This window comes from Nocardia fusca NBRC 14340, from assembly GCF_001618425.1.
In the GTDB taxonomy this organism is placed as follows: domain Bacteria; phylum Actinomycetota; class Actinomycetes; order Mycobacteriales; family Mycobacteriaceae; genus Nocardia; species Nocardia fusca.
The window spans coordinates 1-56,849 of sequence record NZ_BDCU01000029.1; the positions used below are offsets into that span (position 1 = coordinate 1).

Consider the following 56,849-nt stretch of genomic DNA (forward strand, 5'->3'; position numbering starts at 1 on the left):
CTAGCGCCTTCGACTATCAGGGGCGGGACGCCGGGCACCGCGGATCACCCGGGTGCCCGGCGTAGGTGCCCGATTCGCCCGCGTCGGCCGGCGAACCGGGCACCAGATACTTCTCGAACGGATGCAGCCGGCCGATCCCGAGCTCGATATCGCGTGCGAGCGCGGTTGCGGTCTCGTCGACGGCGTCGGCTCGCGCCCCGGCGGGGCCGGCCGCGCCGACCGCTGCGACTGTGTTCATGAACGATCGATCCTCCATCGGTCCCGGTCGCGGCGCCGACCCGGTGGTGCGGAGTCGACGCCGGCTGATATGACCTGCCCCCTGGTCGCTATGGATGGTGGGGCCAAATGTAGGGATTCCGAAGAGGGTTGTCGCCGTTCATGTTCAGCGTGAGTGCAACCGGTGCGGGCGCGCGGGCCGCGGCGCAGGGCAGCAGACCCCGCGCCGGGCGAGGCCCCCGCGCCGCCGTCGGTGGTCCGGTTCCGACGGCGACGAGGCGGGGACCAGCGTCCGGGCTCAGGGGGCCGGCGCGACGAACTCCGGCTGGTCGAGTACGCGCAGCCAGCTACCGTCGGGCTGGCGCCGGACGACCTGCGCACGCGCACCGGTGCCGTCCTTCGGCGGCGTCGAGGTGAGGGCGAGGTCGCCGCTGATCAGCGTCGGCAGCGGTTCTTCCGGTTCGAAGCGGGGTCCGGCGGCCAGCACCTTCTCCCACAGCGCGCGGATCGCCGCCCGCCCGACGGTGCGGCTACCGGGCGGGTAGGCCACGACGGCGTCCTCTTCGTAGAGTGCGGCGACTCCCGCCGCGTCACCGGCATTGGAGCGTTCGACGAACAGGCGCGTGATGTCTTCGGGCCGCAGCGCCTTCTCGTACTCGGGCATCGATGTCCTCCTGTGGTTTTCGAATCCGACGCGTTCCAGCCTGGCCGGACGAACATCAGAAGTCCAACAGATGGTTCTTATGAAAGCTAGAATTACCAGTTATGGAACTGAGGCAGCTGGAATACTTCGTCGCGGTCGCGGAGGAGCAGAACTTCACCCGGGCGGCGCAACGGGTGCACATCAGCCAGTCCGGGGTCAGCGCCCAGATCCGCGCCCTGGAGAAAGAACTCGGCGCCGAACTGTTCGACCGCTCGGCACGCACCGCCACCCTGACCGTCGCGGGAAAGGCCGCCCTCGAACACGCCCGCACCGCCCTCGATGCCGCCGAAGCCGTCACCCAGGCGGTCGGTGAGGTCACCGACCTGATCCGGGGCACACTCACCGTGGGTATGGTCGTCGGCTGCACCGTCACACCGCTGTTCGACGCACTCGCCGATTTCCACCGCGCACATCCCGGTGTGGAGATCTCCCTGCTCGAGGACAACTCCGACCGGCTCGCCGAGGCCGTGCGGGCCGGGGTGCTGGACGTGGCTCTCGTCGGTACGGCGACCGCCGAACCCGACGGGCTGCAAGCGTTCACCATCATCCGGGAACAGCTCGTCGCAGCGGTTCCCGCCGGACATCCACTGGCGGCGCGACGGCGCGTCACCCTCGCCGAGCTGTGCACCCACCCTCTGGTGTGCATGCCTCCGGGTACCGGTGTACGCACCGTGTTCGACCGCGCGTGCGCGACCCAGAACCTCCGCCCGGTGGTCGCGCTCCAGGCCGGAGCCGCCGATGCCATCGCCGATCTCGCCGCGCGCGGACTCGCGGTCGCCGTCCTCAGCGATTCCCTGGCCGCGGCCCACCGCGACCGGCTCGTCACCCTCACCCTCGAGGGCGCCGAAACACCCGCGTTCCTCGCCTTGATCTGGAAGGACACCGGCCGCCCCGCGGTACGTGAACTGCTCGTCCACAGCCGGCGAGCGTTCCAGCGGGCCGGGCTCGGCGAGGGCCACGACGGCTTTCGGTAATGGCTTGCGCCGGAAGACGGTTCGCCGATTTCCGTAGCTGGACCGAGGGCCGCGGCCCGGCAACGCATCGGTTACGCTCGAGGCGGTTCTGCCGCCGGTGATATGGGGTGTGCCGGATGGACTCGTCTGCGGTCGCGGCGGCGGCCGGCGTAGCGACAGCGCTGATCGCTCTGGTCGCCACGGTACTGGTCGTATGGCAGGTGGTCGAGATGCGGAAAACCACCTATGCCAGTGCGTTCAAAGCCGTCTACGACATGCTCCAGGACGAATCGCTGTGCCAGGACTGTCGTTTCGTCATGCGTCACCTGCGGATCCGGGAGTTCGCGTCGTGGTCGGACGAGGACATCCAGCGCGCCGAAAGAGTGTGTCACAGCTACGACTGCGTGGGCATCATGTGCCGGCGTGGGTTCATACCAACCGATGTCGTGGCCGACTCCTGGGGGCGATTCGCTGCGCACGTGCTGGAATGTCGTGCAGCCCCTCGTGGAGAAGTACCGTGCGGATCGCAACGCACCGGAGCTGTGGGACGACTTCCAGTGGCTCGCCCGGCGCGCCGTGGAGATCAGGCGCCCGGTATCCGCCGGCCGCTGACGAGGCGGCGGCCGGCGGATCCACGCTCCGGGCTCAGGGGATGACGACCGGTTCGGTGAGCGGCGGCGGGTCGTCGGCCCAGCGGTGACCGGTCTCGCGCGGGGTCACGCCCTGCTCCGCCCATGCCGCCAGCAGCAAGGCGACCTTGTTGTGCATGATGGTGCGGAGCCGGTCGAACGAGTTCTCCGGCGTATCGTCGACCTGACCGAGCAGCAACCACCACGCCCAGGCCACCGCCCCGGCGTTCGCGACGAAGTCCGGCAGCACCGGGACACCGCGGGCAGCGAGCATCGCCTCCGCTTCCGGGGTGGTGGCCGCGTTCGCGGCCTCGACGACGATCCGGGCCCGGACATCGAAAGAGTTGTCCGGCGTGATCGCATAGGAGATCGCCGCCGGGACCAGGATGTCGACATCGGCGGCCAGGATCGTGGCCCGCGGCAGCTGCTCGACCCCCTCCGGCAACCGGGAACGGTCGATCTCGCCGTACCCGTTGCGCAGGGCGAGCAGCGCCGGGATATCCAGCCCGTCCGCGCAGTGCAGGGTTCCGGCGGCATCGGCCACGGTGGTGACCTTCATACCGGCCTCGTACAGGTAGTAGGCCGCCGCCCCGCCCATGGTGCCCACACCCTGGATCGCGACCGTGGTCTCGGCGGGTGGCCGACCCCACCACACCGCGGCGGCGAGGCAGGCGTGCGCGACACCATAACCACCGATCACATCGCCCAGCATGAACCCGCCCTCGACCGCCGCGTTCAGGCCGCGGCGGACCCGTTCCAGGGTCGCGGCGGGATCGGCGGCCCGGCGGATCGCGGCGTGGTAGCTCTGGCCCAGGCCGAGCCTTTCGAAGACCTCGTCGATCAGATGCTGCGGAACCCCCAGATCCTCGGCGGTCACCCAATGCGAATCGATCCACGGACGCATGGCCTCGCAGAACCGTTCCAGTACTTCGACGGCGCGCGGATCCTTGGGATCGAAATCGATTCCGCCCTTGGCCCCGCCGATGGGCAGATCGAACGTCGCGGTCTTGTTGGCCATACCCCGGGCCAGATCCTCGACTTCGCTCACCGTACAACCGGCCCGCATCCGGGTGCCGCCGGTGGCCAGGCCACCGCGCAGGGTGTGCACCACAAGGTAACCGACCGCGCCCGTCTGCGAATCCGTCCACTGCAGGCGCATATACGGCTCGGAACGACGGACCGCGGGGGTGAGGGCCACTGCCGCCGGGACGGCCGGAACTGTCTGCGCGGTAATCTGCGCGGCGCCCCCCGCCGGGTCCTGCATCGTCGTCACGACGAACCACCTCCTCTTCGTGTTCGTGCCGGATACACCATCACCCACGGAGAAGCGCCGGGTGCGTAATCCCCTGTCCGGACCACGTCGTCCCCGGCCGATGGCTCGATTCCGGTGTCACCAGCCTGCATTCGCACCTGCGCGTTCGTCTATTTACGGTTCGTTCACGGCGGTGTTCAGCGTTGCTGCACAACGCCTAGGCTCGAAACCATGGACCTGTCGCTGGCCCGTCTGCGAATGTTGCGCGAATTGCATCGCCGCGGCACGGTGACGGCGGCCGCGACCGCACTGCACTACACCGCATCGGCGGTGTCCCAGCAACTCGCCCAGCTGGAACGCGATGTCGGCACCCGGCTGTTCGAGCGGCGGGGACGCCGGCTGCAACTCACCGATCTCGGGGTGCTGCTGGCCGAACACGCCGAGGAGATCCTCGCCTCTGTCGAGCGGGCGACCCAGGCGCTCGAGGACGCGGGCGAGACCATGACGGCGAAACTCACCGCCGGTGTGTGGGCGTCGGTCGCCTCCGGCCTGCTGCCCGATGCGCTCACCGCCCTCGCACGCACCCACCCGGGTATCTCGGTGCGCACGCGGGAACTCGTTCCGGAGGCCACCGCCGCCGCGGTACGCGACGGGGCATTGGATCTGTCGTTCGTACTCGAATACTCCAACTACCCGATGACCTGGGACAGCGGCCTGGAACGCACCGTCATCGCGGTCGAGCGGATCTACGCCGCGGTCCCGTCCGGAGCCGTGCCGTCGGCCAGTGTGACCCTGGCCGAACTCGCCGACCATCCGTGGATCCTCGCTCCCGCCCGGTCGCATTTCGGGCATGCGGCCCGGCTGGCGTTCCAATCCGTCGGCCTCGAGCCACGGATCGATCATGAGGTCGAAGAGCAGGCGACGGCCATGGCGATGGTGGCGGCCGGGCTGGGCGTGACGCTGGTATCGGATCTGGGCCTGGCGTTGCGACCGCCGGGGGTGGACATCCTCGCCCTGGGCGACGTGCTCACCCGGACCGTATCGCTGGCCTATCGCACCAATACCGCCCGGCGTGCCGCACTACTGATCGTCGTCGACGCGGTCCGCACGACCGCCGCGGAGAAGGGCCTGGCCGGCGATTCCGCACTGCCGACCTCGGCGACTGCGGAACCCTTCCCGTCCCCGGCGGCTACGGTGCGAACGGCCGACCGGCGCCCGGAACAGAACTGATCGGCGCGGACCCACGACTCGCCTGCCCCGATCCGGTGAATCCGGTCACAGCCGCGGGGTACGCTCGCACGCGTCGGCGTGGCGGTGACACCTGGAGGTCGGCAATGGATGTTCTGCTCGGAATCGGGACGCGCAAGGGGTTGTTCCTGGCGCGCAGTACCGACGGTCGGTCGAGCTGGGAGGTGAGCCCGCCCCGGTTCGCCGTGGCGGATGTGAAAGCACTGGCGATCGATACGCGGCGGACGACGCCGCGCGTGCTCGCCGGAGTACTGGACAGCCATTTCGGCCCGACCATGGTGACCAGCGATGATCTCGGCCGGACGTGGAGCGAATCGGACGATGCGCCGCTGGCGTTCCCGTCGGATACCGGGGCGGCATTGCAGGGCGTATGGCAGATCGCACCCGCGACCGCGGCCGAGCCGGAGGTGGTGTACGCGGGCGCCGAACCGTCGGCGTTGTTCCGCTCGTCCGACGCGGGGCGAACGTTCGAACTGATCCGCGGCCTGTGGGACCACCCGCACCGCTCCGAGTGGATGCCGGGTGGCGGCGGGCTGGCGTTGCACACGATCATCCCGCATCCGGCGGACGCGCAGCGTATCACGGTCGCCATATCGACGGGCGGCGTCTATCAGACCGCCGACGGCGGTAGGTCCTGGAGACCCACCAACAAAGGGGTCACGGCCGATTTCATGCCCGGTGAGCTGCCGGAGTGGGGGCAGTGCGTGCACAAGGTCGCCATGGACGCCGGCACACCGAGCACCATGTATCTGCAGAACCACGGCGGAGTCTTCCGCACCACCGACGACGGCATGAGCTGGCAGTCGATCGACGGCGGCCTACCGGCCTCGAACTTCGGCTTCCCGATCGTCGCGCACCCGCGGCGCCCCGGGGTGATCTACACCTTCCCGCTGGTCGCCGATATGGAGCGGTTCCGCTTCCCCCCGAACGCCGAATGCGCCGTCTACCGCAGCACCGACGGTGGCGAGACCTGGTCGGCGCAGACCAGCGGGCTCCCGCGGGAACCGTTCTGGGCCGCGGTCATGCGCGATGCCATGTGCGCCGACGACGCCGATCCGGCCGGGATCTATTTCGGCACCCGCAACGGCGAGGTCTACTGCAGTCCCGACGAGGGTGAGCACTGGCGGCTGGTAGCCGACAAATTGCCCGACGTCCTGTGTGTACGCGCCCGAGTGGTCGGATAGCGCCGTGGCACAGGTGCGCCTGCCGTCCGCGCTGCGGCCCTATGTCGGCGGCGACCGGGAACTCGCGGTCGACGGTGCGACGCTGCGCACTGTGCTGGACGTGCTGCGCGAGCGGTCGCCCGCGCTGGAGCGCCGCCTCCGCGACGAGAGCGGCGAACTACGCCGCTACGTGAACTTCTACGTCGACGGCGACGAATGCCGGACACTGCGGGGCCTGGACACACCGCTCGACGCCGGCACCGAGGTCATGATCATTCCGTCGGTCGCCGGTGGGTGATCGCCGCGGGCGGGACGCTACCCGGCAGCGACCGCGCGCTCCGATTCCTCCCGCAGCGTGCGGAATTCGGCGGCCAGCGCGTCCAGGGTGTAGTGGGCGTTGAGACCGCTCGGATTGGGCAGCACCCAGACCTCGGTGGCGCCGATCGTGTCGTCCTGGCGCCCGACGGTGGTCCGCGGCCGGCCGAACGCGGTGCGGTAGGCACCCAGGCCCAGCACCGCGAGGATCCGCGGCCGGTTCCGCCGCACCCGCTCGACGAGCGCGGCGCCGCCGGCGCGCAATTCTTCCTTCGTCAGTTCGTCGGCCTTCGCGCTCGTCCGGGAGACGACATTGGTGATGCCCAGCCCCAGCGCCGGCAGTTCGTCCTGTTCGTCGGGTCGGAACAGGCGCGGCGTGAAACCCGATCGGAACAGCGCGGGCCAGAAGCGGTTTCCCGGCCGAGCGAAATGGTGGCCGGTCGCACCGGACCACAGGCCGGGATTGATCCCGCAGAACAGCACGCGTAGATCCGGTGCCAGTACATCGGGAATCGTCTTCCCGGCCGCGGCCGCCAGATCGGCCGGTGTCGGACGGTTTACCGCGGAATGGGCCATTCGCCCAGTCTGCCAGCGGGAGCGATCCCGCCGAGCCGGACGGCCACGTCCGAGGGTTCGCCACCGGACGCGAACGCCGCCGACCGCGGCGAAGCAGACGCTATCGGTAGCCACGTTTCAGCAGATACGCCGCTCCTGCCTCGAAACCCGCGGGGTCGAGGACCTCGAATCCGAAGGCGTCGGCGAGCCGGTCGGTGGTATCGAAGGCGGCACATACGGCCAGCGCGTCGGCGACCTGGTCGCGCGAGACACCCGCGGACAGCACCGCACGCATATCCTCGGCGCTGATCGACCCCTCCCTGGTCAGCGTGCCGAGCATGCGCAGCGTCGCCCGGAGCCCGTCTTCGATCGGAGCCGTGTCGAGGTCGGTGAGCACCGCGCGCACCTTCGCCGGGTCGCGGTACGCCCGCCCGGCCGTCGCGGTATGCGCGCCGAGGCAGAACGCCGACCCGTTCACCTGCGAGACGAAGGCCGCCATCAGTTCCCGGTCGGCGACCGACCACGCCGCGGGCCCGCGCATCGCCGCCTGGGTGAACTTCTTCGCCGCGGCACCGTAGAAAGCGGGCCGGTAGAAGGTCAGTTTGGCGGCGTCGGGCGGTGGATGCCCGGAGAACACCCGGATGAGCGCGAACAGCAGCTTGATCCTCGGACGGTACCCGTTGTCGAGGATATCGAGACGCATTACTCGGCCGCACCGGCGTCGGCGGCGGCCAGGGCGGCCAGCCCGGCCTCGTAGAGCCGGGCCGACCGGCCGACCGCGGCGCATACCACCAGTTCGAAGAGTTCGTCCTCGCTGAAACCCGCCGCCTTCGCCGCGTCGAAGTCCGCATCGGTGACCTGGTCGGCCCGGGTGCGGACCTTGCCGATCAGGGCGTCCAGCGGCGGTGCGAGCCCGGCGCCGGCGAAGGCGCGCGCCCGCTGCTCGAGGGAGGTGCTCCCCGCGCTGTTCCGGACGCTGTCCACCAGCGCGCGATGCGCTACCCGCTTCTCGTCCTCGTCGGTCACGGCGTGCTCGGGCTCCTTCCGGTTGGACTCGCCCTCATACAACCACGCCGGGATACCGTCCGGCAGCGATCCACGCCGGGAGAAAGCGCCGGGACCGCCGTGGTCCGGCGGTATCACGCACGGGCCACGCTTCCCTCCGCCGGAGCCTGCACACCTCACATGACGAGCCGGTAGAACGCCGAGAGCGCGCCGTCGATGGGATGCGGCTGCGGCCTGCCCCGCTCGTCGAGCCGGTTCCAGCGCTGCATATTGATCGCGGCCGAGAACTGCCGGGCACCGTCGGCGCGGGTCATCGAGATCGCTCCGGCGCCCCAGACCGAACCGTCGTGACCCCAGAACGTCGCGTGCCCGGGGACCTCTATCCGGTGCAAACCCAGCCCGTACTCGATCGTCTTGCCCTCGAAGGAGATGACCGGGACGGTGTGCTGCATCTGCGCCAGCGACGAGCGGTCCACGATCTCACCGGCGAGCAGCAGGGCGAAGAACCGGTTCAGGTCGGCCACGGTCGAGATCAGCGAGGCCGCCGGCCCCACCCACGACATATCGAAATCGCTGTAATCGCGCGGGGGTTCGAGCATCCCGAACCACGCCTCGTAGATCCGCGAATGCGGCCCGTCGACGCGGGTGCCCTCCGGGAGTTCGGTGTCTCGCAGTCCGGCCCTTTCGATGACGTTGCGGGTGATGCACTTCTCCGCGGTCGTGCCGGTCACCAGTTCCAGGAGCCGGCACAGGAGCAGATAGTTGGTGTTGGAGTAGATACCGGGGGTGCCGCCGGGCGTCCCGACCGCGGGAGCGGAGACCCCCAGCTCGATCAGTTCGAGGGGGTCGAAACGCGTGTGCCGGTTCTCGTCCAGACTGTCCGGCCGTGTCTCGGCCACTGCGGGGAAGGCGGCGAGGGACGGATAGGCGTATGGGAGATATTCGGCCAGACCGCTGGTGTGGTTGATCAACATGCGGACCGTCACGGCCTCACCGCGGGCACCGGGGACCAGCTTCGGCAGATAATGGCCGATCGATGTGTCCAGGTCGAGCTGTCCGCTCTCCACCTGCTGCAGTACCGCCGCGGCGGTGAAGGTTTTGGTGATACTGCCGACCCGGTGCCGCATATCCGCCGTGACCGGACGGCCGGTCTCGATATCGGCGACCCCGGCCGCACCGCGCCACAGCCGATCACCGTCACGCACCTCGGCGAACACGCCGGGAATCCCCGCGCGGTGGATATCGTCCAGGGCGGCCTGCAAGCGGGCGGGCTCGAGTGGGTTCGTCACGACGGGTGTCCTCTCCAAGAAATCCTGTGCGGGTCGATCCGGGATGCCCGTAGCGGGCGGTACCGGTCGGCCCTCACTATCCGCCGAGCGGCCCCATCAAGTATCGGAAAAATGTTCCGCGGGACGGACGAACCGAGCGGTTGCCTTCGACCTGGTCATGGCGCGATCATCGATGAGGAGCGACCCGGCGGTGCCGGTCCGGTCGACCGTCGGCGAATCGACAGTTATCGACCACGAGAGGACCGTGCCCCATGCCTTCCCCCAGTAGTGCGAACAGTACCGTTCGACCGTCCTCCGCCGCCCCGGCGAAAACAGCCGATCGTCCCTCGGCACGTGCCGCACCCGCGGCCAGTCTCACCCTGCCCCACCTCAGCGCCGAGGTCGCGATCCCCGGCCGAGGCATCGATGTGAAGGCCGGGCCGGTCGAGTTGTCCCTGCCCACCCGCTATATCTACTACGGCGGGCTGGGCGCCCTCGCCGTCGCCGGTGCGGTCGAATTGCCTCTCGCCGGTGCACTGGCGGCGGCGGGCCTGATCGTCGACCGGATGCGCCGGCCCCACGCCGCCGGGCCCGAGCCCGCGCGCGGCGGCGCGGCGGCGTAGTCCGGCCGGCGCGGATTCACAGCAGTCCGAGCAGCTCGAGATCGGTCGTGTACTTGACGATCATCTCCGGTGTCACATGCGGAATGTCCTTGTCGGCACCGATTCCCGCGTGCCGGACCGCGGCCCGGAACCGTTCGGTCGGCGCGATGGACCCGCGTATCGCCTGCTGCGGTTTGCGGTAGTTGTCCAGCAGCGGCAGTAGTGAGTACCGCCGCTGCCGGTCCGGTAGCGCCCGGACCGCGGTCTCCATGCGCTGCAACCAGGTGTCGTAGCCGGAGATCCGCTCGATGGGATGGCCGGCGTCGATCAGCCAGTCGATATAGGTGTCCAGCGAGATCCCGTCGTCGTACGGATTCATCACGTGGTAGGTCCGGAAGCCGGACCCCGCCCGGGCCCCGAGCGTGGCGACCGCCTCGGCGATGAAACCGACCGGGAGCCCGTCGTAGTGGGCGCGCGGCCGCCGGCCCTCGGCATCGAGTTCGTAGAAGGAGCCCGGCGCCGTCCCGGTGGCCTCCACACTCAGGACCAGGCGGGTGAACATATCGGGCAGATTGAGCTGACCGGAGTATCCGGTATCGGCCAGGATCATATCGCAGCGGAACACCGTGACCGGTAGGCCGCACAGGTCGGCGGCCTCCCGCAGCAGCACCTCACCCGCCCATTTGCTGTTCGAATACCCATTGGCGTAGCCGCCGTCGATCGCCCGGTCCGGGCTGATGTCCCGGATATCGGCGTCCTCGGTGAACGCGGCCCGATCGATCTGGTCGCCGACGCCGATGGTCGAGATGTAGGTGTAGGGCTTCTGTCTGGTGGTCAGTGCGAGGCGGAGCAGCTCGGCGGTACCCACGACATTGGGACCGAACAGCTCGCGGTAGGGCAGCACGTGATTGACCAGCGCGGCCGGGTCCACGATCACGTCGACCGTTTCCGCCAACCACTCCCACGTGGCTCGACTCGTGCCGAGACGAGGCGCGCTCTTGTCGCCGGCGATCACCTCGAGATGACCGGTGGCCAACTCCCGGTAACGGGCGGACAGCGCCGGATCACCGGTCTCGAATACCTCGTCCAGGCGCGCCCGGGCGGCCGCGTCGTCCTGAGCCCGCACCGGGCAGATCAGCGTCCCGCCGGAGCGGTTCAGCCGGCGCAGCCATTCGAGCACCAGATATCGGCCCAGGAACCCGGTGGCACCGGTCAGCAGCACGGTCCGCGCCGGCGCGTTCGGCGCCGGGGGCTCGGGTGCGTCCGCGAGCGTCCCGGTGTCGAGGAACTTGTCCAGGGTGAGATCGCGAGCATGTATCTCGGTGGCACCCGCGCCGTGTACCGAGGCGAAAGTCGGGCGGTGACCGCCGCGGCGCCGGTCGTCGATGTAATCGGCGAGTGCGCGCAGATCCGTGGCCGGGCCGATGATCGTCCCCACCGGCACCTCGACATCGAAGATCTCCCGCAGTAGTTGTGCGAAGGTCAGGGCCGACAACGAATCGCCGCCGAGATCGGTGAAATGCGCGTCCGGGCGCAGATCACCCGTGGCCGAACCCAGGAGCGCACCGGCGGCGCGGACCACCGTCTCCACCGTCGGCCGGTCACCGCTGCGGTGCAGGGCGCGCAGCTCGTCGGCCTCGGCCGCGGCCAGTTCGGTGTAGAGCTGCTCCAGCCGGGGCCCGTAGTGCTGTTTCAGGGCCGGGCGGGCGAGTTTGCGGATCCCGGTGAGCAAACCGTTCTCCGGGGTGAACGGCCGGGTCTCGACGATCAGGTCACGCGGGATCTCATAGGACTGCAGACCGGCCGTTTTCGCGACCTGCCGCACCGATTCGGCGAGCAGCGGCCGCAATGCCTCGAGATCGCCGCTGGTCTGTGCGATGGCGTCTTCCGTCGGCACCACCACCGCCAGCGGGTAGGAGCGGGTGCTGTTGCCGTAGACGTAGACCTGCCGGACGAGCGGACTCTCGGCCAGCGCCGCCTCCACCGTGGACACGGGCACGAACTCGCCCTGGGAGAGCTTCAGCACGAAACTGCGCCGCTCGAGGTACACGAGTTCGTCGGCGCCGACCTCGGCGAAGATATCGCCGGTGTGGTACCGGCCGTCGGCGTCGAACACCTCGGCGGTGGCGTCCGGGCGCTTGTAGTAACCGGGGATCAGTGCCTCCGAGCGGATCACCAGCTCCCCGCGCGGGTACGGCCGGTCGGTGTGGAAGTAACCCAGCTCCGGGACGTCGACGAGTTCGTAATCGAGCACCGGCGGCCGGCGCACCCGGCCGTCGACGGCGATACTTCCGGCCTCGGTGGAGCCGTAACCGTCGACGAGATGGAAGTCGAGCAGGGTCTCGACCCACGTTTTCAGCTCCCCGGAGATAGGCGCCGAACCCGTCGTCGCCGAGAGGAAGCGGCCGCCGAGCAGATTCTGCCGGAGATCGGTGAGCACTTGCTGCTCCAGTGTTGCCGGATCGGCGCCGGCGGCGGCCCGACGCTGCATTTCACCGCGGAACCGCTGGAAGAGCATCTCCCAGATCCGGGGCACGAAGGCGAGCTGGGTGGGCCGGGCCAGTGCGAGATCGTCCAGCAGCGTCGAGAGATCACTCGTGGCGGCGAAGTAGACGGTGCCGCCGCGGGCCAGGGTCATGTACAGGATCGCCCGCCCCATGATGTGGCTCATGGGCATGAACCCGAGGGCGATGGCCGGTTCGGTGGCGCGCTGGCCCCACCGTTCACTGGTCGCGGCACGCCAATGGTCGGCCACCAGGCGCTCGGTGATCACGGCGCCCTTCGGCTCGCCGGTGCTTCCGGAGGTGTAGATCAGCAGTGCCGGCGGGTCCGGTTCGGTGGGGGGCGGCACCCACGGTGGCGGCAGTGCGGCACCGCGGGCCATGAGCTCGGCGAGGTGGTCGATACGTACCGGGCTGCCCGCGGCGGACAGCCGTGCCGCCGCGGCGTCGAAGGTTGCCCGCTGGTCGTCGGCCTGCGGGTGATAATCGAACACGATCAGGCGAGCCGGGCTGTGGCCGGTGCGCACCAGGTCGACGGCGTCGTCCAGGTGATCGATACTCGTGGCGAGCACGGTGGGCTCGGTTTCGGCGACGACGGACCGCAGCCGGTCGACCGGCGCGCTGGTCTGTAGCGGCACCGCCACTGCCGCCAGCCGCACGACCGCCATATCGACGAGCGTGTAGTCGACGCTGGAGAACCCGAGGACACCGATCCGGTCACCGGGCCGGACGGGGTCGCCGGACAGTGCCGCGGCGAGCGCGCCGGCCCGGTCCCAGACCTCGCCGTAGGTCAGGGTGTCGAATCGGGGCAGTAGTTTCGCCGCGGTGCGACCGGTCTGCGGATCGGTGACGAACTCGACCGCGCGCTGGCCGACCGCGGGGCGCCCCGCGTATCCCTGCATCACGGTCCGGGCGACTTCGAAGGGCCGCGCACCGGGTTTCTCGGCTCGTGCGGTCACGGCCGGGTCGGGCCGGGCCGCGGCGAACTGCGGGTCGGTGCGGTACAGCTCCGCGATGCGGTGTTCGAGCCGGGCTTCGCGCGTATCGGTCGACATCGGACTCACCTTCGAACTCTCGTAGGTGGCACTCACGAGTGTCATTTGACACCCTCAAGTGTCGGAGCGACACTGTGGCGCGTCAAGGAGAGAGCGGGAAACGTGACCGGTACCACTGACCAGCGCAGTTCGGTGCAAGTGAAGAGGGTGCGGGTAACCACCGACGCGATCATCGCCGCCGCGCAGCGCGCGATGTACGAGCACGGTCTCGATATCACCGTCGAGGAGATCGCCGCCGGTGCCGAGGTCGGCCGCCGCACCGTTTTCCGCCATTTCGCCACCCGGGAGAAGCTGATCGGGGCCGCCCTCGCGGCCGGTTACACCGACTTCTTCGATTCGCTCCCGCGCTACGACGGAACCGGATGGGAGAACTGGCTCGCCGAACTGACCCGCCGCGTCCACCGGCAGACCGCCGCGGCCGGCCGGATCATCTGGCATCTGCGCACCCGGCGGCTGCCGCCGCTGCTCGCCGCCGCCCACGACGACCATTTGCACGGACTGCACCAGCTGTTCACCACCATCACCGGCACCCTCTGGGCGGCGGCGGGCGGCGCGGGTCCGCCGCCGGATCAGCTGCGCCGCACGGTCGCCGCGCATCTGAGCCCGCTGTTCACCCAGGCCGTCCTGCTCGACGCCGAAGGCGACCCGGAATTCGCGGCCGAGATCGCGACCACCGCTGTCACCGCCACGCTGTACCGACTGCTCGACGACCGGTGAGCCGGACCGGCTACGGCGGTGGGCGGTTCAGCCGATCCCGGCCGCCGGGTCGATCGCGAGCGCGAGCGTGTCCTTGACCATCGCGAGTGCCGCACCGAGCGGGCTCGACCGGCCCCCGGAGACCGTGATGTCGCCGGCGTCACCGCACCGGAACTCGACCGCCTTCTCGGGCCCGGCCAGGACACCGAAGGGCGCGGCCGTCCGCGGGAACTCTCGCAGGGCGACGACCACCCGTCCGGGAGCATCGGCTCGGGCCGACCCGATATGCCGCAGCACCGCCCCGCGCGCGTGGGCGCGCACAGCCCGGGCGGCGGTGCCGTCGGTGATCGGTTCCGCCTCGACCCGGCACGCGGCGACATCCCATCCCCAGAGGAGACCGGACAGCAGGCGGAGTTTGGTGGCGGCGTCGGCGCCGGACAGATCCGCCGCGGCATCCGCCTCCGCGATCCCGCGCTCCCGGGCGATATCGAGTGCCGCGGCCGGGGCCACGCCCTCGCCGAGCCGATCGAGGACGAAACTCGCCGTACCGTTCACGCAGCCACGCACCTCTTGCACCTCGAAGCCGCGCAGTCCGGCGCGGGCGAGGTCACCGGCGGGCAGCGCCGCGCCCGTGGCCCCGGAGATCCGGACAGCCCGACCGTATTCGCTTGCCACGGTGTGCAATCGGGACCAGCCGGACAGCAGCGGTGATTTGGTGGCCGTCACGAGGTGCGCCCCGGCGGCGAGCGCGGCGAGCCCGTCGGCGAGCGCTTCCGCGGCGCCGTCCGGGTGCGACGGGACAGCCTGTGCGACGACAGCGGGGACGGTGCCCGCCAGTAGGTCCTCGATCGGTGTGCGGGCCGGCCAGCAGGTCCGATCGGGGGGTACGCCGCCGTCGGGTGTGTGGATCTGACCGTCGCGCGCGCGGATCGCGACCAGGTACGGGTCCACCAGGTACCGGCCGCGGAATTCGGCGCGGCGGGCGCGGAGCACGGCGGCATAGTTCCGCGCGACCGGTCCGTAGCCGATCAGCACGATCGGGAGCGGGGTCGGGCCCTTCATCCGGGAGCCTCCAGTTCACTCGAGCTCGGCCGGCACCCGCACAGCGGGGCGTGTTCCGCACACCGTAGTACCCACCGCGGCCGGCGACCTCCGGGTGAGCGCACCGCCCGAACCGACGCCCGCGACCGAAAATTTTTCCGATTCTCGTGACCGGCATCACCAGGCCTGTGACCTGCGTCTCCGCCATTTCCGGCCGAAAACGCAGCCGCGACGGGTTCGCCGGAGCCCCTGCCACCCATTGACGTCTTAGCACTAAGCGATTACACATACCTTGGCGCAAAGCCATCTCGTCCGGAGATCGGCCCCACCCCATCTGCACATCCCCGAACCGAAAGCACTCCATGACCCTCGCCTCCACCCCGAACCCCGCCCGGCCTTAGCGGTCGAGGCACACGGTGACCTCCCCACCACCGCACCGTCTAACCTATCGATCAGGCGCCCAGCGCCGACTATTGCCGAGGACGCCCCATGAGCGGACCCCCCACAGCCGTAACCCCGAGCACCGTCACCCGCGCCAACTGGGTCGTGCTCGCGCTGACCTTCGTCGCTGTCGTACTCGACGGCTACGACACCATCGCCCTGGGCCTGTCGATACCCGCGTTATCCGAGGAATGGGGTGTCTCCGCGTCGCACTTCACGCCGGCGCTCTCGATCACCAGTCTCGGCGTCGCCCTGGGATATATCGCGGTCGGTCAACTGGTCGCCCGGTTCGGTAGCAGGCGTGTCATTCTCGCCGCCGTGCTCGTGTTCACCGCGGGGTCGCTACTCACCGCCGCCGCGACGTCCATCTGGGAGCTGACCGCCCTGCGGCTGGTCACCGGCCTCGGCCTCGGTGCGGTGCTCCCCGCGGCGGTCGCCCATGCGACTGCCCTCAATCCCGCCCACTTCCGCCAGTCCATCGCGGTGTTCGTCACCATGGGGATCTCCCTGGGCGCGCTGATCGCGGGCCTGCTCGGCAGCACACTCGTCAGCAGCTACGGCTGGGAGTCGGTGTTCGTCATCGGTGCGCTCGCCTCCGCCGTACTGTTCCCGCTGCTGTGGCTCGGCCTACCGGACGAAGAGGAGGTCATGGGCACGATCGAACCGGCCGCCGCCAAGCACAGCGCCTCGGTGGCCCGGCTCTTCGACCCCGGAGTCGGCACCCGCACCGCCCTGCTGTGGGGATTCTCCTTCCTCACCTTCTCGGTCTACTACATCTTCTCCTCGTGGCTGCCGACCCTGCTCACCAGCTACGGGTTCAGCAAGGGCCTGGCCCCACTGGGCTCCGCGGCGCTGGGGGTCGGCAGCATCATCGGCGCCGGAGTGCTCATACTCGGCGCGCTACGCCTGCGCATGACCTCGGTACTGGCGGGCACCACCGTCGCGGCGGTGGTCTTCCTGATCGTTTCCGGCTTCCTCGGCGCGGACAAGGCACTGCTGCTCATCGTGTTCGGCGGGGTCGGCCTCGGCCTGCAGGCCGGCATGATCGGGCAGGCCGCACTCGCGGTCTCGCTCTACCCCGACCGCACCGCCGCCACGGGTGTCGGATGGGCATCGTCCATGGGCCGGCTCGGTTCGGTACTCGGACCGATCATCGGGGGCGCTCTCATCGCGCTCGGCGCGTCGACCGGCACGATCGTGCTCCTCGCCTGCGTTCCGGTGGTCGCCGCCCTGGTCCTGGTCACCGCGCTGGGCCGGATCACCGCGGCCCCCGTCGAGCGGACCCTCGCGGCGCACTGACCGCGGGCTCCCGGCCGGCGGCTTCGCCGGCCGGGAGCCCGCACACCGGCCGCCCGCGCGCGCCCGACGTGCGTACCGCCGCTCCCGCAGACTCTGGGTCGGGCAGTGCACGATAGTGCGGACCCGGCCGACGAGGAGCGAACCCATGGTCAGCGAAACACATACCGGTCCCGCCGCACCCACCGCCGGCCGCGGCCCGGTGCGTGCGGCGGTGATCGTGGGCGCGCTGGGCGTGGTCTTCGGCGATATCGGCACCAGCCCGATCTACACCATCCAGACCGTGTTCGATCCGCAGGATCCGCATCCGGTGCCGATCGGTACCGCCAATGTGTACGGGGTGGTGTCGCTGATCTTCTGGTCGGTAATGATCATCGTCACCTTCACCTACATCTCACTGGTGATGCGCGCGGACAACGACGGTGAAGGCGGCATCATGGCGCTGATCACGCTGCTGCGCCGCCTCGGTGCCACCCGTGGCCGCCGGACCACCGGCTTCCTCGCGGGGGCCGGGATCTTCGGCGCCGCCCTCTTCTTCGGCGACGGCATGATCACCCCCGCCATCTCGGTGCTCTCCGCAGTCGAAGGGCTGCGGATCGTCGAACCGGACCTCAGAGACCTGATCATCCCGATCACGGTCGTGATCATCGTAGCCCTCTTCTGCGTCCAGCGGCGAGGTACCGCCACCGTGGGCCGGCTGTTCGGCCCCGTGATGATCGTGTGGTTCCTGACCATCGGCGCCCTGGGTATCGCCGGAATCGCCCAGCATCCCCAGATACTGAAGGCGCTCTCCCCGACCTACGCGCTGGGTTTCGCCACCGGGCATTTCCATATCGCGTTCTTCGCCCTGGCCGCCGTCGTACTCGCGGTCACCGGCGCCGAGGCGCTCTACGCCGATATGGGCCATTTCGGCCGGAAAGCGATCACCCGCGGCTGGCTGGGGTTGGTCCTGCCCGCCTGCACGCTGAGCTATTTCGGGCAGGGCGCGCTCGTCCTCGGTGACGAGGCCGCGGTGGACAGCCCCTTCTTCCTGCTCGCCCCCGGGTGGGCCCGGCTGCCCCTCGTGCTGCTGGCCACCGCCGCGACGGTGATCGCGTCCCAGGCGGTGATCACCGGTGCGTTCTCGGTGGCCGCGCAGGCGGTGCGGCTGGGTTACCTGCCGCGCCTGCGGGTCGCGCACACCTCGGAATCCACCATCGGGCAGATCTACGTTCCGTGGATCAACTGGTTGCTCATGGTGTCGGTCCTGACGCTGGTCTTCGCCTTCCGGAGTTCCGCGGCACTGGCCTACGCCTTCGGTATGGCGGTGACCGCGACCATCACCATCACGACCCTGCTCTTCTTCTACGTGGCCCGCACCAAATGGCGCACCCCGCTGTGGCTCGTGTGGCTCGGCGCGGTCCCCCTGCTCACCGTCGACGCGCTGTTCGTCGCGGCGAACCTGACCAAACTGGTCCATGGGGCGTGGCTGCCGCTGTTGATCGGACTCACCGCGTTCACCGTGATGATCACCTGGGCGCGGGGCCGTGTCATCGTCACCGCCGCGCGGCGGCAGGCCGAGGGTCCGCTACCGCAATTCGTCGAACAGTTGCGCAGCCGCCGACCGCCGCTGATCCGGATCCCCGGTACGGCGATATTCCTCAACCGCGGCAGCAGCACCACTCCGCTGGCGATGCGTGCCACCGTCGAACACAACCGCGTACTGCACGAACATGTCGTGATCCTGTCTCTGGACACCGTGCCCGTCCCGCGAGTGCCCGATGCCGACCGTCTCCGCGTCGATCCGCTGGGTTACCGCGACGACGGCATCGTCCATGTCACCGTCCACCACGGTTATATGGAAACCCCGACGGTACCGCAGCTGCTGCACCGGCTCGATCCCGCGCAGACCGAAGGTCCGATCTCGGTCGAGGGGGCCTCCTATTTCCTGTCGAAGATCGAACTCAAGCCGGGCCCGGCGCCCACCATGGCGCCCTGGCGCAAACGCCTGTTCATCGCCACCTCCTACCTCACCTCCGACGCCGCCGACTATTTCGGGCTGCCCCGCGACCGGACAGTGATCATGGGCTCGCAGGTCGAGGTCTGAAGGGAATCCGTCCGCCCGGCGGCTCGCTGCTCGCAGAATCGCGAGTGCCGCTGTCGGCGCCGGCGGGCGGTAGCTCCCGGCCGAACCGCGCCCGGGCCGCGTCACTCGGAAATATCCCTGGTGAGCGGTGGCGGTGGCGGCACGTCGACGCCCAGGTCGAGCAGCGACGACCGGACCACGATGTCCCAGCTGGCGTGCTGGGGGGCGGCGAGACGGCAGCGTCGTTCCGCGTCGGCGACGACCCGCCGGTGCGCTTCCATTTCGGCGGTCATCGCGGCCAGCTGCCGCGACAGCGGCTCGACCATCTGGGCGGCGGCCTGGGTCAGTACCTGGACAGCATCGGCCCGCCGTTTACGCCTGCCCAGGATTCCGGCCGCGCATACCCCGCCGACGCCGGTGAGCAGGCCGCCGAGGACAGATGCCACTTCGCTGATCATGCTGTCCTCCCAACTGCGGCGGGGTTGTCGCGTCCTTCCTCAGGCGCGTTCGTCGGTGGCGGGATCGCGGAATCCGGGGATCTTCAGTGCCGCGCCGATGACGCCCAGCGCCTCGGCGGTGGTCCGGTCGCCCAGGAAATCCCAGCCGGGAAAGTTCGCCCCGCGGGCGGCCCCGGCACCGGAGAGCTGATCCAGCGTGAGCCCCATATGTTTGTCCAGGTAGTGCAGCAGGGTCCCCACGGTGACCTGCTCACCGTGATAGTTGGTGATCTTTTCTTCCAGAAACGCCATCTGCTCGCCCTTTCCGTCGAGAAGTGCCTGTACGTCCCGGCGGAAGGCGTTCATATCTATACCTGCCGGGTCGATCTTTCCTTCGCTGGAGTACTCGCGGTGCGCGACGCAGTCTCCCGCGCCGCGGCCGATGCGCCGGAGCAGCGCCGCGCAGCCGCGCTTGTAGGCGTCGAGCTGAACCGGCGTCCAATCCCAGGGTGGTGTGCCACGCGAAACGGCTTCGATGCCGATGGTGTGATAGTTCGCGTTGTCGGTGGGCCAGCCCGGCCAGCTTCCGCGCCCGGCATGCCAGCCGACACCGACGGCGATCACCCGGTAGGTGCCGTCCCTCTCGAGCACCAGCTGGGCGAGCGGGCCCGGCAGATCGGGGCGGCCGTCCTGGACGATGCGCCAGTCGTTCGGGCCACCTCCGCCCGTGTGATGACACAGCACGCCGCGGATATCGAGAAAGTCACCGTGGCCGCGTTCGCGCCAGCCGTCGTGTTCGATCACCGGCAGACCGGCGCCACGCAGCACATCGGCCAGCCATACCGGGTCTCCGCTCCAGGCCATCGGACCCTCCTGTCCTCGCACCGATCGTCGTCGGCGCCCCGGGAGGCCGGGCGTGTTCACCGGTGCGGACGCAACCGGCGCTGCGGGGGCGTGAACTGCGGTGATAGTCAACCGCTCTACTCACCGTAGTCCCCATATGGTCTCTTTTCAACCTTTTTTGGTCACCATAAGGCCTATTTCATACACCGTGCCGGCCAGGATTCTGCCGCGGACCCGAAACTGTCGGGCACTTGATTCAGACCCTGCCCGATCCCAGAATGGTCGACATGGATGCGACGCCCGCGGAGTCGGAGGCAGCGACCACCGAGGAGGCACGACTGGACGCGGCGTTGGGCGCGGAGGTCCGCGCGATGCGAGCGCGGCGCGGCTGGAGTCAAGAAGCGCTGGCCGAGAAAACCGGCTACAACAAGAAGACCATCATCCGGCTCGAGCACGGCGAACGAGCGATGACGATGGCGCAGATGTACAAGATCTGCAGGGTGTTCGGCATCCGGCCGAGCGACCTAGTCCTCGCCGCGGAGAAGGAAATCGGCATCCAGTAAAGGGGATGGATCGACCCCGCGGCGACGTGCCTCGACGACGAACGACGAGACGGTCGTCGTGGTGGGATCAGCGTTCAGATAGTCCGCCATAGCCACGGGGCGGTCCGGAGCTTCGTTGCCCATGAGCGTTTCCAGTTCTGACCGATCCACGCTCGCGAGGTGTTCCCGCTTCCCCCGCGTAGCCCGACAGTTCCCACTCGATTTCCTCTCCGGGGTCGGCACGGTGTGGCCGGGCGAGTTCGTCGTATCCGGACCGGCCGTGCTGCCTTACGGACCGCGGAACCGAACCGGCGGGTACCCGGGCCCGGTCGCTTCCGCGACCGTCCCGATCGGGCGAACCCCGTACTCCCGGAACGAGCTCGACACCCACATCGACACCTTCCAGCTACCCGACTCCTGCGCCCAGGCTCGTAGCCAGAGCCTGAGGCCGAGTGTAATTATCTTCGCGCGCTCCGCCTAGGCCCGGAAGGATCGATGAACCAAGGGGTTTGACGGCCGGGACGCGAAGACAGGGACAGCTGAACTGAGACACAACGCCTTTCGCCCTACGACAAGACGGTAGCAGCGGGGTACGACACGTTCGGGCACAGGCGTTCCCGCCGGCGCCGGGGCCGGACTGCAGGGCGATCGAGACCTGCTGTGTGCCAGGGATGAACACAGGGCCCACCGGATTCGAGGAAGCGGAGGCGCTGGTGCGGCCGGGCCGGCGCCGGGCCCGGGGCGACCGGCAAACCTTCCGGCGCGCGGGCCCACACGGCCGATCCGGTCCGCGACCACGCGGTACGCAGGGCGCGGCACAGCGCCCGCACCCCGCCCCGGTATAGCGATTCGGCACGCTCGGTTTCGAACGGCTCGGTCCGGTAATCCGCACCTCGATCACGACACCACCACGGTGGTGACCTATGCCGTGAAAGGAGCAAGACCATGGGTTTCCCGGAACAGCAGCAACAGGTACCCGGAATCCAGTCCGTGATGACACCCGTCCCCGATTGTGGCGAGAAGACCTATCGCGGAAGCGGCAAGCTCACCGGTAAGTCGGCGGTGATCACCGGCGCCGACAGCGGTATCGGCCGCGCGGTCGCCATCGCCTTCGCCCGGGAGGGAGCCGATGTATTGATCTCCTACCTCGACGAACACGACGATGCCGCGGAAGTGGGCGCACTGGTCGAGGAAGCGGGCCGCAAGGCGATCCTGGTCCCGGGCGATCTGTCCGACCCGGCCCACTGCCGGTCCGTGATCGAGCGCGCCGCCGGCGCCTTCGGCACGATCGACGTGCTCGTCAGCAATGCCGCCTACCAGATGACGCACGAGACGCTCGAGGAGATCAGCGACGAAGAGTTCGACTACACCTGGAAACTCAATATGGGCGCGTACTTCTATTTGGTGAAGGCCGCGCTACCGCATATGCGTCCGGGCGCCTCGATCATCGGCAGTTCGTCGGTGAACTCCGATTCCCCCTCCCCCACCCTGGCGCCCTACGCGGCCACCAAGGCCGGCATAGCCAATTTCTCCGCGAGTCTCGCGCAACTCCTGGGCGAGAGGGGAATCCGGGTGAACAGTGTCGCCCCCGGGCCGATCTGGACCCCGCTGATCCCCTCCACCATGCCCGACAAGAAGGTCACCGCGTTCGGCGACAGCACACCGCTCGGGCGCGCCGGACAACCCGCCGAGCTGGCTCCCGTCTATGTCCTGCTCGCCTCCGACGAGGGCAGCTATGTTTCGGGCGCACGGGTCGCGGTGACCGGGGGGAATCCGATTCTCTGAGGCGAGCCGCCGGGGCGGTCCGGCACACCGCTGCCACGCGCTCGATCAGAAACGCCGCGGCCGGTCGCCGCGGGCGACCAGGCCGCGGCGTTCCTGTTCGCGGTATCCGTATGTCGCCTTGCGGACGGTGATGTCGTCCTCCCAGCCGGATCCGACGGCGCCGGCCACGGTACCCAGCGCAGTGGCCATCACCGCGATCGTGAGGTAGTCGGCGAAACCGACGGGGCCGCCGAGCACGCTCGCGAGATACGACGGCGGGATCACCAGGCAGACCGCGGCCAGAGTCAGCAGCAACAGCACGACGAAGAAGACCCCGGCGCCGATACCCACTGTGACGGCGGTTCCGGTATTGCGCAGTGCGGTGTCGTGGCCGTGGGCGGGCTCGCCGGGGCCTCGATGCTCCCAGAGTCCGTGCCCCAGCACGATCCACACGGTCAACGCGACCACCGAAGCCAGCGCCACCGCGGTGAGGCGCAGGGTGCCCATCGCGTTCGCCAGCTGCCAGATACTCGAGTACAGCACTCCGAAGGCCGTACCGGCCAGCGCACTGCCGAGCGCCGCGGACAGGCCCACGAACAGCCGCCAGGGCCTGTTCGCCCGCACCATGCCCGCGAGCAACGCCGGGTAGCCGGCCACCCGGTCACGCACCACCCGCACCCCGCTGTCTTCCGCGTCGATCCGTACCCGGCTGTGCCGCACCCGGGCCGTTGCCTCGGCCACCACCCGGCCGGCCGCCCCCCGGTCCGGGGCCGACAGGGCAGCGACGATCACCGCGGCCAGCTTCTGCAGCCGCTGCCGGATGCCGAGTCCGCCGAGCGCGGGCAGCGAGACGAGCGCCACCCGGTGGCGCAGATCCATGCTCATCAGCAAAATCTCGCCGTTACTGCGTATCGGCACATCGGTCAGGCACAGCGCCAGATCCCATGCGGTATCGCGGACGTGCCGTCCGGCTTTGTCGATCAGATATTCCAGATCGGGGTACATGGCCTCGAACGGATCATCGAGGACCTCGAGCTGCCACCGCGACGGGTCACCGCGGCGGGCCAGCTCCGCGGGCAGGTGCTGCACCAGTTCCCGGGCCAGCCGCACCGGCAGATCGGGATCTGCCACCACACCGACCACCATGGGCGAAGCGCGACCGCCCCGCTCACCGGCGTCCCGCGCGGCGGGCCCGGTCGGCTCGGGTACGGCTCGTTCTCGTCCGTCCACTCGCTGCCCTGCTCCTATTCGATGATGCCCGGCTGCCGATCGGACAGGTGGCGCCCCGCATCGTCACTGTGCCGGGGCAGCGCGACGCCGAGCAGCACCATGCCCACCCCGAGGCCGAAGTGCAGCCAGTTGTCGGCGGTGTCCAGTGGCAGGAAATTGGCGGCGCTGTGCTGATCGACGATCAGCCCGTACAGCCAGAGCAGCAGATAGATCGCGCCGCCCACCAGGAGGTAGGCCCGGGCCGCCCGGGGACGCGCGCCCGCGATCAGACCGGCGACACCGAATGCCAGATGCACGAGGTTGTGCAGCACCGACACAGTGAAGAGACCGAGCAGCTGAGCCTCGGAATGGTGCCCCGCCCACGCGAGATCCCCGTAGTCGGTGGTGATGCCGGGTATGAAGCCGAGCACTCCGACCAGCAAGAAGACCGCGCCCACCGCGATAGCGGCGAGCTGTACAGGCGAGCGGGCGGGCGATGAGGTGGTGAGGTTTCGGTTCGGCACTGGCTCGTCCTTTCCTCCTGGCCACCGGAGCCGGCGGGTCCCGCTCCGGCCTGCCCGCCGGGTGCCCTGCACTCCGCCCGGCAAACCCCGTGCCGGACGAACACCGCGCCCGGCCGCGATCGGTGTTTCGTGCCGCCGATCCCGGGTATGGCGCCCGCATTCGCTGGGCGGGAAGCCACGCCCCGGTGACCGAGGTGGTTCGGAAGATCGGAGGAGCGATGGCGGCCCAACCGAGTGTGGAGATACCGGTACCTGTACAGGACGCGTTCGCGGTCCTCGCCGACGGCTGGCTGTACGGGCTGTGGGTGGTCGGCGCTTCGCATATCCGCAAGGTCGACCCCGGGTGGCCGCAGGTGGGCACCCGTATCCACCACAGCGTGGGTGGCTGGCCACTGGCCCGGCAGGACACCACGAAAGTTCGCTCGGTCGACGCACCACGTCAGCTCGAGCTCGAGGCCCGGCTGTGGCCGGCGGGTGCGGCCTATATCCGGCTCGATCTCAGCGAGCTCGGACCCGACCGTACCGAAGTGACGATGACAGAACGCGTCATCCACGGTCCCGGGAAACTCCTCCCGGGACCGGTACAGGACCTGGCCCTGGTGCCGCGCAACCGGGAATCACTCCAGCGGTTCGCCGCTCTCGCCGTCGGGCGCTCCCCCCGTTCGCCGGGCTGACCCGCCGGCCCGCGGCCCGGCTCCGGCGGCGACGGGTACTCCGGGGCGGCCGAGTACCGCGCGCGGCAGCCACCGGCCGAACAACCAATCGCCCATTTCCGCGGCCGCGTCACCCTGTACGACAGCGCACGGCCGGATACGCGCCACCCGTCGTATCGTGGGCTGCGATCCACCGGGCCCGGTCGTACGGCTCCCGTCCCCGCGGCGGACGGCGGCGGGCGATCCCGACCAGTTCCAGTCCGTTCCGGGACGAGCGCAGCAGGGCGGTCCCCACATTGCCGCCGGCCCCGGTGACCACGATCTTCATCGAACTCGCGTCCGCCGGTGGAAAACGATGTTCACGGCCGGAAGACCGCCCGTATGCAGCCCTCCTGTTTTGTTTTGAACAGTTCGTACCCGCGCACCGCGTCCTCCAGCGGCATATCGTGGGTGATCAGATGCGCGGGGTCGAGATCGCCCTGCTGGATGTAGTCGAACATCCGCGGCATGTACCGCTGCCCGTGCTGCTGCGCGGTCCGGATGGTGAGGCCCTTGTTCGTCACCACCCCCATCGGGAATTTGTCGGTGAGGCCGTAGATGCCGAGCACCGAGACGACTCCGCCTTTGCGGCAGGCCAGCAGCGCCTGCCGCAGCGAGGTCGCCCGGTCGGTTTCCAGGCGTAGCAGTTGTTTGGCCAGGTCGTAGAGGTGCTGCAGACCGGTTCCGTGCCCCTCCATGCCCACCGCGTCGATACACGCGTCCGGGCCTCTGCCACCGGTCGTCTCGAGTAAGGCCTCCTGGACACTGTCCACCGCGGTGTAGTCGATCGTCTCCGCGTCGTATCGGTCCCGGGCGAGGGCCAGGCGTTCCGGGATCCGGTCGATCACCACGGCTCGCTCGGCGCCGAGCAGCCGGGCGGAGTGGGCCGCCATCAGGCCGACCCCGCCACCACCCCACACCGCGACGGTGTCACCGGGGGCGATATCGCAGAAGTCGGCACCCATGAGGCCCGTGGGGACCGCGTCGGAACAGAACAGCGCCTGTTCGTCGGTGATTCCCTCCGGCACGGTGAAGCAGTTGACGTCGCCGAAGGGAACGCGGATGTAGTTCGCGTGCGAACCCTGGTACCCGCCGAACGGATGGGTGTACCCGTAGATACCGCCGGTCGGATGACCGAAGACCGGTTGCTGCAGGGCCGCATTGGGGTTGGTGGTGTCACACACCGAGTACAGGTCGTGTTCGCAATACCAGCACCTTCCGCATCCGATGAACGACGGCACCACCACCCGGTCCCCCACCTTCGTCGCGGCGACCTCGGCGCCGGTCTCCACCACCTCCCCCATGAACTCGTGGCCGAATACGTCGCCCGCACGCATACCGGGTAGATAACCGCCGATGAAATGCAGATCCGAGCCGCAGGTCGTCGTCAGCGTCACCCGCACGATCACATCGTGGGGATTGACCAGACCCGGGTCGGGCACGGTTTCGACCGCGAGATCGTCGACCCCGTTCCAGCACAGTGCACGCATCATGCCTCCTGTCCGGCCGCCCGGCCGCTGGGGTTCCGGTCGAGGGTGGGTACTTCGCCTGTCTGCATCAACGCACGCGCGCGATAGAGGACCGCGAAGATCGCCGCGCCGGTGAGCTGCCGCGGCACCGGTGCCGTCGCCGAGATATGTACTTCGGTGCCCCGTCCCCGGGGTGCGTCGGCGAATTCCAGCTCGATCCGCGCGCGTTCGGGATCCACCGCGTCGACGAACTGTAATCCGTCCTGCTCCGTCAGCAGGACGCTCTCCCAGCGGGTCGGGTCCGCGTCGTCGGGCGGCGCGGTCCATTCGTAGCGGTCCGGCGCTGTCGATCGCACGTCGGCGAACCCGTCGAAAACGCGCGACAGGTTGTCCGGGTCACGCCAGAATTCTTCCACTGCCGCGCGCGGCCGCTCGATCGTCAGGGCACGCCTGCCGGTGCCGCCGGACACCGACCCCACGGCTCGGCCGATAAGGGTGACCACTTCCTCTTTCGCCTTCTGTAGGTAATCCACACGCTCTCCCTTCCGAAAAGTCGGCCCGGCAGCCCGAACGCGGTACCCCGGGCGCTTCGGCACAAACCCGCGGACGCGCACCCGAATTTCTCCTTTTCGCCGCCGGAAACCGGGGTAGGCCGAAGCCACAGCGAAAGGAGTCGTCTTGACCGAAGCCAAACGCACCGAGAAGAACGACAACGACGAGCCCGAAGGCGGACGGCCGGGCCCGACCGACAGAGGTCGCGACGGCGGGATGGCCACGCGTGAGATCGCGCCGGAGGTGACCGTCGCCGACGAGACGCAGGAACCGCCGGACTGAGCGCGACCCAGTTCATCCACCTCGGACGCCGGTGGCCGAGGTCCCGGCCACCGGCGTCCGTGCTACACCTGCTCCAGCACGACCACCGGGGTGTCCTGGGATCGCGAGGCCGCGTGTCGTTCGAAATCCGCGCCGCCCCAACCGTTGTAGCGCGGGAACTCCGCCCATAAGCGGTCGCGTTCGGCGCCGGTGGCTTCCCGGCCCCGGACCCTGACCACACCGTCGACGGTGTCGGCCTCGGCAGCCGGATCCGCCTGCAGATTGAGCCACCAGGCCGGCGCGGGCTCGGCCCAGCCGTTCATCGCCAGGGTGACGAAATGGTCGCCGTCCCGGAAATACCCCAGCATCACCGCGCGTTCTCGGCCCGTGCGCCGCCCCCGTGTCCGCAGCCGCAGCATTCCCATCCGACCGTGGTGTTCGGGGCGTACCAGACCCCGCGCGGTGAGGCGGTAGAGCAGGCGGTGGCCCGCCCAGAAAGATCTGACGAACCAGCGCGGGGGAATGAAGGGTTTCTGCAACGGGCCGGACACTTTCCCTCACTCTCGGAAACGGCCGAGCCACCGACCCTGCGGCGGCCTCGTGCGCCCAGAATAATGCGGCGTCACCGGACGGTAAAGGCGTGCAGAAGGATTCACGAAGTGAATACCGACCCGCGCCGGAGATTACTTCTGATGTGCCTTTCGACGACATTGCCACTTCGTAGAACGGCGCCGTCGAAACAGGCATATTCCGCCCCGGCCGCGCGGAATGCACCGACCGGAAGATTGGGGGCGCCGACGCCGGTCGCTTACGCTTCGTCCATGCGCAATGCCCAAGCCACGGCAGCCGCGCCGACCTCCAGCGATTTCGTCGGACGACAACCGGAACTCGAGCGGGTCGGCGCGCTGATCACCGGTTCGACCGGGCTGGTCACCCTGATCGGCTCGGGCGGAATCGGTAAAACCCACCTCGCGCTCGAGGTCGTATACCGGGTCCACGAGACCGCGCGGTTCCCGGTGCACTGGACGCGGCTGGCCCGGCTGGAGCGGGGTGCCGGAGCCGCGAAGGTCGAGGACGAGATCGTCCGGTCGGTGGTGGAGGTCGATTTCTCCGGGCGTTCGGCCCGACAAGTACTCATCGATACGTTGACCCGCGCAGACACTGCCGTGTACCCGCTGCCGCCGGTGCTGGTTCTGGACAACTGCGAGCATGTTCTCGACGGTGTCGCCGCCGTGGTCGGCGATCTGCTCACCGCGGTGCCAGGTCTGCGGATACTGGCCACGAGCCGCGAGCCGATCGGCTGGGCCGACGAACGACTGGTGACGGTGCCTCCGCTGTCGCGGGCTCAGGCCCTGGACCTGTTCCGCCGCCGGGCGGAGGCGGGGGGCGTCGCGCTCGGCCCCGGCCACCTCGAGACGGCGGAGCAGATCTGCCGGCACCTGCACTGTCATCCGCTCTCCTTGCGACTGGCCGCGGCCCGGCTGCGGTATCAGCCCCTGACGACCGTCCTGCGCGAAGTGAGTGGCGAGCCCGCCGACCGGCGCCTGCGCTGGGCACCCATATCCCGGACCGGCGCCCAGGATCGGCACGGGGGCATCGGCAATGTCATCGGCTGGTCCTACGATCTGTGCTCGCCGGACGAACGGCTGCTGTTCGACCGTCTGTCGGTATTCGCGGCCGGTTACGACCTCAACCCGGAGGACGCCACCGGATCGGTGCTCCGTGAGGCGGGGGTCGACCTCGAAGCCATCGTGGCGGTATGCGCCGACCCAGATCCCGGCGGTCTCCTCGCGGAGGATATCGAACCGCTGCTGGAACGTCTGGTCGACCGGAGCCTGGTGTCGATCCATCTGGGCGCCGACACCGCACGTTACGCACTGCTGGAGAACTTCCGGGTCTTCGCCCGGCGGCAGTTGCACCGGCGTGACCCCGCCGAGGCCACGCGCCTGGCCGGCCGGCACCGTCGCTACTACCGCGAGAAGGTGGCCCGGGCACGCGTCGCGTGGCTCAGCAGCGTCGAACAGGACCTGCTGCGCTGGGCCCGCGGCGCCTGGGACAACCTGCTGTGCGCTGTCGAGAGCAGTCTGGACGAACCCGGCGAGGCATCGATCGGGCTGGAGATCGCGGGCGGCATGATCGCGCTGCGGCTCCCCTTCTTCATCGGCACGTTGCGCGAGGCCCGCACGCTCGCCGAACGAGCGCTGACAGCCACCCGGGTACCGGGCCGCCCGCTCACCGAGCCGCAGATCGCGGTGACCGCGCTGGTCGGCTGGATGAGCCTGTGCCAAGGGCTGCCTCGCGAGGCCGAGCGACTGCTGGACGAATGCGTCGCCGCCTGTGTCACCGATCCGGCGCTGCGCAGCGCGTCGGTCGCCGACCCCGATATCGATCTCGGCCTGCCCGCGCAGGTCGAATATCTGTGGGGCAGCATTCTTTTGCTGGAGCACTGCGATATCCGTGCCACGACGGTCCTGGCCCGTGCCCGCGAAAAATTTCTCGCCGCGGGCGATCCGGGCGCCGCGTCCATGAGCCGGCTGTTCGAGGCCTTGGCCGCGGCGTTCCATGGAAGCGCCGAATCCGCCCTCGCGGTGACCCGGGCGTATCTCGAGGACGCTGTGGCCACCGGTGCCGAATGGGTCCTGTCCTGGGCTGAACTCGTCCGTGCCATCGCCGCGGCGGCGCACGGCGACCCCATCGAGGCGGCCGCTGCCGCGAGTGCGGCGCTGACCCGGCAGATCGCCATGGAGGAGCACTGGGGTACGACCTGGGGCGTGCACATCCGCACCTGGATCCTCGCCCGGATGATCTCCGACGGCGCACCTGGTGCCCGCGAAATGGCTACGGAGATAGCGTTTCTCAGCGGTGGCGCGACCACCCTGCGCCGACGGGTGGGCGTCGACCTCGAGCCGCTGCGGCCCTTCGCCGCCCGGACCGCGCAGGCCGTCGATACCGCGCGCGCGGTGCTGGGTGCGAGCGCTTTCGACAACGTCTTCCGGGAAGGTGCGGCACTCGACGCGACCGGGGGCGATATCGTGCGGCTCGCGCTCGGGACGCTGCCGAGGCCCGAACTCCCCACCGCGGATCCCTTGCGGCCGCACGGTCCGGTGCGGTGGCAGCACCTGTCCACCGCCGAACGCGATATCGCGGTACTGGCGGCGGCGGGGTGGACCAACGCCGCGATCGCCGCCCGCCGGGGCAGTTCGCAACGAACGGTGGACGCGCAGGTCGCCGCCGTGCTGCAGAAGCTGGCGATCAGATCGCGGACCGGGATCGCCGGTGCGCTACCCGAAGACCAGCAGGCCCGGGTGCGACTGGAAAAGGACCGGAAACCGCGCCGCCGTTGATCACCCCACGCCCGCGCGACGGTGGCGGGCACACCCGATGTGTCGCCCCGCCGGCCCGGCGTCGGGACTGTGCCGCACGGTTGTCGGCCGGGCACCTGCTCCGCCTCGACCGCCCGGCCTGCCGCGCCGGACCCGACTCCCCATCAGAGTTCTACGGTGCGTGTCACCACGATCCGCTCACCGTCCTCTCGGATCGAGGGGACGAGATCGTCCGGGCGAGACCGGAAACCCGGGGCCGCGACCAAGCCGTGGGTTTCGTCGGCAGCGGTCACCCGAACGCGGTCGGCACCGGGGGTGCGCACGGTGATGTCGACTCCGTCCGCCGGCAGGTCGCGGAACCGTATCTCGCCCGGCCAGGTATCGGCCCGCTCCCCCGTGACGGTCAGTTCGACCGGCGCCGTGCCCGCGATGGCCGCGACGACCCGGTCGATCCGGTGATCGACGCGCAGCACCAGCCCGGAGGCCGCGCGCCGGGACGCCACGTGCACGGTGACGGTGTCGCCGTCGCGATGGAGAACCTCGACCACCGGGCCGTTGAGCGCCATCGGCTCGGCCGGGCCGGTCCACACCGTGCCCCGCGCGTATCCGGGCGAGAGCCGCGCGATATCGGTACTGTCCACAAAGGTACGAGTCCAGCCGGGCGGTTCGGTATCCCCGCTCACCCAGCTCGCCGAACCGGTATCCGCGTTCAGCACATAGGCCAGGTGCGCGCGGGCGGGATGCCGGGCGTCGAAGGTGTCGACCACGGTCCCCGCGGCGATCAGGAGCGCCGTCACCGCCGCTGCCGTCACCGGCACCGCGACGGTGACGCGGCGGCGGGCGGCGGGGCCGGGGAGCAGCAACTCGATCAGCGGGAGCACCATCACCACGAACAGCGCCGCACCGGCCGCGGCGGCCCCGCCGGATGTCAGGCCGACTCCGTCGATCAGGTTCCCGCTCAGCGGCCCGAGCAGCGCGGCGGCGACCGATGCCCCCAGCGTGAACACCGTCACCGGCCACAGGCTCCAGCGCACCGGCAGCAGCGCCGCCAGCATGCCCAGCGCCACGAACAGGGCCGGCAGCGCGAACAGGAACGAGGCACCGGGCGCCAGCACCGCACACACCACACCGAGTCCGGCCGGCCAGGCCAGTGCACCGATCGCCGGCGCGGCCGGCCCCAACCAGCGGCGTGCCGGTAGATACCAGCCGAGCACCGACGTCACGGCCAGCGCCACCAGTGCCCAGTGATAGACCTGGGGACGATGCAGCAACCCGCCCATCTGCTGGTACTCGGGACGCAGCCACTCCAGCACCGACCACATCCCCTGCCCGAGCAGCGCCGCCGCGCCCAGCGGCACTGCCACCGACGCCGCGGCGAGCAGCAGCTGCCCGCTTCCCGCCGAGCCGCGGCGGCGCGCGAGCACCACCACCGCACCGACCGCCACCACGGCGAGCAGGGCAATCGGCAGGACCAGCGCGTTCGGATAGGTGATCATGGTGCCCGCGAGGCGGAAGTAGGTGGCGTCGTGGTCGGATCGCAACTCGGCCAGATCGGCCGCGCCCAGCGCGCGGGCGAGGTGGAGCATGTTCTCGCCGTGGTGCTGCAGGCTGCCCCGATCGAGGTTGCCGATGGTGTCACCGGCGGTGTGGTAGTAGGACGAGTTCTCGATGTAGGCGAAGTTGAGTCCGGTGAAGCCGGCTTTCGACAGAGCCGTGAAGTCGGTGGAGTTCGGCATCGTCCGATACACCTCGACCAGCGACGAATCACCTCGTGGATGCGGCACGGCGGCGGCGAACAGTGATACCAGCGCGGCATTGTCCACCGAGGTCTCGAACATCAGTGACGGCCCACCGACACCACGGGCCTCCCAGTTGAGCACCACACCGCCGGCGCGGGCGAGCGGGTGCTCCCGGGCGAACGCCTCGGCACCGAGCAGACCGTCCTCTTCCCCGTCGGTGAACAGCAGTACGAGATCGTTGCGCTGATCGCCCTGCCGGGCGATCAGCCGGCCCACCTCTATCATCGCCGCGACCGCGGCGCCGTCGTCGGAGGCACCCGGGCCGGTCGCGGCCGAATCATAGTGTGCGGCCAGGAGAACCGTCCCGGTGGAAGCACGGCCGGGCAGCGTGGCGATCACATTGTCCACCCGGCCGAAGGTCGCGAGTCCTGTGGACGCCCGCGCTCCGACACCGCGCTGGGTCTGCACCGAGAAGCCCGCCGACTCCAACTCCCCGGTGAGATATTCCCGGGCCCGGTCGCTCGCCGGACTGCCCAGCGGCCGCGGTTCGGTCGCGAAGCGCTGCAGGTGGGTCAGGGCCCGTTCGGCGCTGAACCGGTCGGTCGCCGTCGCCGCGACCGGCCGGGGGCCGCGTCCGTCGACGACGACGGTAACCGCCATCGCGGCCGTCAACACGAGCAGGGCCACCAGCCCCGCGGCCACCCGGTGTGGGGATTCGATCAGTCTCGCGCGCACGAGGTGACAGTATGTCGGTACCCCGGACGTGCGGTCGCCACCGCACGGTCACGACCGCTCGCCGGGCCGCGCACGGGAAAGGCCGCGGCGTACCGAAGGATCGTATTTCGCCGGGCTCGGACTGATCTCAATCGTTGACAGCGCCGGTTCACGCCCGATGCGCGGACGGACGGCGGCCGCGGCGAGCGCCCGGCCACCCGTTATCGCCGCGCGCGACATCACCCGCCGCTGTGGCCCGAACCCACTCGGCGCCGGCCGCTCCCGGCCGTACGCTCCGGCGACGACGTTCCCCGCGTTGACCCGGACACCACTGGCCGTACGCACAGGAAACGGGAGACGATGGCACCGAAATTACATCTCGGCGTTGCGCTCGACGGAGCGGGCTGGCATCCGGCCGCGTGGCGGGAACCGAACTCCAGGCCCACCGAACTGTTCACCCCTGATTACTGGACAGACCTGGCCACCACCGCCCAGCGCGGCCTGCTCGACTTCCTGACCATCGAGGACAGTCTCACCGTGCCCGGCGACCCCCGGGCCGCGGCCGACGGCGCCCTCGACCGCGTCCGGGCCCGGATCGACGCCCATCTGATCGCCGCACTCCTCGCGCCGGTCACCCGGCACATCGGTCTCGTGCCGACCGTGACCACCACCCATACCGAGCCGTTCCACCTCTCCAAGGCGATCGCGACGCTCGACCACACGTCACGCGGCCGGGCCGGCTGGCAGGCCCGGATCTCGGCCACTGCGGCGGAAGCCGCGCATTTCGGACGCCGACCGGCGCGAGAGCTTTCCGCCGCCGAACTGGCGGAGGTCCGGGCCACGGGCACCTTCCCGGATTTCGTGCACGATCGGTTCGACGAGGCCGCCGACGTCGTGGAAGTGGTACGGCGGCTGTGGGACAGCTGGGAGGACGACGCCGAGATCCGCGATATCGCCACCCGGCGCTTCATCGATCGCGACAAACTGCACTACATCGATTTCCGGAGCCGTCACTTCAGCGTTCGTGGGCCGTCGATCACGCCACGGCCACCGCAGGGCCAGCCGGTGGTGACCGCCCTGGCACACGCGCCACTGATCTACGAATTCGCCGCGCGCGGTGCCGATCTGGTGTACGTCACACCCACCCGCGAAACCGGTCCCGCCTCGATACTCGAAGAAATCGCCACGGCGACAGCAGCGGTGGGCCGAGACGGGGAGCCCCTGCGGGTCTACGCCGATCTCGTCGTCTTCCTCGATACCGAGGACGCGACCGGAGCGCAGCGCCTGACCCGCCTGAACGAGGCGGCGGGCGCCGAGTACACCTCCGACGCGGCCGTATTCGCGGGCGGTGCCGACGAGCTCGCCGAGCTGCTCATCGACTGGAACGGCCAGGGCCTCGACGGTTTCCGGTTGCGGCCGGGCGTCGCGGTCGACGATCTGGCCGCCGTCACCGATCGGCTCGTTCCCGTCCTGCAGCGCCGCGGTGTCTTCCGCACCGGCTATCCGGACGGATCGCTGCGCGCGCTGCTCGGACTGCCCGCCACCGTTCCCAACCGCTACGCGACCACCTGAGCGAGGCCACCATGAGCACTCCCCGTAAACAGGTCATTCTGGGCGCCTACCTCGGCGGCGTGAACCACCACACCGCGTGGTGGCACCCCGAGGCCGGCAGTCAGATCGATTTCGACAGCTTCGAGCACACCGCGCGCACCGCCGAACGCGGGAAGTTCGACTTCTTCTTCCTCGCCGAGGGACTCGCCCTGCGCGAACGCGCGGGCAAGATCTTCGATCAGGACATCATCGGCCGTCCCGATACCTTCACCGTGCTGGCCTCGCTCGCGGCGGTCACCGAACATCTCGGGCTGGCGGGCACGATCAACACCACCTTCAACGAGCCCTACGAGCTGGCACGCCAGTTCGCGAGCCTGGATCATCTGTCCGGCGGACGTGCCGCCTGGAATGTGGTGACCTCCTTCGACGCGTTCACCGGTCAGAACTTCCGGCGCGGCGGATTCCTCGATCCCGCCGACCGCTATGTGCGCGCCGAAGAGACCTTGAACGCCGTCCGCACACTGTGGGATTCGTGGGAGGCCGGCGATCTGGTCGCGGACCGGGACTCGGGCCGGTTCCTCGCCCGCCCGGACGCGGGCGCCTTCACCTTCCGGGGTGAACAGTTCGATATCTCCGGGACGTTCACCGTGCCGCGCAGCCCGCAGGGCAGGCCGGTGATCCTGCAGGCCGGAGTCTCGCCGCAGGGGCGGGATTTCGCGGCCGCCAACGCCGATGCGATCTTCTCCCCGTACGGCAAACTCCCGGAGGCGGCGGAGTTCTACCGCGATATCAAGGCCCGGGCGGTGGCGGCGGGACGCGCGGCCGACGAGATAAAGATCCTGCCCTCGGCAAGTTTCGTGCTCGGGGACACCGAAGCCGAAGCGGTGGAGAAGTACCACACCGTCCGCGATGAGCAGGTCACCGGGCAGACCGCGCTGATCCTGCTCGAGCAGATCTGGAATCGCGATCTGTCCGGCTATGATCCGCAGGGTCCGATCCCCGATATCGACCCCGATCCCGACGCACCGCCGATCATCCAGGGGCGCGCGTTCGTCCATCAGGATCGCTTCGCCACCGCGCGGCGCCTGCGTGAGGTGGCCGAAGCGAAGAAACTCACCCTGCGTGAAGTGGTGATCGACCAGTTCGAACGCGGCCCGCTGGTCGGTACCCCCGCCCAGGTCGCCGAACAGATCGATACCTTCGTCCAGGACAACGGCTCGGACGGATTCATCCTCGGCTCCCATCTCGTGCCGTGGGGTCTGGACGAATTCGTCGACAAGGTGGTCCCGCTGCTCCAGGACCGCGGCGTCCTGCGCGGTGAGTACACCGGCACCACCCTGCGCGACAACCTCGGCCTCCGCGACGTCCACGCGGCCACACCCGCCCGAGCCGAAACCTGACACCACGGCAGCGGGCGGGATGCCGGTCAGGCCGTGGACTCCTCGGACTCGGCCTGAGCCATTTTCAGGAGTGCCCGGTGCAGCTCCTTCGCCGGCTCACCCGCCCGCTTACCGTGTAACTCGACTTCTACGAAGCCCTCGACCAGCGCGCGCCCGGGGTCCAGCAGCCCCGCACCGATATCCGGGCCGCCGCTGAGGGAACCGGCCATCAGGATCCGCCAGGCTTCCTGACGGGCCCGGTAATCCCCGGCCTCGTCGAGCGCGGCCGCGAATGCGCGGACCACCGCGGTGTACGCCGGCCGACCGGTGGCGCCGGCCCGGCGGAAACGCCTTCTGGTCGGTCCCGTGCCGCCGGCACCAGGGCTCGCCAGCTCCGCGCGTTCCACAGTGATCCACACCGGAGGCGGCTCCGCAGAACCCGACTCCGCCGCTTTCTTGCGCTCCCGGCGGATCGTATCGTCGCGTTGTTCGGTGACCTCGATGCCGTACAGCGCGACGGTGTACTTCCCGAGCAGGTCGTTCAGCGCCGCGGCGATCTGGTGCACCACTTCGGTTTCCAGCCCGGCCGTCTCGAAGCCACGGATTCGCAGACCGTGCCTGCGGGCCATATCCTTCGCGAGCCGGATCGCGTCGACGGGGTTGCCTCCCGTTCCCGGCACCACGGTCAGCGCCTCGTGCGACGAGAACGGCTCCGGCTCCGCCTCGGGCGGCGCGAGCGTATCCGGCGGGGACGGGTCATCCACCAAACGCAACGCCGGAGCTGTCTCCGGCTCGGCCGGCAGGTCCGTGCGAACCGGCCCGGCATGTGGTTCCGGGCCTACCGGCCCGACCGGCAGCTCACCGGACACCAGCTCGACCGGTGACTCCGCGGGCACCGCCCCGACCGGCGGCTCACCGGGCACCAGCTCGACCGGCGGCTCACCGGGCACCGGCCCGACCGGGGGCTCCCGGCGCCTCGGTTCCTCCGTGCGCATCGCCCCGGGTGGTGGCTCCGTCCCCAGCGCTTCCGCCGGTATCTCCCTGCGCACCGGCTCGGCCCGTACGTCCGAGCGAACCGGCTCCCCCGCCGGCTCCCCGCGCACCGGTTCGGCCGGTACCTCTCTGCGCACCGGTTCCTCCGACCGCAGCACCGGCCGCGCCCGGGCCGGTACCGTGATCCGAGCCAGTTGCAGCGACAACTCGGGGGGCAACTCGATCGTGCGCGGCGCGGGGCGGGGCTCCGGGGCCGGGGGCCGGGCCATTTCGCTGTGCGCGGCCATCCGCGGCCGTTCGGCCGGCGCGGCCGGGAGCTGGGCCCGGTCCGGAGGCGCCGACACCTCGGCTCGTTCTGGGGCCAGGACCGGCTCGGCATGCGCAGCCACCGGTTCCCGCACCGGGTCCGACGAGGAACAGGCCGCGGGCTCGGACGGCTCCGGGCGCTCCAGGAGCACTCGCGCATCGGTGTTCGCCGCGGCCACGCTGCTGTCCGCGGCAGCGGCACGGGTGTCGATCACCGCCTCCAGCGGGCCCTGCGGCGCGGAATCGGCCGCTGGCCCACCGGATACGGTCGGCGTACCGTCGGTTCCGGAAAGCGCCGGCGGGGGCTGGGTCTCGCGCGACAGTTCCACGGTCCCGGCGACCGGCACCGGACGGGGCGAGGAATCGACCGGGTGCGGCGCTTGCCGTGCTTCCGGTTCGGCCACGACGGGGGACGACGACGAAGCGGATCGCGCCGCCCCGGCCGCCGAAGATGCGGCCGTCGAGGATGCGACCGGTATCGGCCCGGCCATCGGCGCCGGCCGTGCGGCCGCCGGTATTCCGGTGCGGGCCGCCGGTTCCGCGGGTGATGCCGGGAGGCCCGTGGCGGCAACCGTACCGGGAGGTGCGGGCCGGACCACCGCGGAGGTGGCTGCCCGTTTACGAGCCCACGGGGTCGAAGCCGGTGCGCGGACGGCAGCGGAGGCACCGGCCTGCCCCCTGGAGCGGAGCCGATTCCCGACCGGTACAGCATGGTCGGGAGATACCGTTACCGCCGAGGAGGCAACGACCGCCTGGCCCGGCGCCGAGATCGCCTCGGCGGAAGCTATGGCAGCCTTCAGTTCTCCGGTGACGCGGGAGGCCTCGGTGATCAGCGTCTCCAGCGTCGTCACCAAGGCCCGCAGCCCGTCCGTGTCCACCTTCGGAGTCTCGTTCAACGATATCCCCGCTTGTCGTCACCGCAGCCGGGCCGGACTGTGGGTCAGTTCGGCCGGCATCCACGATATGACGCACACAGACATGCAACCAGTGTGAAACGTCGTGGTCCGCCGTGCGATGACGACGACTCACCCGGGATGGGAAGAGTTCGGAGTTCGGACCGGTCCCGAAGCCGCTGGACAACGGAAGCGGCGCCCGGCGGTGGGCGCGCCGAGCCGATGACCGCGGGCATGAACGGCCGCCGGCGGTACGCAAACGAAGTGCGCCGCGGCGACCGTCTGGGCACGGCCGGATGGGGTACTTCTGCGAGGATGAGGTCCGTGGTCGATGTGCTGAACAGAAATCGTGTGGTCGTGACAGGTCGCACCGGAGCGCCGGTGGTGGTCCTCGCGCACGGTTTCGGCTGTGATCAGGGCCTGTGGCGGCTGGTGGCGCCCCTGTTGGCGCAGCAGTTCGGAGTCGTCCTGTTCGATCACGTGGGCTCGGGACGGTCGGATCTGTCGGCCTGGGACCCACAGCGCTACTCGACCATGGCCGGTTACGCCGAGGACATCCGGCAGGTGTGCCGGGCAATCGATCGCGGACCGGTGGTGCTGGTCGGCCACTCGGTGGCGGCCATGATGGGCGTGCTGGCCGCCGCGGCGGAGCCGGAGTTGTTCCGGGGTCTGGTCCTGCTGGCGCCGAGTCCCTGCTTCATCGACGACCCCGCGAGCGGGTACCGGGGCGGCTTCAGCGCCGACGATATCGACGAGTTGCTCGAATCGCTGGATGCGAACTACCTGGGCTGGTCGGGGGCCATGGCACCGGTGATCATGGGTAACCCGGAGCGCCCGGAGCTCGCGCAGGAGCTGGAGTCGACGTTCTGCCGCACCGATCCGGAGATCGCCCGGGCCTTCGCGCGGGTGACGTTCCTGTCCGACAACCGCGACGATCTCGCGGCCGTGCGGGTACCGACGCTGGTGGCGCAGTGCTCGAACGACGCGATCGCCCCACCGGAGGTCGGCGAATTCGTCCATTCCCGTATTCCCGGCAGCCGGTTGGTGACCCTCACCGCGACCGGGCACTGTCCACAACTGGCGGCTCCCGAGGAGACCGCCGCCGCGATCACCGGCTTCGTACGCGACCTATCATGATGATGTGCCGCGCGGGCGGCTCGGAACCGGAACGCGCCGGGTTCGAACCGGACGATCCGGCGCGGCGCGCGGAGTTCACCGCCCTGTTGGAGGACGACGTCGAAGACCTGTACGAGAACGCCCCCTGCGGCTATCTGTCCACTTTGCTCGACGGGCGGATCGCCAAGATCAACACGACGCTGCTGAACTGGCTCGGTTACCGGCGCGAAGACCTGGTGGGGCGACGTCACTTCAACGATCTGCTCACCGTGGGGGGCCGTCTCTACCACGAAACCCATTTCGCGCCGCTGCTGCGGATGCAGGGCCATCTCAGCGGTATCGCGCTCGAACTCCGGGCGGCCGACGGCTCGCGACTGCCCGTCCTGGTGACCTCCACGGTGAAGACGGGCGCGGACGGGGAGCCACTGCTGATTCGGACCACGGTGTTCGACGCCCGCGAGCGCCGCGCCTACGAAACCGAACTGCTGCGCGCACGCCGCGAGGCCGAACGCGACCGCGAACGCCTGCAACGGTTGAACGCGACCCTGCAGCGCACGCTGCTGCCCGCGGTACTCGAGCCGGTTCCGGGGGCCGATGTCGCCGCGCACTACCACGCCGCCTCCCCCGACGAGGTCGGTGGCGACTTCTACGACCTGTTCCCCATCTCCCCGGGGATCTGGGGTTTCTTTCTCGGTGACGTCTGCGGCAAAGGCGCCGTCGCCGCCACCATCACCTCGCTCGCCCGATACACGCTGCGCGCCGCCGCGGTCTACGACTCGGATCCCACCGCGGTCCTGCGACATCTGAACACCACCATGGTGCGTGACCACCGCCGCGGCCATCCCCGCTTCTGCACCGTCATCTACGGTCGGCTCACGCTGACCGACGGTGCCGGTGGTCCCCACGCCACCGTCACCCTCGCCTCCGGCGGGCATCCCCCGGCCCTGTTGCTGGGCGCCGACGGTACGGCCGATTACCTGCACACCCCCGGCGGGCAATTGGTCGGGGTGTTCCCGGACGCGGCGATCTCCACCGTGACCTTCACCCTGGAGGCCGGCGCCACGTTGCTGCTCTATACCGACGGACTCACCGAGGCGCGGACCGTCGAGGGCTTCTACGGGGAGTCGGCGCTGCTCGACTTCGCCCGCGATCTCGCTCCCGCGTCCGCCACCGGAACCGTCTCCGCGGTCACCGCGCTGCTCGATTCGCTCGGCACCGGTGTCACCGACGACACCGCGCTCCTGGCCCTGCACCTGCCGGGGCCGGAACATCTCCGCGACCGGCTCGAGTGAACGCGCGGACGCACCGCGACGTCATGTCCTGCCCCACCGAGCACAGATAGGGAAGCACCAGTGATGCCGAAGATCGTTCTGTTCGGGGCCACCGGTTATACCGGCCGACTGATCGCCGAGATCCTGGTCGGCCGGGGCGCCGCACCCGTGCTGGCCGCGCGCAATGCGACCGCCCTCGAGAAATTGGCCGCGGATGTCGGCGGCGCCGACACCGCGGTGGCCGATGTGACCGACCCGGATTCGGTCCGGGCTCTGCTGGGGCCCGGCGATGTGCTGATCAGCACCGTGGGGCCGTTCCTGCGCTATGGCAGCCCCGCGCTGGCCGCAGCCGTCGAGGCCGGGGCCCACTACTTCGACTCCACCGGTGAGGGCCCCTTCATCCGCACCGTATTCGGGCACGACGACGCGGCCCGCCGGGCGGGCGTCGGCCTGCTCACCGCGTTCGGGTACGACTACGTGCCCGGGAATCTGGCCGCCGGTCTCGCGCTGGCCGAAGCGCCGGAGGCGGTCCGCGCGAATATCGGCTACTTCATCACCGACCCCGGCACCAGTGGTGGTACGCGGGCGTCGATGGCGGGCATGCTCTTCGAAGAGGGTTTCGCCCTGCGCGGCGGCCGGGTCGTGCCCGAGCGTACGGCGGCGCGGGTCCGCAGTTTCGACGTCGCCGGCCGAGAGCTCACCGGAGCATCGGTGCCCGGTTCGGAACATTTCGCGCTCCCCCGTTCCTATCCGCACCTGCGTGACGCCGACGTCTACCTCGGTATGCCCGGCGGGGCGGCGCACGGTCTGCGGGTCGCCTCGCTGCTCACCGGCTCACTCGCCCGGGTCACCCCGGTGAAACGACTGGCCGAGAACGCCTTGACCCGGATCGTCAAGGGTTCGACCGGTGGCCCGGCGGCCACCGCGCGGGCCCGAACCCGGACATGGGCGGTGGCCGAGGTGGCCGATGAATCCGGTACGGTCCTCGCCTCGGTGACCCTGACCGGCGGTGACCCCTACGACTTCACCGCGGCGATCCTCGCCTGGGGTGCGCAGACAGCGCTCGACGGCGGTCTGCGCGGCGCCGGTGCGCTGGGCCCGGTCGAAGCGTTCGGTCTCGAGCCGCTCACCGCGGGTGCGGCCGCCGCCGGACTGACCCGGTAACCCGCGCAGGCGGGCAGCTCGACCGCACGCCGGTGCCGCAGGTCCAAGTGGACCACCAGGATCTCCAGCGTGTTGGCGATCCGGCCGCGGCCGGTGACCGTCACTGGCCCCGGGCAGCGCGGTGTGGGGAGTCTATCGCTCATACGCGTGATTCTCGAGGGCGCCGGCCCCGGTTCCGGAGCCGAGCGTCCACTCAGCGGAATCCCCCGGTCCGCCGTCGGCCCGGACCCGCATCCTCGGGAGTCGGGCGGCGCGCCGATCGCGCCGCCCGCCGAGCCACGACTTCCGACAGGAGCCCTCCTATGACCGACCTCCAGCGATACAGCGGCCGCCGCGTCCTCGTCACCGGCGGCGGATCCGGTATCGGTCAGGCCACGACGCTGCGCATACTGCGGGAAGGGGGCCGGGTGGTCGCCGCGGACATCAGCGCGGCCGGGCTCGCGGACACGCTGGACAAGGCCGGCGCCGATCGGGCGCGGTTGAACACGGTGATCACGGATATCGCGGACGAGGAGTCGGTCCGCGCCGGAGTGACCGAAGCCCTGCGATGGCTCGGCGGACTCGACACCCTGGTCAATGCCGCTGGTGTTCTACGGTCGGCGCATTTCGAACAGACCTCGGTCGCGGAATTCGAACAGGTGCTGCGGATCAATCTCGTCGGCACCTTCGTGGTTACGCGCGAGTCCCTGGCCGCGCTGCGCGCCGGCAATGCCCCGGCGGTCGTCAATTTCAGCTCCACCTCCGCGGTGTTCGCCCACCCCTACATGTCCGCCTACGCCGCGTCGAAGGGCGGTATCCAGGCGATGACCCACGCGCTGGCAATGGAATTCGGCCGGCAGGGCATCCGGTTCAATGCCGTCCAGCCGGGCTCCATCTCATCCGGGATGACCGACGGCAGTGGTGCGTCCGGACAAAGCCTCGGTCCCGGCCTGCCCGCCGATGCCGATATCGCGCTGTTCGCCAAGGCCGCGCCGGCACTGCCGCTGCCGGCGGGCGCGCCGTTCGCCGGACCCGACGCGGTGGCCGCGGTGGTGGCGATGCTCGGCTCCCCGGATGCCTATTTCGTCACGGGGACCGAGGTGCGCGTCGACGGAGGCTCGCATATGTGAGTCGCCGAGGCGGACCGTTTGCGCAGCGCACCGCGCGGGTAGCCGAGGGAACCGGAGGTGTTGCCGGGGATGGGTCGGCGTTATCGCGGAGTGAGCGTTCGAATGCTGCGGCGTGGCGAGGTCCGCATCCTGGTGCGCACACTGCGGGCGGCATGGTCGGACGAGCTGTCCGACTGGGCGGCGGCCCTCACGTACTACAGCATGCTGTCGCTGTTTCCGGCCCTGCTGCTCACCGTCGCCATGCTCGGCCTGGCCGGACCCGAGCCGACCGGTGCGCTCGCGGGGGCGGCGAGCCACGTCGGGCCGCAGGGCAGCCGGACCCTGCTCGCCGATTCGGTGCGCCACCTCGAACAGGTCCGGCCCTGGTCGGCACCGATCGCGATCGCGGGGCTGGTGTCGGGGCTGTGGACGGCGTCGAGTTACATCGGCGCGTTCATCCGGGCCGCCAACGCCCTGTACTCCGTGGCGGAGAGCCGGTCCCGGCCCAGGACGGTACTCCTGCAACTGTCGCTCAGCGTGGTCCTGATCGCGATGATGGTGTTCACCGGCCTGGGTTTCGTGATCACCAACGGCGTGGCGGGACGATTCGGCGGTGACCTCGCCGACCTGCCGCTGGTGCACGGGATCTGGGCGATCCTCCAGTGGGTCGTGCTCGCATCGGTGGTGAGTTTCGCGCTGTCACTGCTGTATTGGGTAGCGCCCAATGTGACCGGGCAACCGTTCCGCTGGCTCACCGCGGGGAGCGCGCTGGCGGTCGCGGTATGGCTGGCCGGCTCGGCCGGACTGTCGTTCTATGCCGCCCATTTCGACTCTTTCGACAAGGTCTACGGTTCGCTGGCGGCGGCGGTCGTCTTCCTCGTCTGGCTGTGGGTCACCAATTTCGCGGTGCTGCTGGGCGCGGTGGTCGACGCCCAACGGGCCCGCCGCCCGACGCCGCCCGACGCGGAGAGCATCGGCGACGACCGGGGACACCGGCCGGTCCCGGCCGTCCCCGAACCGGATCGCGGCGCGGGCGCCCGGTGACGTCGCGCCTCGTGGCCGGAACCACTACCGGTGTCCGGCCACGACCGCCCGCGCCGCCGGACGACGGCGCGTCTCAGACCTTCCGGCCCACGGCACCGTAGAGCGACACCTTCTTGTCGTGGCTCTGCGGATGCTCGATACCCGAGTTGCGCCACCGATGGATCACCTCGACACCTGGATCCACCAGTTCCAGCTGATCGAAGAACCGGGCCACCTCCGCGCGGGTACGCGGCCGCACCGGAATCCCGCGATCCGCATAGACCTGCAACAGCCGGGCCATCCCGTCGGGGTCGTCGGGGCCGTCGTCGAACTCCGTCGTGACATGGGACATCGCCAGGTACGAACCGGGCGCCAGCGGCGCCATCAGGGTGTTCACGATCTCGTAGACGTCACCGGGCACGAAATGCAGCAGGGCCATGAGCGAGACCGCCACCGGCTGCGACAGATCCAGCGTCGCGCGCAGTTCCGGCGCGGCGAGGATGGCCTCCGGATCCCCCGCGTCGGCCTGGATGTAGGCGGTGCGGCCCTCTTCGGAGCTCACCAGCAGCGCCCGTGCGTGCGCGAGGACGATCGGGTCGTTGTCGACATAGACCACCCGCGACTCCGGCGCCAGGCCCTGGGCGACCTGGTGCAGGTTGGGTTCGGTCGGGATACCGGTGCCGATATCGAGGAATTGGCGGATCCCTTGCTCGGTGAGATAGCGGGTGGCGTGACGCATGAATTCGCGATTGGTGCGCGCGGTCAGCCGGACCGCCGGAAAATTGCGCAGTGCCTGTTCGGCCGCGGCCCGGTCGGCATCGTAGGAATCCTTGCCGCCCAGAAAGTAGTCGTACATGCGCGCGGGATGCGCGACATCGGTACGCAGGTCGATAGAGCCGTCGGACACGGCGGATGCTCCTTGTGACGTGGTGGGATCGGTACCTCGCAGGTATACCCCATCCGGGCAAGTCGCCCAACACATTCCGGCATACCGATTCGGTGCCGCCGCGGAGGTGGGACGGGGGCCGTCGACGGCTCCCGCACGACGCGACCGGACCTGACGTACTTGACCCTGACACTGTGACAAGGTCTTGACTGAGCGCAGGAGGTGGTCCCCATCGACCCGATACTCGATTCACCCGATACGCGCCTGCTCGAGGCGTTGCGCGCCCCGAACTCCTCGACCCGGCTCCAGGCGGCGCTGGCCGCCGGCACGAACCCCGGCCCCGGCCTCGTCGGCGCGCTGGTCGCTCGGTGCGCTGTCGAACCCGACTTCTACGTGCGCGACATGCTCACCTGGGCACTGACCCGCCATCCGGCCGAGCTCACCGTACCGGTGCTGCGCGCGGAGCTGGGTTCCGTGGACGCACAGGCCCGCAGTCAGGCGCTGCACACACTGTCCAAGATCGGTGACGGATCCGTCTGGCCGGCGATCACCCGATCGCTGCTGCACGACGCCGACGACGAGGTCGCCCGGAGCGCCTGGCGCGCGGCTGTGATCCTTGTACCGGCCGACGAGCAGGAGGCGCTGGCCGCGGAACTGGCGACGGAACTCGGGCGCGGAGACCGGACCGTCCAGCTGAGCCTCAGCCGGGCACTGGTGGCCCTCGGCGACCACGCCGAGCCGGCCGTGCGGGCGAGGCTGACCAGCCCGGATCCGGTGGTGCGCGCGCATGCCCGGGCCACCGGACGGCTGCTGCTCGACCCCGACGCCGGTTTCGATCCGGATGTCGCCGAGGCGAAGCGGATCGTCGCGCTCGGTCCGGAACGCGCCGGGCCGGCCGCGTGCTGATCGGTGAGGTGGCGCGCCGTTCGGGGGTGAGTACCCGGATGCTGCGGCACTACGACTCCCTCGGACTGGTGCGGCCGACCGGCCGCACCGTCGGCGGCTACCGCGAGTACGCTCCCGCGGACATCCGGCGGATCTTCCACGTGGAAAGCCTGCGCTCACTGGGACTGTCGTTGCGGGAGGTCGGGCGGGCCCTACAGGATCCCGCCTTCACCCCCGCGGAGCTGGTCGGCGCGCTCATCCGGCGGACCGAGGCGCGGGTGCGGCGGGAGCAGGAACTCCTCGACCGGCTCCGGACCGTCGATGCCTCGACACCGGCGGGCTGGCCGGATGTCCTGCGCATCGTCGAACTCCTGCACGGGCTCGGGTCGCCGAGTGCCGCGCGCCGGCAGCAAACCATCCTGGCCTCGGCCGAGGAGGTGCCGGTGTCCACCGAACTGCTGGCCGGGGCGGTCCTCACCGAATCCGATCCGAATGTCGCCGGTGCCCTGCGCTGGGCGCTCGCCCGAGCGGGCGAGGACGGCCTGGCCGGCGTGGTGGCCGGCCTGCGCGCCACGGACGCCGCGATACGGCGGCGCGCGGTACTCGCGATCGCCGAGATACCCGGCGACGACGCGAGCGCGGCGCTCACCGGCGCGCTCACCGACCCGGACGCGGCGGTGCGGCGGCCCGCCGCGCTGGCCGCGGGGGCGCGGGGCGAGCCGGCGGCCGTCCCGGTGCTCGTCGATATGGTGGTCGCGGGCGTCAACGATGTGGACGCCGCCGAGGTCCTGGGGTCACTGGCGCTGGACGCCGCACTCGCCGACCGGATCATGGACGCCCTGGCCGGGGAGCTCGCCGCGCACGCCACCGAGCCGGCGGTGCGGATACGCCTCACCCAGGCCCTCGCCGAGATGCCGGCACATCTGGCACTGGGCGTGCTGCGGGAGCTGGCCGGCGATCCCGATCATGCCGTGGCACTCGTCGCGTCGGCGCTCGCCGGAGTGCTCGAAGAGCGCCCTACCGACTGACGTCCGTTCGGCACGCGGTGTCCCGGCCGCGTTCCTCAGGCTGCGCGGCCGGCGTCACCTCGGTACTCGCCGGTGCGGAGCCGGGGCCGGAAACGGGCGCCGACCGGCGCAGGTTTCCTGCCGGCCCGGCCGGGCAACCGGGGGCCATGACTACCGAGAACCGCACACCGGAGGATCCGTCGGCCGCCGGACGCGCGCCGCGGCAACCGCACACCCACGTCACGCCCGACGACCTGCGCCGATTACTCGCCACGGAGGATGCGCAGGCCACGCTGGCGCTGGCCGGCGGCGCGGTCCGGGTCGAGATCGATCCCGACGTCGCTGCCCAGGGGCTTCCCGTCATCACCCGGGCCGCACTCGTCGACCGCATCGGCGCGGACCCCGACGACAACGCGCTGACCGTGCAGGCCGCCGAACTCGAGACCGAGATCCGGCTGCTCGGCGCCTGAACACCGCCGCACGGCCCGCCGGCGTGCGCCGACAGGCCGTCTTTTCCGCTGCCGGAGGCGGCTGTGCGCCGCGGCACCCGCCACTACTTCCCGAGACGCTCGGTGGTGCGCCGGAACGCCCAGAGCACGACCAGCGCGGCCAGCACCGTGAGCGGCGTTCCCATCGCGATCTTGGCGACGGCCAGCCAGGTCGTCGAGTCGGCGAGGTACAGCCATTCCTTGACGACGAACCGAGTGCCGAACACGGCCGCGGCGGCCAGGGTCGCGATATCGTGCGCACGCAGCACGGCCCGATCCGCACGCCACGCGTGCCGGCCGCCGTGCAGCAGGTTCCAGATCACGCCGGTCAGCGGCCGCCGGGCCAGCACCGACCCGAAGGTGACGACGAAGCCCGCCAGCGCCACCCAGATGCCGAGGACGAAGAAATCCTTCGCCGACCCGGTCCACGCGACGATCCCCACGGCGACCGCCAGTCCCAGCATCCCCCCGGCCGCCGACGAGAACCGCTCACCGCGCAACAGCCGGAACACGGTGAGCGCCGAGCCGACCGCGAGGGAGACCCCGATCGTCGCCGCCAGCGGTAGCACCGCGTTGGCCGCCACGAACACCACGACCGGAACGGTCGAGTACACGAACCCCGTCGGCCCGCCCATCTGGTCGAGCAGTGTGGGCCGCGGCGCGACGGCATCGGTCTCGGCGGCCGGGCCGCCGGTCGGCGGAGCTGCCGGCAGCGCAGGGGCGCCACTCGTCCGGTCGCAATGCTGTTCCGTCATGGTCGTTCCGTCCTCCCGTAAGGGTTTTCGCGCTCGGACCAAGGAAAAACCATGCCGCAACGGCACACTCAACCCCTGCGCCGGAATCTCCACCGGGTGCGGCTCCGCGGCACGCACGGATCACGCGATATCCGGTCACCCCCGGCTCGCGGGCCCGAGGCGGGCTCCACTTCCGGATCCGGGCATCATTGTTCGCGCAGCCGCGTCGGCGGGGGTTTTCTCCCGCGTTCGGTACGGCATTCTCCACACGAAAACTCCTCGACGATCCGGATTGAACCCGTGGATGCGGGGTAAGCGCTGCTTGTCCACCCGAACAACCGACATCGGAGGTAGATATCGTGGCCGAGAATCGAACTGGCCCCCGGGAAGGACTGGAAGGCGCCGTCGAGGGCGTCAAGGGCAAGGCCAAGGAGGTCGCGGGCACCGTGACCGGGCACAACGACCTGCGGGACGAAGGCATCGCCCAGCAGGACAAGGCCGAATCGCAACGCGAGGTCGCGCAGAAGGAAGCGGAGGCCGAGAAGGCCCGCTCCGAGGCCGACCTGGAGGAGACGCGCCAGCGTTCGCATCAGGGCCGGTAACGACCCGCACACGGCACCGACACCCGCTCCCCATCTGCACGCGGGATGCGGGCGGGGAGACCGGCCGACGGCGGCTGCCCAGGTGACATATCGGGCGGCCGCCGTCGTCGTCCGGAGCGGTGAAACCGCTCGCCGCCGCATACGGCCGCAGGATCGGTGTTCCGGCTCCGGGGCTCCGCGGTTCGGTGGTCGCGTTCGACTAGTCTGGCCCCGTGCGCACGCCAGAGCAGGACAGCACGCAGGTCGAAGTCGTCCGGGTCTTCACCGACACCGCGGGCCGGTGGGGCAACCCCCTCGGTATCGCCCGGGCCGGCGATGTGAAAGGTGCCGACCACCAGGCACTGGCCGCCCGGCTGGGTTACAGCGAGACGGTCGTGGTCGAGGCGCCGGTCGGCGAGATCGCTCGGTTGCGCATCTACACCCCGGTCGTCGAACTCCCCTTCGCCGGACACCCCACGGTCGGGACGGCCTGGTGGCTGGCCGACCAGGGCACACCGGTCGAAACGCTCGAAGTGCCCGCAGGCCCGGTGGCCGTCACCTCGGATGCCGGTTTCACCTGGGCACGGGCCCGGCCGGAATGGGCGCCCGAATTCAGCTTTCACGAATTCGACGACACCGAATTCCTCGGCACCGTGACGCCCGGCGATTTCGACAGCGGCCATCACTACGTCTGGGCCTGGACCGACCGGGCCCGCGGCGCGGTGCGTTCTCGCATGTTCGCACCGGCCATGGGCATTCCCGAGGATGAGGCCACAGGCGCCGCCGCCATCGCACTCACCGCCCGGCTGGGTCGCGGCCTGACCATCACCCAGGGGCAGGGTTCAGAACTGTTCACCAGGCACGACCCGGACGGCTGGATTCATCTGGGTGGCCGTGTGGTCTCCGATCACCCGGTCGTGCTCTAGCCGCTGTCTTGCCCGGGCGGATGCGGCGCGGAAGTGTCCGGGTGCTACACCGGACCCATGCGGTTGCTCATCATGTCCGATACGCATGTACCGAAACGGGCCCGGGACCTGCCCGCGGTTCTCTGGGACGAGGTGGATGCCGCCGATATCGTCGTGCACGCGGGTGACTGGGTCGAACTCGCGCTACTGGACCGGCTGGAAACACGCAGCAGACGACTCATCGGCGTGTACGGCAACAACGATGGCCCGGAGCTGCGCGCCCGGCTGCCCGAGATCGCCCGGGCGGAACTCGCCGGTCTCCGGCTGGCCGTGGTGCACGAGACCGGGCCCGCGAAGGGCCGGGAACGCCGCTGTGCGGCGGCCTTCCCGGAAACCGATGTGCTGGTCTTCGGCCACAGCCACATTCCCTGGGACAGCGTCACCGATACCGGTCTGCGACTGCTCAACCCCGGTTCGCCGACCGATCGCCGCCAGCAGCCCGAACACACCTATCTGACCGCACGGATCCGGGCCGGGGAATTGCGCGAGGTGACGCTGCACGCCGTGCCGCACCGCTGAACCCCGGCCGGCACCCGCGGACACCAGGACACGTGGTGGTCACCGAACGCGGGCCGGTGCCGGCCCTACCGGGGACGCCGGTGATCCGGCCAGGCGAGCGCGGAGGAAGTCGGTGATCTGCCGTCGCGCGGCCGCGGCCTGTGGCGCCACACCCGGCAGTGTCACGAACGCGTGCGGTGCCCCGGGATGCTCGGCGACCTCGGCGGGTGTCCCGGACTCGCGCAGCCGCTGCGCGTACCGGCGTCCGTGGTCGGCCAGCGCGTCCAGGGTGGGTACGATCACGAGCGCCGGGGCCAGACCGCCGAGGCCGCCGGCGTGTATCGGCGATACCGCAGCGGGGTCGGTTCCGGACGGCACGGCCAGCTCCCGGACGACGCGGAGTTTCGCTTCACTCGGTCCTGGACCGTCGGCGTACCGGGATATCGAGGGATAGTCGAGCATTGTCTCGGTCAGGTCGCAGACGGGATTGGTCAATACCTGCGCACGCAGGGGCAGGCCCCGGGATCCGGCCCGGTTCGCGGCCAGCGCGGCGATCAGCGCGCCGCAGCTCTCACCGGCGACAGCGACCCGCGCGGGGTCGATACCCCACCGGTCCGCGTGCTCGATGACGTGGCACAGTACGTCCCAGCCGTCGTCCACCGCGGCGAGCATCGGAGATTTCCAGGCGAGCAGCCGATGCTCGACCGATACGACGACCGCGGGCAGCCGGACGGCGAGATGACTGTTCATCCAGTCGCACTGCGCGGCGGTGCCCACGAAACCACCACCGTGCACCTGCAGTACGAGCGGCAGCGCCGATTCAGCGGGTCCGGCCGGCGACGGCCGGTAGACCCGGACCGGGACCACGCGATCGGCCACGGTCACCTTCTCCCAGCCGATCACGGCACCACGATCCGGACGTCCGGTGATCAGCCGCGACAGACGCGAGGACGCCAAGCGGTTCGCCCGGTCCCGGTAGGAGGCCAGCTCCGTCGCCGTCATGGCCGGCCAGTCCGGCTCCTTCTGCAGCGCGTGCAGCAGCCGGACACCGCGTGGCAGCCGGTCGATACCGGTCGTGTCCTTCATTCCGTTCCTCCTCGACAGCACCACCCGCGCCGGCGCCACAATCGAGTGCCGGCCGGGCGTGTTCGGATCTCGCTGTCAGCATCGCCGGTGCACCGGAAAGTGTCTTGAAGAAATGTTCCCGCGTCGTCGGCCGAGGACGAGAACCTCTGGCGGACAACTCGTCCCGAACTTTTCAGTGCCTGGATACGTACGCCGGAGCCGCCCATGCCACGGGGTCGACCGTGAGCCAGGGCGCCGACGCGAGAGCCGTGGGTGTCAGCCCGGTGAAGGCGGCGGCCTCCCGGTACAGGTGGGATTGGTCGGCATACCCGCCGTCCGCGGATACCAGCGCGGCGCTGTGTCCCCGGGAGAGGCGATGTGCCGCCCGGTCGAAACGGACCAGCTGTGCGGCCCTTTTCGGAGTCGTCCCGAGCTGGGACCGGAACCGCGACCACAACCGCTTACGACTCCACCCCACCTCGGCCGCCAACCGCTCGACCCGTATCCGCCCGCCGCCGGCCACGATTCGCCGCCAGGCGTGCACGATTTCCGGGTCGACCGCTCGCCCCGCCTCCTGCCGGCTACCGAGCGCAGTCTCCATGAGCGCGAATCTCTCGTCCCAGGAGCGGGCGGCGCGCAGTTGCTCTCGAATCCGCTCCACATCACGGCCCCAGAACTCCTCGAGGGTGATCACGCGCGCGTCCGCTCCCGGCACGGCTCCCAGGACCGCGCAGCCGGCGACCGGCGACAACCGCACCTGGAGAAGATCGACCTCACGCCCGCCGCCGCGAACACCGACGGGGCCGAGCCCGAGCACCCAGCTGCCATCGACCCGCGCACCGCGGGCCTCGTCGACGAAGACGACATCACCGAAGTCGAGGAAAACGGTCGCCGCCGGATAGGGAACGACCGGCAGATCCACCGAATTCGTAGCGCGGCCGCGGAAACCCGCCATCGCGACCCCCGCGACCCGCAGCGGCCTGGACGGCACCGCGATATCCATGGCCTCCCCGGCGAAGCGAACCGACTCTACGGGCATACCTCATGGTACGGCCGGCTGCCGGGCACGCCCGCTACCCGAGTGGCCGGAACCCACCGGCACCGCAGCGCTGGAACGAAATTCGGCTGCCCGCGCGCGGGACGCCCCGACGACAGCACTCGACCGCTATCAGGCGGTCCGACGAACTCGCTGCGCGACGATGGTTGCACGCGGATCCCGAGCGAACTGCGCGGCGGGTCGGCGGACAACCGTTGCCCGGGTACGACGCCCGCTCAGGTCAGCACGGCGTCGGCGGTGATGGGAAGGCTGCGTACGCGCACCCCCGTCGCGTGATGGATCGCATTGGCCACCGCGGCGGCGGCCCCGACGATACCGATCTCCCCCGCGCCCCGGGCGCCCATGGGGTTGGCGTGCTCGTCCACCTCGTCCAGCCAGATCGCGTCGATATCCTGGACATCCGCGTGGGCGCTGATGTGGTAGGACGCGAAATCCTGGGTGACGATATGGCCGAAGCGGTGGTCGCGCACGCTCTCCTCGTGCAGCGCGCCGGAAATACCCATCGTCATACCGCCGATCAGCTGCGAACGCAGGGTTCGCGGATTGACGGCCCGGCCGACCGAGAACACCCCCAGCATCCGCGGGATCCGGATCTCGCCGGTGAACCGATGTACCCGTGCCTCGACGAATTGCGCGCCGAAGGAGTGCAGGGCGAATTTCTCCGCCTCGGAATTCTCCGGCGCCTGCGTGGTGGTGTGGACCCCGGCGGCCGGGTCCCGGCCGTGGTCGTGCCGGAACTCCCGGGCGGCGGCGACTATCGCCGAACCCCAGGAGGAGAGCCCGGTGGAGCCGCCCGCCACACTGGCCTCCGGCAGGTCGGTATCGCCGATCCGCAGGCGCACCCGCCCGACATCGATACCGAGCGCGTCGGCCGCGATCTGGGTCAACGCCGTCCAGGTGCCGGTACCGATATCGGCCGCGCCGACATCGACGGTGTAGCGGCCGTCGGCGCCGAATTCGATCCGCGCGCTGTTGCCCGGCATCGCGCCCGCCGGATAGGTCGCGGCCGCGACACCGGTACCGATCAGCCAGTCACCGTCGCGGCGGGCGCCCGGAGCCGGATCGCGCCCGGCCCAGCCGAAACGGTCGGCACCGGTGCGCAGGCACTCGGTGAGACGCCGGCCGGACCACGGTTTCCCGCTCTCGGGGTCGGCGGCGGGTTCGTTCCGGATCCGCAGCTCGATCGGATCGATCCCGCACGCGATGGCGAGTTCGTCCATCGCGGATTCCGCGGCGTACATACCGGGGCATTCACCGGGCGCGCGCATCCAGAACGGTACCGGCACATCCAGCGCCGCCAGCCGATGCGAGGTCCGGCGGTTGGGGACGGCGTACATCATCCGGGAGGCGACCGCCGTCTGCTCGGCGAATTCCTTGACCCGCGCGGTCGTCTCGACCACCTCATGGGCGAGTGCGGTCAGTGTGCCGTCCGGATCCGCGCCCAGTTCGATCCGCTGGACGGTCGGGGTCCGGTAGCCGACGAGGGAGAACATCTGCTGCCGGGTGAGCGCGAGTTTCACCGGCCGGCCGGGTATGCGCCGGGCCGCCAGCAACGCGAGCACATTGTGGGCATGCGGTGCGCCCTTCGATCCGAACCCACCGCCGACATGGGGTGAAATGATCCGGAGCTGCCCGGGATCGAGTCCGAACAGCGGCGCCAGTGCCTTGCGCACGGCGTGGACACCCTGGGTCGAATCGTAGAGCGTCACCCGCGCCCGGCCTCCGGACTCGTCCCACACCGCGATACAGGCGTGCGGTTCCATCGGATTGTTGTGTTCGGTGGGCGTGCGGTAGGTCCGTTCGATGCGAACCGCCGCGCCGGCGAGCGCCCCGTCGACGTCCCCCTCCTCGGTGTCGGTCGGAAAGGATGGGTTGACCTGCTCGGGCGCGTACAGGCCGGGATCGTCGGGGCGCAGCTCGGTGTGGTGGGGCTCGGTACGGTAGTCGACCGATACGAGACCCACGGCCTCCCGGGCGGTTTCGGCGCTCTCGGCGACCACCGCGCCGATCGGCTGACCGCGAAAGTGCACCCGGTCGTCCTGCAGGATGGTCAGCTCGCCGTCGGAGGTGTCCGCGAGTTCGGGGGCGTCGAACACGGTCAGCACCGCGATCACACCGGGTAGCCGCGCGGCGCGGCCGGTATCCATGGCACGGATCGTCCCGCGCGCGACGGTGGCCTGAACCGGATGCAGGTACAGCGGGTCGTCCACGGCATGCTCGAAAGCGTACGGGGCCGTTCCGGTGACTTTCGCGTACCCGTCCAGCCGGGTGAGCGGCTCGCCCATCGACGCAGCCGGAATCGACGTCATCGCTGTGCCTTTCCGGTGAGGTCTCGCAGGGTCGAGACGAGTGCGCGGCGGGCCAGTTCGACCTTGAACTCGTTGCCCTCCACCGGACGGGCCTCGGCGAGTTCGGCCCGGGCCGCCCGCTCGAAGGTCTCGGTGCCGGCCGGGGCGCCGGTCAATTCGGCTTCGGCCCGGCGGGCGCGCCAGGGACGATGCGCGACACCGCCGAGCGCCAGCCGCGCCGAACGGACAGTGGCGCCATCGGATTCGAAGGCCAGTTCGGCGGCCACGGAAACGAGCGCGAAGGCGTAGGAGGCGCGATCGCGCACCTTGCGATAATCGGCGAACACCGGGCGGGGCGGCGGGGGCAGTTCTATCCCGGTGATGAGCTGGCCGTGGCGCAGCACGGTATCGCGCTCGGGACTGTCGCCGGGCAGGCGATAGAAGTCGGTGACCGCGATACGCTGCACACCCTCGACGTCCTCGACCACCACCCGGGCGTCCAGCGCCGCCAGGGCCACCGCCATATCCGAGGGATGGACCGCCACGCACTGATCGGACGCACCCAGTATGGCGTGATAGCGGACGTAGCCACCCAGCGCCGAGCAGCCGCTGCCGGGCTCCCGCTTGTTGCAGGGCGTCGTCACATCCTGGAAGTACACGCACCGGGTGCGTTGCAGCAGGTTCCCGCCGGTGGTGGCCAGGTTGCGCAATTGTCCGGAGGCGCCGGACAGCAGCGCCCGCGACAGTGCCGGATAGCGCAGCCGGACCAGTGGATGCGCCGCCAGATCGCTGTTGCGCACGGTGGCGCCCACCCGGAGCCCGCCGTCCGCGGTCTCCTCGATCTCGCCCAGCGGCAGTCTGCTGACATCGACGAGCAGGTCGGGAGCGGCGATGCCCAGTTTCATATGGTCGACGAGGTTGGTTCCGCCGGCGAGGAAAGCCGCGCCGGGGCGCTCGGCCACCGCGGTCACCGCGTCCCGGGTGCTGTCCGCACGCCGGTACTCGAACGGGATCATCGCGCCGCCTGCCGGATCGCCGCGACGATATTCGGATACGCCGCGCATCGGCACAGGTTGCCGCTCATCCGCTCCCGTATCTCGGCGTCGGACAGCTCGATTTCCCCACCCGGATCCTCGGTGACGAAGCTCGGGTTACCGGCCTTCACCTCCTCGAGCATCCCTACCGCGGAACAGATCTGACCCGGCGTGCAATATCCGCACTGAAACCCGTCCTGATCGAGAAATGCCTGCTGGACGGTGTGCAGATGGTCGCCGTCGGCCAGCCCGGTGGCGGTGACGATCCGCGCGCCGTCGTGGGCGGCGGCGAAGGTGAGACAGGTGGTGGCGCGGCGGCCGTCGAGCAGCACCGTGCAGGATCCGCACTGGCCGTGGTCGCACCCTTTCTTCGGTGCGGTGACGCCGAGCCGCTCGCGTAGCGCGTCGAGCAGCGTCATGCGGTTGTCCACGCGCAGCGTCCGCTGCTGTCCGTCCACCTCGAGGTCTATTTCGCTGTGCTTGCCGGCAGCGTCCATGCGCGGCGGTTGCCCACCGTCCCGCGGCTCAAACCCCGACCCGCGGGACCGGCTTGCCGACGCCGCCACGGTGGATGGGCGAATCGACATCGCGCAGCCGCGCACCGGTGCCGCCACGGCACCGGGCGACCATCTCGGCGGCAATGGACACCGCCGTCTCCTCCGGAGTTTCCGCCCCGAGATCCAAGCCGATCGGTGCGGCCAGCCGGGCCAGTTCGGCCTCGGTGACTCCGGCGGCGCGTAACCGGCGTACCCGGTCGGCGTGGGTGCGCCGGCTGCCGAGCGCGCCGATGTACCCGGCTTCGGTGCGCAACGCGGCGGCGAGCAGCGGCACCTCGAATTTCGCGTCGTGGGTGAGTACACAGATGACGGTCGAGGGCGTCACCGAGACGGCGTTCAGGTATTCGTGCGGCCAGCTCACCACGACCTCGTCGGCGGCCGGGAAACGCGCGGCGGTCGCGAAGGCCGGACGGGCGTCGCAGAGGGTGACGTGGTAGCCGAGGAAATGTCCCATCCGGGTGAGCGCGGCAGCGAAGTCGTCCGCGCCGAAGACCAGCATCCTGGGCGGAGCGGGGAACGACTGCAGGAAGACCCGCAGCTCCCGGCCGCACCGGTCGACGAGGTCGAGAGGCGCGGTGGTGCCGGCCGCCGACAGGTCCCGCACCTGTGTGAGTGCGTCATCGTCCACCGGCAGATCGACGCGGCCGCCCGGACCCGGCACCAGCGTATGCCGTCCCGGCCCGGCCGCGGAGACGGTGAGCACGGTGGCCAGCGCGACCGGCACGCCACGCCGGAGCGACGCCACCAGGGGCGGGAGCACTCCGCGGAGGGACCGGTCGACCGGCTCGACGAGCACGTCGAGCGTCCCACCGCAGGGCAGAGACGGCGCGAGTGCGTCGGCACCGGTGGCGTACCGGATTCTCTCCGGCACGCCGCTGTCCAGTACCCCGGGTACCCGGGCGCAGAGCTCACCGTCGATACAGCCGCCCGAGATACTGCCCACCACC

General features: G+C 70.1%; 55 protein-coding genes (1 of these 55 running past the window's edge). 28 read left to right on the top strand and 27 right to left on the bottom strand.

Features of this window, described 5'->3' with window-relative positions:
- Positions 1–16 precede the first annotated feature (16 nt).
- Together NF4_RS17330 and NF4_RS17335 are read right to left on the bottom strand one after the other, a co-directional pair.
- Entirely contained in the window at positions 17–238 is a 222-nt protein-coding gene (locus tag NF4_RS17330) for a hypothetical protein (RefSeq protein WP_157120399.1), read from the bottom strand.
- A gap of 276 nt (positions 239–514) precedes the next feature.
- Positions 515–880 carry a YybH family protein gene (locus tag NF4_RS17335; protein ID WP_063128381.1) on the bottom strand — a complete coding sequence of 122 codons (366 nt, stop codon included), beginning with the start codon at positions 878–880 and terminating at the stop codon, positions 515–517.
- A gap of 101 nt (positions 881–981) precedes the next feature.
- On the opposite strand from NF4_RS17335, the gene NF4_RS17340 reads away from it, so the two are divergent.
- Entirely contained in the window at positions 982–1,893 is a 912-nt protein-coding gene (locus tag NF4_RS17340) for a LysR family transcriptional regulator (protein WP_063128382.1), read from the top strand.
- 116 nt (positions 1,894–2,009) lie between these two features.
- Complete coding sequence (locus NF4_RS38645; RefSeq protein WP_198165356.1) at positions 2,010–2,528, top strand: hypothetical protein; 519 nt, start codon at positions 2,010–2,012, stop codon at positions 2,526–2,528.
- Here NF4_RS38645 and NF4_RS17345 read toward each other — a convergent pair.
- The gene (locus NF4_RS17345) at positions 2,518–3,765 is read right to left on the bottom strand and encodes a Glu/Leu/Phe/Val dehydrogenase dimerization domain-containing protein (RefSeq protein ID WP_084533195.1); all 1,248 of its coding nucleotides are present in this window, start codon (positions 3,763–3,765) and stop codon (positions 2,518–2,520) included. The genes NF4_RS38645 and NF4_RS17345 overlap by 11 nt on opposite strands.
- Positions 3,766–3,984: 219 nt before the next feature.
- On the opposite strand from NF4_RS17345, the gene NF4_RS17350 reads away from it, so the two are divergent.
- The 3 genes from NF4_RS17350 (at position 3,985) to NF4_RS17360 (ending at position 6,462) form a co-directional block, all read left to right on the top strand.
- A complete protein-coding gene (locus NF4_RS17350; RefSeq protein ID WP_063128383.1) occupies positions 3,985–4,983 on the top strand; it encodes a LysR family transcriptional regulator in 999 nt (332 codons plus the stop codon).
- 104 nt (positions 4,984–5,087) lie between these two features.
- Positions 5,088–6,185 carry a WD40/YVTN/BNR-like repeat-containing protein gene (locus NF4_RS17355; protein ID WP_063128384.1) on the top strand — a complete coding sequence of 366 codons (1,098 nt, stop codon included), beginning with the start codon at positions 5,088–5,090 and terminating at the stop codon, positions 6,183–6,185.
- A gap of 4 nt (positions 6,186–6,189) precedes the next feature.
- Positions 6,190–6,462: a ubiquitin-like small modifier protein 1 gene (locus NF4_RS17360; RefSeq protein WP_063128621.1), complete on the top strand. Its 273-nt coding sequence runs from the start codon at positions 6,190–6,192 to the stop codon at positions 6,460–6,462.
- Positions 6,463–6,479: 17 nt separating this feature from the next.
- On the opposite strand, the gene mug is transcribed toward NF4_RS17360, so the two are convergent.
- From mug to NF4_RS17380, 4 genes are all read right to left on the bottom strand, one after another.
- On the bottom strand, positions 6,480–7,055 hold the full coding sequence (mug, locus tag NF4_RS17365) for a G/U mismatch-specific DNA glycosylase (protein ID WP_063128385.1): 576 nt from the start codon (positions 7,053–7,055) through the stop codon (positions 6,480–6,482).
- A 100-nt stretch (positions 7,056–7,155) separates the two neighbouring features.
- Positions 7,156–7,737 (bottom strand): carboxymuconolactone decarboxylase family protein, encoded by a 582-nt coding sequence (locus tag NF4_RS17370; protein WP_063128386.1) that lies wholly within the window; start codon positions 7,735–7,737, stop codon positions 7,156–7,158.
- Complete coding sequence (locus NF4_RS17375; protein WP_063128622.1) at positions 7,737–8,060, bottom strand: hypothetical protein; 324 nt, start codon at positions 8,058–8,060, stop codon at positions 7,737–7,739. The genes NF4_RS17370 and NF4_RS17375 overlap by 1 nt, the downstream gene beginning before the upstream one ends.
- Before the next feature lie 155 nt (positions 8,061–8,215).
- On the bottom strand, positions 8,216–9,328 hold the full coding sequence (locus NF4_RS17380; RefSeq protein WP_063128387.1) for a serine hydrolase domain-containing protein: 1,113 nt from the start codon (positions 9,326–9,328) through the stop codon (positions 8,216–8,218).
- A 251-nt stretch (positions 9,329–9,579) separates the two neighbouring features.
- On the opposite strand from NF4_RS17380, the gene NF4_RS17385 reads away from it, so the two are divergent.
- Positions 9,580–9,930, top strand: coding sequence for a hypothetical protein (locus NF4_RS17385; protein WP_063128388.1), 351 nt, complete (start codon positions 9,580–9,582; stop codon positions 9,928–9,930).
- A gap of 16 nt (positions 9,931–9,946) precedes the next feature.
- On the opposite strand, the gene car is transcribed toward NF4_RS17385, so the two are convergent.
- Positions 9,947–13,465 (bottom strand): carboxylic acid reductase, encoded by a 3,519-nt coding sequence (gene car / locus NF4_RS17390; protein ID WP_063128623.1) that lies wholly within the window; start codon positions 13,463–13,465, stop codon positions 9,947–9,949.
- 102 nt (positions 13,466–13,567) lie between these two features.
- On the opposite strand from car, the gene NF4_RS17395 reads away from it, so the two are divergent.
- Entirely contained in the window at positions 13,568–14,182 is a 615-nt protein-coding gene (locus NF4_RS17395; protein ID WP_157120403.1) for a TetR/AcrR family transcriptional regulator, read from the top strand.
- A gap of 27 nt (positions 14,183–14,209) precedes the next feature.
- Here the strand turns inward: NF4_RS17395 and NF4_RS17400 are convergent, their stop codons facing one another.
- Positions 14,210–15,223 (bottom strand): hypothetical protein, encoded by a 1,014-nt coding sequence (locus tag NF4_RS17400; RefSeq protein WP_063128390.1) that lies wholly within the window; start codon positions 15,221–15,223, stop codon positions 14,210–14,212.
- Between the two features lie 468 nt (positions 15,224–15,691).
- On the opposite strand from NF4_RS17400, the gene NF4_RS17405 reads away from it, so the two are divergent.
- Together NF4_RS17405 and NF4_RS17410 are read left to right on the top strand one after the other, a co-directional pair.
- Entirely contained in the window at positions 15,692–16,942 is a 1,251-nt protein-coding gene (locus NF4_RS17405) for an MFS transporter (RefSeq protein ID WP_063128391.1), read from the top strand.
- Between the two features lie 145 nt (positions 16,943–17,087).
- On the top strand, positions 17,088–19,025 hold the full coding sequence (locus tag NF4_RS17410) for a potassium transporter Kup (protein ID WP_063128392.1): 1,938 nt from the start codon (positions 17,088–17,090) through the stop codon (positions 19,023–19,025).
- A gap of 101 nt (positions 19,026–19,126) precedes the next feature.
- On the opposite strand, the gene NF4_RS17415 is transcribed toward NF4_RS17410, so the two are convergent.
- On the bottom strand, positions 19,127–19,462 hold the full coding sequence (locus tag NF4_RS17415) for a hypothetical protein (protein WP_063128393.1): 336 nt from the start codon (positions 19,460–19,462) through the stop codon (positions 19,127–19,129).
- 39 nt (positions 19,463–19,501) lie between these two features.
- Complete coding sequence (locus NF4_RS17420) at positions 19,502–20,305, bottom strand: peptidoglycan recognition protein family protein (RefSeq protein ID WP_157120405.1); 804 nt, start codon at positions 20,303–20,305, stop codon at positions 19,502–19,504.
- Positions 20,306–20,571: 266 nt separating this feature from the next.
- On the opposite strand from NF4_RS17420, the gene NF4_RS17425 reads away from it, so the two are divergent.
- Positions 20,572–20,847: a helix-turn-helix transcriptional regulator gene (locus NF4_RS17425; protein ID WP_198165357.1), complete on the top strand. Its 276-nt coding sequence runs from the start codon at positions 20,572–20,574 to the stop codon at positions 20,845–20,847.
- Between the two features lie 924 nt (positions 20,848–21,771).
- Positions 21,772–22,611: an SDR family oxidoreductase gene (locus tag NF4_RS17435; RefSeq protein WP_063128396.1), complete on the top strand. Its 840-nt coding sequence runs from the start codon at positions 21,772–21,774 to the stop codon at positions 22,609–22,611.
- A 45-nt stretch (positions 22,612–22,656) separates the two neighbouring features.
- On the opposite strand, the gene NF4_RS17440 is transcribed toward NF4_RS17435, so the two are convergent.
- Positions 22,657–23,820, bottom strand: a complete 1,164-nt coding sequence (locus NF4_RS17440) for a hypothetical protein (protein WP_063128397.1) — start codon at positions 23,818–23,820, stop codon at positions 22,657–22,659.
- A 14-nt stretch (positions 23,821–23,834) separates the two neighbouring features.
- A complete protein-coding gene (locus tag NF4_RS17445) occupies positions 23,835–24,323 on the bottom strand; it encodes a DUF4383 domain-containing protein (RefSeq protein ID WP_063128398.1) in 489 nt (162 codons plus the stop codon).
- Between the two features lie 218 nt (positions 24,324–24,541).
- Here NF4_RS17445 and NF4_RS17450 point away from each other — a divergent pair, with 218 nt between their 5' ends.
- Entirely contained in the window at positions 24,542–24,997 is a 456-nt protein-coding gene (locus NF4_RS17450) for an SRPBCC family protein (RefSeq protein WP_063128624.1), read from the top strand.
- Positions 24,998–25,106: 109 nt separating this feature from the next.
- On the opposite strand, the gene NF4_RS17455 is transcribed toward NF4_RS17450, so the two are convergent.
- Genes NF4_RS17455 through NF4_RS17465 form a run of 3 tightly spaced genes read right to left on the bottom strand, consistent with a single transcriptional unit; the run spans position 25,107 to position 27,017 of the window.
- On the bottom strand, positions 25,107–25,304 hold the full coding sequence (locus tag NF4_RS17455) for a hypothetical protein (RefSeq protein ID WP_063128399.1): 198 nt from the start codon (positions 25,302–25,304) through the stop codon (positions 25,107–25,109).
- Between the two features lie 31 nt (positions 25,305–25,335).
- On the bottom strand, positions 25,336–26,505 hold the full coding sequence (locus NF4_RS17460; protein WP_063128625.1) for a zinc-dependent alcohol dehydrogenase: 1,170 nt from the start codon (positions 26,503–26,505) through the stop codon (positions 25,336–25,338).
- Entirely contained in the window at positions 26,505–27,017 is a 513-nt protein-coding gene (locus tag NF4_RS17465; protein WP_063128400.1) for an SRPBCC family protein, read from the bottom strand. The genes NF4_RS17460 and NF4_RS17465 overlap by 1 nt, the downstream gene beginning before the upstream one ends.
- 145 nt (positions 27,018–27,162) lie before the next feature.
- Between NF4_RS17465 and NF4_RS38650 the strand changes: the two genes are divergently transcribed.
- Positions 27,163–27,318 (top strand): hypothetical protein, encoded by a 156-nt coding sequence (locus NF4_RS38650; RefSeq protein WP_198165358.1) that lies wholly within the window; start codon positions 27,163–27,165, stop codon positions 27,316–27,318.
- 62 nt (positions 27,319–27,380) lie between these two features.
- On the opposite strand, the gene NF4_RS17470 is transcribed toward NF4_RS38650, so the two are convergent.
- Positions 27,381–27,848: a nitroreductase/quinone reductase family protein gene (locus NF4_RS17470; protein WP_198165359.1), complete on the bottom strand. Its 468-nt coding sequence runs from the start codon at positions 27,846–27,848 to the stop codon at positions 27,381–27,383.
- A gap of 270 nt (positions 27,849–28,118) precedes the next feature.
- Here NF4_RS17470 and NF4_RS17475 point away from each other — a divergent pair, with 270 nt between their 5' ends.
- Complete coding sequence (locus NF4_RS17475) at positions 28,119–30,641, top strand: ATP-binding protein (protein ID WP_063128401.1); 2,523 nt, start codon at positions 28,119–28,121, stop codon at positions 30,639–30,641.
- Positions 30,642–30,784: 143 nt separating this feature from the next.
- On the opposite strand, the gene NF4_RS17480 is transcribed toward NF4_RS17475, so the two are convergent.
- Positions 30,785–33,094, bottom strand: coding sequence for a M28 family peptidase (locus tag NF4_RS17480; RefSeq protein WP_063128402.1), 2,310 nt, complete (start codon positions 33,092–33,094; stop codon positions 30,785–30,787).
- Positions 33,095–33,433: 339 nt separating this feature from the next.
- On the opposite strand from NF4_RS17480, the gene NF4_RS17485 reads away from it, so the two are divergent.
- Both NF4_RS17485 and NF4_RS17490 read left to right on the top strand, forming a co-directional pair.
- Complete coding sequence (locus NF4_RS17485) at positions 33,434–34,645, top strand: LLM class flavin-dependent oxidoreductase (protein WP_063128403.1); 1,212 nt, start codon at positions 33,434–33,436, stop codon at positions 34,643–34,645.
- Positions 34,646–34,656: 11 nt separating this feature from the next.
- Positions 34,657–36,024 carry an NtaA/DmoA family FMN-dependent monooxygenase gene (locus NF4_RS17490; RefSeq protein WP_063128404.1) on the top strand — a complete coding sequence of 456 codons (1,368 nt, stop codon included), beginning with the start codon at positions 34,657–34,659 and terminating at the stop codon, positions 36,022–36,024.
- Positions 36,025–36,050: 26 nt separating this feature from the next.
- On the opposite strand, the gene NF4_RS17495 is transcribed toward NF4_RS17490, so the two are convergent.
- Positions 36,051–37,706, bottom strand: coding sequence for a hypothetical protein (locus tag NF4_RS17495; protein ID WP_157120406.1), 1,656 nt, complete (start codon positions 37,704–37,706; stop codon positions 36,051–36,053).
- 157 nt (positions 37,707–37,863) lie between these two features.
- Between NF4_RS17495 and NF4_RS37805 the strand changes: the two genes are divergently transcribed.
- The 6 genes from NF4_RS37805 (at position 37,864) to NF4_RS17525 (ending at position 43,878) form a co-directional block, all read left to right on the top strand.
- Positions 37,864–38,295, top strand: coding sequence for a hypothetical protein (locus NF4_RS37805; protein ID WP_157120408.1), 432 nt, complete (start codon positions 37,864–37,866; stop codon positions 38,293–38,295).
- A 215-nt stretch (positions 38,296–38,510) separates the two neighbouring features.
- Positions 38,511–39,332 (top strand): alpha/beta fold hydrolase, encoded by an 822-nt coding sequence (locus NF4_RS17505; protein ID WP_063128627.1) that lies wholly within the window; start codon positions 38,511–38,513, stop codon positions 39,330–39,332.
- Positions 39,329–40,603, top strand: a complete 1,275-nt coding sequence (locus NF4_RS17510; RefSeq protein WP_232330525.1) for a PP2C family protein-serine/threonine phosphatase — start codon at positions 39,329–39,331, stop codon at positions 40,601–40,603. The genes NF4_RS17505 and NF4_RS17510 overlap by 4 nt, the downstream gene beginning before the upstream one ends.
- Before the next feature lie 63 nt (positions 40,604–40,666).
- A complete protein-coding gene (locus tag NF4_RS17515) occupies positions 40,667–41,746 on the top strand; it encodes a saccharopine dehydrogenase family protein (RefSeq protein WP_063128407.1) in 1,080 nt (359 codons plus the stop codon).
- A gap of 302 nt (positions 41,747–42,048) precedes the next feature.
- Positions 42,049–42,855, top strand: a complete 807-nt coding sequence (locus NF4_RS17520) for an SDR family NAD(P)-dependent oxidoreductase (RefSeq protein ID WP_063128408.1) — start codon at positions 42,049–42,051, stop codon at positions 42,853–42,855.
- 90 nt (positions 42,856–42,945) lie between these two features.
- Positions 42,946–43,878: a YihY/virulence factor BrkB family protein gene (locus tag NF4_RS17525; RefSeq protein WP_198165360.1), complete on the top strand. Its 933-nt coding sequence runs from the start codon at positions 42,946–42,948 to the stop codon at positions 43,876–43,878.
- 73 nt (positions 43,879–43,951) lie between these two features.
- Here the strand turns inward: NF4_RS17525 and NF4_RS17530 are convergent, their stop codons facing one another.
- Entirely contained in the window at positions 43,952–44,764 is an 813-nt protein-coding gene (locus tag NF4_RS17530; RefSeq protein WP_232330526.1) for an SAM-dependent methyltransferase, read from the bottom strand.
- Positions 44,765–44,965: 201 nt separating this feature from the next.
- Between NF4_RS17530 and NF4_RS17535 the strand changes: the two genes are divergently transcribed.
- The 3 genes from NF4_RS17535 to NF4_RS17545 all read left to right on the top strand — a co-directional run bounded on the left by NF4_RS17535 (position 44,966) and on the right by NF4_RS17545 (position 47,105).
- On the top strand, positions 44,966–45,649 hold the full coding sequence (locus NF4_RS17535; RefSeq protein WP_063128410.1) for a HEAT repeat domain-containing protein: 684 nt from the start codon (positions 44,966–44,968) through the stop codon (positions 45,647–45,649).
- An 8-nt stretch (positions 45,650–45,657) separates the two neighbouring features.
- A complete protein-coding gene (locus tag NF4_RS17540) occupies positions 45,658–46,656 on the top strand; it encodes a HEAT repeat domain-containing protein (RefSeq protein ID WP_232330527.1) in 999 nt (332 codons plus the stop codon).
- A 146-nt stretch (positions 46,657–46,802) separates the two neighbouring features.
- Entirely contained in the window at positions 46,803–47,105 is a 303-nt protein-coding gene (locus NF4_RS17545; protein WP_063128412.1) for a hypothetical protein, read from the top strand.
- An 83-nt stretch (positions 47,106–47,188) separates the two neighbouring features.
- On the opposite strand, the gene NF4_RS17550 is transcribed toward NF4_RS17545, so the two are convergent.
- Complete coding sequence (locus tag NF4_RS17550) at positions 47,189–47,878, bottom strand: DUF3159 domain-containing protein (RefSeq protein ID WP_084533198.1); 690 nt, start codon at positions 47,876–47,878, stop codon at positions 47,189–47,191.
- A 338-nt stretch (positions 47,879–48,216) separates the two neighbouring features.
- On the opposite strand from NF4_RS17550, the gene mbp1 reads away from it, so the two are divergent.
- The 3 genes from mbp1 to NF4_RS17565 all read left to right on the top strand — a co-directional run bounded on the left by mbp1 (position 48,217) and on the right by NF4_RS17565 (position 49,922).
- Positions 48,217–48,459 (top strand): microaggregate-binding protein 1, encoded by a 243-nt coding sequence (mbp1, locus tag NF4_RS17555; protein WP_063128413.1) that lies wholly within the window; start codon positions 48,217–48,219, stop codon positions 48,457–48,459.
- 212 nt (positions 48,460–48,671) lie between these two features.
- Positions 48,672–49,364: a PhzF family phenazine biosynthesis protein gene (locus NF4_RS17560; protein ID WP_063128414.1), complete on the top strand. Its 693-nt coding sequence runs from the start codon at positions 48,672–48,674 to the stop codon at positions 49,362–49,364.
- A 57-nt stretch (positions 49,365–49,421) separates the two neighbouring features.
- A complete protein-coding gene (locus tag NF4_RS17565; RefSeq protein ID WP_063128415.1) occupies positions 49,422–49,922 on the top strand; it encodes a metallophosphoesterase family protein in 501 nt (166 codons plus the stop codon).
- 39 nt (positions 49,923–49,961) lie between these two features.
- Here the strand turns inward: NF4_RS17565 and NF4_RS17570 are convergent, their stop codons facing one another.
- The 6 genes from NF4_RS17570 to NF4_RS17595 form a co-directional block, all read right to left on the bottom strand.
- On the bottom strand, positions 49,962–50,987 hold the full coding sequence (locus tag NF4_RS17570; RefSeq protein WP_063128416.1) for an alpha/beta hydrolase: 1,026 nt from the start codon (positions 50,985–50,987) through the stop codon (positions 49,962–49,964).
- Between the two features lie 172 nt (positions 50,988–51,159).
- Entirely contained in the window at positions 51,160–52,005 is an 846-nt protein-coding gene (locus NF4_RS17575; protein WP_063128417.1) for an AraC family transcriptional regulator, read from the bottom strand.
- 233 nt (positions 52,006–52,238) lie between these two features.
- Positions 52,239–54,332, bottom strand: a complete 2,094-nt coding sequence (locus tag NF4_RS17580) for a xanthine dehydrogenase family protein molybdopterin-binding subunit (RefSeq protein ID WP_063128418.1) — start codon at positions 54,330–54,332, stop codon at positions 52,239–52,241.
- Positions 54,329–55,327, bottom strand: coding sequence for an FAD binding domain-containing protein (locus NF4_RS17585; protein WP_063128419.1), 999 nt, complete (start codon positions 55,325–55,327; stop codon positions 54,329–54,331). Before NF4_RS17585 ends, NF4_RS17580 begins: the two co-directional genes overlap by 4 nt.
- Complete coding sequence (locus NF4_RS17590; protein WP_063128420.1) at positions 55,324–55,842, bottom strand: 2Fe-2S iron-sulfur cluster-binding protein; 519 nt, start codon at positions 55,840–55,842, stop codon at positions 55,324–55,326. Before NF4_RS17590 ends, NF4_RS17585 begins: the two co-directional genes overlap by 4 nt.
- A gap of 28 nt (positions 55,843–55,870) precedes the next feature.
- Positions 55,871–56,849 carry the 3' portion of an XdhC family protein gene (locus tag NF4_RS17595; protein WP_063128421.1) on the bottom strand. Its footprint extends 134 nt past the window's final position, so the window shows 979 of its 1,113 coding nt (coding positions 135–1,113); its start codon lies off the right edge, out of view; its stop codon occupies positions 55,871–55,873.

Excerpts from the sequence above, each read along its gene's own strand:
- NF4_RS17330 (WP_157120399.1), bottom strand. The coding sequence starts at position 238 with ATGAACACAGTCGCAGCGGTCGGCGCGGCCGGCCCCGCCGGGGCGCGA.
- NF4_RS17335 (WP_063128381.1), bottom strand. The coding sequence starts at position 880 with ATGCCCGAGTACGAGAAGGCGCTGCGGCCCGAAGACATCACGCGCCTG.
- NF4_RS17340 (WP_063128382.1), top strand. The coding sequence starts at position 982 with ATGGAACTGAGGCAGCTGGAATACTTCGTCGCGGTCGCGGAGGAGCAG.
- NF4_RS38645 (WP_198165356.1), top strand. The coding sequence starts at position 2,010 with ATGGACTCGTCTGCGGTCGCGGCGGCGGCCGGCGTAGCGACAGCGCTG.
- NF4_RS17345 (WP_084533195.1), bottom strand. The coding sequence starts at position 3,765 with ATGCAGGACCCGGCGGGGGGCGCCGCGCAGATTACCGCGCAGACAGTT.
- NF4_RS17350 (WP_063128383.1), top strand. The coding sequence starts at position 3,985 with ATGGACCTGTCGCTGGCCCGTCTGCGAATGTTGCGCGAATTGCATCGC.
- NF4_RS17355 (WP_063128384.1), top strand. The coding sequence starts at position 5,088 with ATGGATGTTCTGCTCGGAATCGGGACGCGCAAGGGGTTGTTCCTGGCG.
- mug (WP_063128385.1), bottom strand. The coding sequence starts at position 7,055 with ATGGCCCATTCCGCGGTAAACCGTCCGACACCGGCCGATCTGGCGGCC.
- NF4_RS17370 (WP_063128386.1), bottom strand. The coding sequence starts at position 7,737 with ATGCGTCTCGATATCCTCGACAACGGGTACCGTCCGAGGATCAAGCTG.
- NF4_RS17385 (WP_063128388.1), top strand. The coding sequence starts at position 9,580 with ATGCCTTCCCCCAGTAGTGCGAACAGTACCGTTCGACCGTCCTCCGCC.
- car (WP_063128623.1), bottom strand. The coding sequence starts at position 13,465 with ATGTCGACCGATACGCGCGAAGCCCGGCTCGAACACCGCATCGCGGAG.
- NF4_RS17400 (WP_063128390.1), bottom strand. The coding sequence starts at position 15,223 with ATGAAGGGCCCGACCCCGCTCCCGATCGTGCTGATCGGCTACGGACCG.
- NF4_RS17405 (WP_063128391.1), top strand. The coding sequence starts at position 15,692 with ATGAGCGGACCCCCCACAGCCGTAACCCCGAGCACCGTCACCCGCGCC.
- NF4_RS17410 (WP_063128392.1), top strand. The coding sequence starts at position 17,088 with ATGGTCAGCGAAACACATACCGGTCCCGCCGCACCCACCGCCGGCCGC.
- NF4_RS17415 (WP_063128393.1), bottom strand. The coding sequence starts at position 19,462 with ATGATCAGCGAAGTGGCATCTGTCCTCGGCGGCCTGCTCACCGGCGTC.
- NF4_RS17420 (WP_157120405.1), bottom strand. The coding sequence starts at position 20,305 with ATGGCCTGGAGCGGAGACCCGGTATGGCTGGCCGATGTGCTGCGTGGC.
- NF4_RS17425 (WP_198165357.1), top strand. The coding sequence starts at position 20,572 with ATGGATGCGACGCCCGCGGAGTCGGAGGCAGCGACCACCGAGGAGGCA.
- NF4_RS17435 (WP_063128396.1), top strand. The coding sequence starts at position 21,772 with ATGGGTTTCCCGGAACAGCAGCAACAGGTACCCGGAATCCAGTCCGTG.
- NF4_RS17450 (WP_063128624.1), top strand. The coding sequence starts at position 24,542 with ATGGCGGCCCAACCGAGTGTGGAGATACCGGTACCTGTACAGGACGCG.
- NF4_RS17455 (WP_063128399.1), bottom strand. The coding sequence starts at position 25,304 with ATGAAGATCGTGGTCACCGGGGCCGGCGGCAATGTGGGGACCGCCCTG.
- NF4_RS17460 (WP_063128625.1), bottom strand. The coding sequence starts at position 26,505 with ATGCGTGCACTGTGCTGGAACGGGGTCGACGATCTCGCGGTCGAAACC.
- NF4_RS17475 (WP_063128401.1), top strand. The coding sequence starts at position 28,119 with ATGCGCAATGCCCAAGCCACGGCAGCCGCGCCGACCTCCAGCGATTTC.
- NF4_RS17485 (WP_063128403.1), top strand. The coding sequence starts at position 33,434 with ATGGCACCGAAATTACATCTCGGCGTTGCGCTCGACGGAGCGGGCTGG.
- NF4_RS17490 (WP_063128404.1), top strand. The coding sequence starts at position 34,657 with ATGAGCACTCCCCGTAAACAGGTCATTCTGGGCGCCTACCTCGGCGGC.
- NF4_RS17505 (WP_063128627.1), top strand. The coding sequence starts at position 38,511 with ATGAGGTCCGTGGTCGATGTGCTGAACAGAAATCGTGTGGTCGTGACA.
- NF4_RS17510 (WP_232330525.1), top strand. The coding sequence starts at position 39,329 with ATGATGATGTGCCGCGCGGGCGGCTCGGAACCGGAACGCGCCGGGTTC.
- NF4_RS17515 (WP_063128407.1), top strand. The coding sequence starts at position 40,667 with ATGCCGAAGATCGTTCTGTTCGGGGCCACCGGTTATACCGGCCGACTG.
- NF4_RS17520 (WP_063128408.1), top strand. The coding sequence starts at position 42,049 with ATGACCGACCTCCAGCGATACAGCGGCCGCCGCGTCCTCGTCACCGGC.
- NF4_RS17545 (WP_063128412.1), top strand. The coding sequence starts at position 46,803 with ATGACTACCGAGAACCGCACACCGGAGGATCCGTCGGCCGCCGGACGC.
- NF4_RS17550 (WP_084533198.1), bottom strand. The coding sequence starts at position 47,878 with ATGACGGAACAGCATTGCGACCGGACGAGTGGCGCCCCTGCGCTGCCG.
- NF4_RS17565 (WP_063128415.1), top strand. The coding sequence starts at position 49,422 with ATGCGGTTGCTCATCATGTCCGATACGCATGTACCGAAACGGGCCCGG.
- NF4_RS17570 (WP_063128416.1), bottom strand. The coding sequence starts at position 50,987 with ATGAAGGACACGACCGGTATCGACCGGCTGCCACGCGGTGTCCGGCTG.
- NF4_RS17575 (WP_063128417.1), bottom strand. The coding sequence starts at position 52,005 with ATGCCCGTAGAGTCGGTTCGCTTCGCCGGGGAGGCCATGGATATCGCG.
- NF4_RS17580 (WP_063128418.1), bottom strand. The coding sequence starts at position 54,332 with ATGACGTCGATTCCGGCTGCGTCGATGGGCGAGCCGCTCACCCGGCTG.
- NF4_RS17585 (WP_063128419.1), bottom strand. The coding sequence starts at position 55,327 with ATGATCCCGTTCGAGTACCGGCGTGCGGACAGCACCCGGGACGCGGTG.
- NF4_RS17590 (WP_063128420.1), bottom strand. The coding sequence starts at position 55,842 with ATGGACGCTGCCGGCAAGCACAGCGAAATAGACCTCGAGGTGGACGGA.